This window comes from Ruegeria sp. CL3 (assembly GCF_056536505.1).
Window position 1 is genome coordinate 1 of record NZ_JBQFPT010000018.1, and the last position, 57,522, is coordinate 57,522.

Annotated in this window: 55 protein-coding genes (1 of these 55 only partly in view); 34 read left to right on the forward strand and 21 right to left on the reverse strand. The window is 56.2% G+C overall.

The features are described from left to right. Positions 1-169: 169 nt before the first annotated feature. The 7 genes from ACR0NO_RS20800 to ACR0NO_RS20830 form a co-directional block, all read right to left on the reverse strand. The gene (locus tag ACR0NO_RS20800) at positions 170-901 is read right to left on the reverse strand and encodes a fumarylacetoacetate hydrolase family protein (RefSeq protein ID WP_480725416.1); all 732 of its coding nucleotides are present in this window, start codon (positions 899-901) and stop codon (positions 170-172) included. 211 nt (positions 902-1,112) lie between these two features. Further along, positions 1,113-2,615, reverse strand: coding sequence for an aldehyde dehydrogenase (NADP(+)) (locus ACR0NO_RS20805; RefSeq protein WP_480725417.1), 1,503 nt, complete (start codon positions 2,613-2,615; stop codon positions 1,113-1,115). Positions 2,616-2,627: 12 nt separating this feature from the next. After that, a complete protein-coding gene (locus ACR0NO_RS20810) occupies positions 2,628-3,740 on the reverse strand; it encodes a fumarylacetoacetate hydrolase family protein (protein WP_480672862.1) in 1,113 nt (370 codons plus the stop codon). Position 3,741: 1 nt separating this feature from the next. Continuing rightward, positions 3,742-4,572: an amidohydrolase family protein gene (locus tag ACR0NO_RS20815; protein ID WP_480672860.1), complete on the reverse strand. Its 831-nt coding sequence runs from the start codon at positions 4,570-4,572 to the stop codon at positions 3,742-3,744. After that, the gene (locus ACR0NO_RS20820) at positions 4,569-4,997 is read right to left on the reverse strand and encodes an RbsD/FucU family protein (RefSeq protein ID WP_480672858.1); all 429 of its coding nucleotides are present in this window, start codon (positions 4,995-4,997) and stop codon (positions 4,569-4,571) included. Before ACR0NO_RS20820 ends, ACR0NO_RS20815 begins: the two co-directional genes overlap by 4 nt. Then, a complete protein-coding gene (locus ACR0NO_RS20825) occupies positions 4,987-6,039 on the reverse strand; it encodes an aldo/keto reductase (RefSeq protein ID WP_480725418.1) in 1,053 nt (350 codons plus the stop codon). The genes ACR0NO_RS20820 and ACR0NO_RS20825 overlap by 11 nt, the downstream gene beginning before the upstream one ends. Beyond that, entirely contained in the window at positions 6,036-6,773 is a 738-nt protein-coding gene (locus tag ACR0NO_RS20830) for a GntR family transcriptional regulator (protein ID WP_480725420.1), read from the reverse strand. Before ACR0NO_RS20830 ends, ACR0NO_RS20825 begins: the two co-directional genes overlap by 4 nt. A gap of 83 nt (positions 6,774-6,856) precedes the next feature. Here ACR0NO_RS20830 and ACR0NO_RS20835 point away from each other — a divergent pair, with 83 nt between their 5' ends. The 4 genes from ACR0NO_RS20835 to ACR0NO_RS20850 are packed head-to-tail and all read left to right on the forward strand — an operon-like array spanning position 6,857 to position 11,968. Continuing rightward, positions 6,857-8,410 carry a UxaA family hydrolase gene (locus ACR0NO_RS20835; RefSeq protein WP_480725481.1) on the forward strand — a complete coding sequence of 518 codons (1,554 nt, stop codon included), beginning with the start codon at positions 6,857-6,859 and terminating at the stop codon, positions 8,408-8,410. A 41-nt stretch (positions 8,411-8,451) separates the two neighbouring features. Continuing rightward, positions 8,452-9,978 carry a sugar ABC transporter ATP-binding protein gene (locus tag ACR0NO_RS20840; RefSeq protein WP_480725422.1) on the forward strand — a complete coding sequence of 509 codons (1,527 nt, stop codon included), beginning with the start codon at positions 8,452-8,454 and terminating at the stop codon, positions 9,976-9,978. After that, positions 9,975-10,982, forward strand: a complete 1,008-nt coding sequence (locus ACR0NO_RS20845) for an ABC transporter permease (protein WP_170463775.1) — start codon at positions 9,975-9,977, stop codon at positions 10,980-10,982. Before ACR0NO_RS20840 ends, ACR0NO_RS20845 begins: the two co-directional genes overlap by 4 nt. A 41-nt stretch (positions 10,983-11,023) precedes the next feature. Further along, entirely contained in the window at positions 11,024-11,968 is a 945-nt protein-coding gene (locus tag ACR0NO_RS20850; RefSeq protein ID WP_170668171.1) for an ABC transporter substrate-binding protein, read from the forward strand. A gap of 92 nt (positions 11,969-12,060) precedes the next feature. Here ACR0NO_RS20850 and ACR0NO_RS20855 read toward each other — a convergent pair whose 3' ends face one another. Then, complete coding sequence (locus ACR0NO_RS20855; protein WP_170668169.1) at positions 12,061-13,107, reverse strand: LacI family DNA-binding transcriptional regulator; 1,047 nt, start codon at positions 13,105-13,107, stop codon at positions 12,061-12,063. Between the two features lie 152 nt (positions 13,108-13,259). On the opposite strand from ACR0NO_RS20855, the gene ACR0NO_RS20860 reads away from it, so the two are divergent. From ACR0NO_RS20860 to ACR0NO_RS20935, 16 genes are all read left to right on the forward strand, one after another. Continuing rightward, positions 13,260-13,442 carry a hypothetical protein gene (locus ACR0NO_RS20860; RefSeq protein ID WP_170467628.1) on the forward strand — a complete coding sequence of 61 codons (183 nt, stop codon included), beginning with the start codon at positions 13,260-13,262 and terminating at the stop codon, positions 13,440-13,442. 26 nt (positions 13,443-13,468) lie between these two features. Beyond that, positions 13,469-14,614, forward strand: coding sequence for a TRAP transporter substrate-binding protein (locus ACR0NO_RS20865; RefSeq protein ID WP_170549844.1), 1,146 nt, complete (start codon positions 13,469-13,471; stop codon positions 14,612-14,614). Between the two features lie 115 nt (positions 14,615-14,729). After that, a complete protein-coding gene (locus ACR0NO_RS20870; RefSeq protein WP_170378174.1) occupies positions 14,730-15,245 on the forward strand; it encodes a TRAP transporter small permease in 516 nt (171 codons plus the stop codon). An 11-nt stretch (positions 15,246-15,256) separates the two neighbouring features. Further along, on the forward strand, positions 15,257-16,585 hold the full coding sequence (locus ACR0NO_RS20875) for a TRAP transporter large permease (protein WP_170378176.1): 1,329 nt from the start codon (positions 15,257-15,259) through the stop codon (positions 16,583-16,585). Positions 16,586-16,595: 10 nt separating this feature from the next. Further along, positions 16,596-17,903: a histidinol dehydrogenase gene (hisD, locus tag ACR0NO_RS20880; RefSeq protein ID WP_170549840.1), complete on the forward strand. Its 1,308-nt coding sequence runs from the start codon at positions 16,596-16,598 to the stop codon at positions 17,901-17,903. Between the two features lie 41 nt (positions 17,904-17,944). Further along, a complete protein-coding gene (locus ACR0NO_RS20885) occupies positions 17,945-18,667 on the forward strand; it encodes an SDR family NAD(P)-dependent oxidoreductase (RefSeq protein ID WP_480725424.1) in 723 nt (240 codons plus the stop codon). Next, complete coding sequence (locus ACR0NO_RS20890; protein ID WP_480725426.1) at positions 18,664-19,644, forward strand: zinc-dependent alcohol dehydrogenase; 981 nt, start codon at positions 18,664-18,666, stop codon at positions 19,642-19,644. The genes ACR0NO_RS20885 and ACR0NO_RS20890 overlap by 4 nt, the downstream gene beginning before the upstream one ends. Positions 19,645-19,655: 11 nt before the next feature. Next, on the forward strand, positions 19,656-19,946 hold the full coding sequence (locus ACR0NO_RS20895) for a UxaA family hydrolase (protein WP_170378184.1): 291 nt from the start codon (positions 19,656-19,658) through the stop codon (positions 19,944-19,946). A 12-nt stretch (positions 19,947-19,958) separates the two neighbouring features. Continuing rightward, positions 19,959-21,140 (forward strand): UxaA family hydrolase, encoded by a 1,182-nt coding sequence (locus tag ACR0NO_RS20900; RefSeq protein ID WP_480725427.1) that lies wholly within the window; start codon positions 19,959-19,961, stop codon positions 21,138-21,140. Positions 21,141-21,162: 22 nt separating this feature from the next. Continuing rightward, positions 21,163-22,200: an Ldh family oxidoreductase gene (locus ACR0NO_RS20905; RefSeq protein ID WP_480725429.1), complete on the forward strand. Its 1,038-nt coding sequence runs from the start codon at positions 21,163-21,165 to the stop codon at positions 22,198-22,200. Positions 22,201-22,271: 71 nt separating this feature from the next. Next, entirely contained in the window at positions 22,272-22,679 is a 408-nt protein-coding gene (locus ACR0NO_RS20910) for a universal stress protein (RefSeq protein ID WP_170643950.1), read from the forward strand. A gap of 281 nt (positions 22,680-22,960) precedes the next feature. Beyond that, on the forward strand, positions 22,961-23,605 hold the full coding sequence (locus ACR0NO_RS20915; protein WP_480555401.1) for a lysophospholipid acyltransferase family protein: 645 nt from the start codon (positions 22,961-22,963) through the stop codon (positions 23,603-23,605). 580 nt (positions 23,606-24,185) lie between these two features. Further along, a complete protein-coding gene (locus tag ACR0NO_RS20920; protein WP_480725430.1) occupies positions 24,186-24,554 on the forward strand; it encodes a hypothetical protein in 369 nt (122 codons plus the stop codon). Between the two features lie 121 nt (positions 24,555-24,675). After that, positions 24,676-25,869, forward strand: a complete 1,194-nt coding sequence (locus ACR0NO_RS20925) for a YcaO-like family protein (RefSeq protein ID WP_480725432.1) — start codon at positions 24,676-24,678, stop codon at positions 25,867-25,869. Continuing rightward, entirely contained in the window at positions 25,866-26,585 is a 720-nt protein-coding gene (locus ACR0NO_RS20930; protein WP_170642204.1) for a TfuA-like protein, read from the forward strand. The genes ACR0NO_RS20925 and ACR0NO_RS20930 overlap by 4 nt, the downstream gene beginning before the upstream one ends. Further along, the gene (locus ACR0NO_RS20935; RefSeq protein ID WP_170681086.1) at positions 26,582-27,460 is read left to right on the forward strand and encodes a DMT family transporter; all 879 of its coding nucleotides are present in this window, start codon (positions 26,582-26,584) and stop codon (positions 27,458-27,460) included. Before ACR0NO_RS20930 ends, ACR0NO_RS20935 begins: the two co-directional genes overlap by 4 nt. A 100-nt stretch (positions 27,461-27,560) precedes the next feature. Here the strand turns inward: ACR0NO_RS20935 and ACR0NO_RS20940 are convergent, their stop codons facing one another. Beyond that, a complete protein-coding gene (locus ACR0NO_RS20940) occupies positions 27,561-28,343 on the reverse strand; it encodes an IclR family transcriptional regulator (protein ID WP_480725434.1) in 783 nt (260 codons plus the stop codon). Between the two features lie 154 nt (positions 28,344-28,497). On the opposite strand from ACR0NO_RS20940, the gene ACR0NO_RS20945 reads away from it, so the two are divergent. From ACR0NO_RS20945 to ACR0NO_RS20960, 4 genes are all read left to right on the forward strand, one after another. Continuing rightward, on the forward strand, positions 28,498-29,364 hold the full coding sequence (locus tag ACR0NO_RS20945; protein ID WP_480725436.1) for a hypothetical protein: 867 nt from the start codon (positions 28,498-28,500) through the stop codon (positions 29,362-29,364). A gap of 143 nt (positions 29,365-29,507) precedes the next feature. Next, positions 29,508-30,257 (forward strand): SDR family oxidoreductase, encoded by a 750-nt coding sequence (locus ACR0NO_RS20950; RefSeq protein ID WP_480725437.1) that lies wholly within the window; start codon positions 29,508-29,510, stop codon positions 30,255-30,257. A 15-nt stretch (positions 30,258-30,272) separates the two neighbouring features. After that, the gene (locus ACR0NO_RS20955) at positions 30,273-31,118 is read left to right on the forward strand and encodes a fumarylacetoacetate hydrolase family protein (protein ID WP_170720298.1); all 846 of its coding nucleotides are present in this window, start codon (positions 30,273-30,275) and stop codon (positions 31,116-31,118) included. Further along, positions 31,115-32,404: an L-fuconate dehydratase gene (locus tag ACR0NO_RS20960; RefSeq protein ID WP_480725440.1), complete on the forward strand. Its 1,290-nt coding sequence runs from the start codon at positions 31,115-31,117 to the stop codon at positions 32,402-32,404. The genes ACR0NO_RS20955 and ACR0NO_RS20960 overlap by 4 nt, the downstream gene beginning before the upstream one ends. 16 nt (positions 32,405-32,420) lie before the next feature. Here ACR0NO_RS20960 and ACR0NO_RS20965 read toward each other — a convergent pair whose 3' ends face one another. From ACR0NO_RS20965 to dctP, 6 genes are all read right to left on the reverse strand, one after another. After that, a complete protein-coding gene (locus ACR0NO_RS20965) occupies positions 32,421-32,636 on the reverse strand; it encodes a hypothetical protein (RefSeq protein WP_480725442.1) in 216 nt (71 codons plus the stop codon). Positions 32,637-32,821: 185 nt separating this feature from the next. Further along, positions 32,822-34,336 carry a malonate--CoA ligase gene (locus ACR0NO_RS20970; protein ID WP_480725443.1) on the reverse strand — a complete coding sequence of 505 codons (1,515 nt, stop codon included), beginning with the start codon at positions 34,334-34,336 and terminating at the stop codon, positions 32,822-32,824. Between the two features lie 5 nt (positions 34,337-34,341). Then, positions 34,342-35,598 (reverse strand): malonyl-CoA decarboxylase, encoded by a 1,257-nt coding sequence (locus tag ACR0NO_RS20975; RefSeq protein ID WP_480725444.1) that lies wholly within the window; start codon positions 35,596-35,598, stop codon positions 34,342-34,344. Further along, positions 35,595-36,911 (reverse strand): TRAP transporter large permease, encoded by a 1,317-nt coding sequence (locus ACR0NO_RS20980; protein ID WP_170463731.1) that lies wholly within the window; start codon positions 36,909-36,911, stop codon positions 35,595-35,597. The genes ACR0NO_RS20975 and ACR0NO_RS20980 overlap by 4 nt, the downstream gene beginning before the upstream one ends. A gap of 5 nt (positions 36,912-36,916) precedes the next feature. After that, positions 36,917-37,459 carry a TRAP transporter small permease gene (locus tag ACR0NO_RS20985; protein ID WP_170378218.1) on the reverse strand — a complete coding sequence of 181 codons (543 nt, stop codon included), beginning with the start codon at positions 37,457-37,459 and terminating at the stop codon, positions 36,917-36,919. A gap of 93 nt (positions 37,460-37,552) precedes the next feature. After that, the gene (dctP, locus tag ACR0NO_RS20990) at positions 37,553-38,524 is read right to left on the reverse strand and encodes a TRAP transporter substrate-binding protein DctP (protein WP_480725483.1); all 972 of its coding nucleotides are present in this window, start codon (positions 38,522-38,524) and stop codon (positions 37,553-37,555) included. A 149-nt stretch (positions 38,525-38,673) separates the two neighbouring features. Between dctP and ACR0NO_RS20995 the strand changes: the two genes are divergently transcribed. From ACR0NO_RS20995 to ACR0NO_RS21030, 8 genes are all read left to right on the forward strand, one after another. After that, positions 38,674-39,333 carry a GntR family transcriptional regulator gene (locus ACR0NO_RS20995; RefSeq protein WP_480725446.1) on the forward strand — a complete coding sequence of 220 codons (660 nt, stop codon included), beginning with the start codon at positions 38,674-38,676 and terminating at the stop codon, positions 39,331-39,333. Between the two features lie 185 nt (positions 39,334-39,518). Then, positions 39,519-40,193 carry a Crp/Fnr family transcriptional regulator gene (locus tag ACR0NO_RS21000; RefSeq protein ID WP_480725448.1) on the forward strand — a complete coding sequence of 225 codons (675 nt, stop codon included), beginning with the start codon at positions 39,519-39,521 and terminating at the stop codon, positions 40,191-40,193. A gap of 102 nt (positions 40,194-40,295) precedes the next feature. Next, a complete protein-coding gene (locus ACR0NO_RS21005; RefSeq protein ID WP_480725450.1) occupies positions 40,296-40,505 on the forward strand; it encodes a YgaP family membrane protein in 210 nt (69 codons plus the stop codon). Then, positions 40,505-40,939, forward strand: coding sequence for a YeeE/YedE family protein (locus ACR0NO_RS21010; RefSeq protein ID WP_480725451.1), 435 nt, complete (start codon positions 40,505-40,507; stop codon positions 40,937-40,939). Before ACR0NO_RS21005 ends, ACR0NO_RS21010 begins: the two co-directional genes overlap by 1 nt. Positions 40,940-40,942: 3 nt before the next feature. After that, positions 40,943-41,380, forward strand: coding sequence for a DUF6691 family protein (locus ACR0NO_RS21015; RefSeq protein WP_170681112.1), 438 nt, complete (start codon positions 40,943-40,945; stop codon positions 41,378-41,380). 24 nt (positions 41,381-41,404) lie between these two features. Beyond that, entirely contained in the window at positions 41,405-42,289 is an 885-nt protein-coding gene (locus ACR0NO_RS21020) for an MBL fold metallo-hydrolase (RefSeq protein WP_480725453.1), read from the forward strand. Between the two features lie 21 nt (positions 42,290-42,310). After that, entirely contained in the window at positions 42,311-43,990 is a 1,680-nt protein-coding gene (locus ACR0NO_RS21025) for a bifunctional protein tyrosine phosphatase family protein/NAD(P)/FAD-dependent oxidoreductase (RefSeq protein ID WP_480725455.1), read from the forward strand. Positions 43,991-44,013: 23 nt separating this feature from the next. Beyond that, complete coding sequence (locus ACR0NO_RS21030; RefSeq protein WP_480725456.1) at positions 44,014-45,768, forward strand: SulP family inorganic anion transporter; 1,755 nt, start codon at positions 44,014-44,016, stop codon at positions 45,766-45,768. Between the two features lie 783 nt (positions 45,769-46,551). On the opposite strand, the gene ACR0NO_RS21035 is transcribed toward ACR0NO_RS21030, so the two are convergent. Then, positions 46,552-46,929 (reverse strand): hypothetical protein, encoded by a 378-nt coding sequence (locus tag ACR0NO_RS21035; protein ID WP_480725458.1) that lies wholly within the window; start codon positions 46,927-46,929, stop codon positions 46,552-46,554. A 571-nt stretch (positions 46,930-47,500) separates the two neighbouring features. Here ACR0NO_RS21035 and ACR0NO_RS21040 point away from each other — a divergent pair. Both ACR0NO_RS21040 and ACR0NO_RS21045 read left to right on the forward strand, forming a co-directional pair. Next, positions 47,501-48,061 carry a hypothetical protein gene (locus ACR0NO_RS21040; RefSeq protein ID WP_480725459.1) on the forward strand — a complete coding sequence of 187 codons (561 nt, stop codon included), beginning with the start codon at positions 47,501-47,503 and terminating at the stop codon, positions 48,059-48,061. 673 nt (positions 48,062-48,734) lie between these two features. Further along, positions 48,735-50,441, forward strand: coding sequence for an ArnT family glycosyltransferase (locus ACR0NO_RS21045; protein ID WP_480725460.1), 1,707 nt, complete (start codon positions 48,735-48,737; stop codon positions 50,439-50,441). Between the two features lie 683 nt (positions 50,442-51,124). On the opposite strand, the gene ACR0NO_RS21050 is transcribed toward ACR0NO_RS21045, so the two are convergent. The 5 genes from ACR0NO_RS21050 to ACR0NO_RS21070 form a co-directional block, all read right to left on the reverse strand. Next, positions 51,125-52,300: a class I SAM-dependent methyltransferase gene (locus ACR0NO_RS21050; protein ID WP_480725461.1), complete on the reverse strand. Its 1,176-nt coding sequence runs from the start codon at positions 52,298-52,300 to the stop codon at positions 51,125-51,127. Continuing rightward, positions 52,293-53,492 carry a radical SAM protein gene (locus ACR0NO_RS21055; RefSeq protein ID WP_170668139.1) on the reverse strand — a complete coding sequence of 400 codons (1,200 nt, stop codon included), beginning with the start codon at positions 53,490-53,492 and terminating at the stop codon, positions 52,293-52,295. Before ACR0NO_RS21055 ends, ACR0NO_RS21050 begins: the two co-directional genes overlap by 8 nt. After that, positions 53,462-53,884, reverse strand: a complete 423-nt coding sequence (locus ACR0NO_RS21060; RefSeq protein ID WP_480725463.1) for a GtrA family protein — start codon at positions 53,882-53,884, stop codon at positions 53,462-53,464. The genes ACR0NO_RS21055 and ACR0NO_RS21060 overlap by 31 nt, the downstream gene beginning before the upstream one ends. Then, complete coding sequence (locus ACR0NO_RS21065; protein WP_480725465.1) at positions 53,856-54,947, reverse strand: glycosyltransferase family 2 protein; 1,092 nt, start codon at positions 54,945-54,947, stop codon at positions 53,856-53,858. Before ACR0NO_RS21065 ends, ACR0NO_RS21060 begins: the two co-directional genes overlap by 29 nt. A gap of 1,386 nt (positions 54,948-56,333) precedes the next feature. Continuing rightward, on the reverse strand, positions 56,334-57,522 hold the 3' portion of the coding sequence (locus ACR0NO_RS21070) for an adenylate/guanylate cyclase domain-containing protein (RefSeq protein ID WP_480725466.1). 146 nt of this gene lie beyond the right edge of the window; the window shows 1,189 of its 1,335 coding nt (coding positions 147-1,335); the start codon falls outside the window, past its right edge; the stop codon is at positions 56,334-56,336.

The following is a 57,522-nucleotide window of genomic DNA, read 5'->3' on the forward strand; positions in this document are numbered from 1 at the left end:
TGGTCGCCCTCGCCAAGGCGCTGTTCCGCGACAGCCAGCGTGACAAACACGCCGAGGCACCACAGGCCGCAGAATAAACCCACCAAAACACAAACAATCAAAGCGCCGCCCCAAAGGGCGGCGCTTTTTTTGTTGATACAGTAGGACCCCGTAGAAAGGGCGCTTTCGGTTATCCGGCGACGACACTCTGCCGTTGCACACCCAGCCCTTCGATCCCAAGCTCCATGCGGTCGTCCGACTTGAGGTACGTCTGTGGGTTCTGTCCCATGCCAACGCCCGGAGGCGTCCCGGTCGAGATCACATCACCGGGTTGTAGAGACATGAACTGCGACAGGTGCGAGATTACCGTCGCAACGCCGAAATGCATCGTTCTGGTCGAGCCGTCCTGATACCGGTGCCCGTTTACTTCAAGATACATCAGCAGGTTCTGCGGTTCGGGCACCTCGTCGCGCGTTACTAACCAAGGGCCGATGGGGCCAAACGTGTCGGCGGACTTGCCTTTAACCCACTGGCCTGAGCGGTGCAGCTGAAAATCACGCTCGGACAGGTCGTTGACGACGCAATATCCAGCCACATGATCCAGCGCATCTTCTTCCGAAATATACTTGGCCTCTTTCCCGATGACGACGCCCAGTTCGACCTCCCAATCAGTTTTGCCCGAGCCGCGCGGAATTTCGACGGTATCGTCCGGGCCAATGATCGCCGAGGTTTCCTTGAAGAATATCACCGGCTCTTGCGGAAGTTCCATACCGCTTTCGGCGGCGTGATCTGCGTAGTTCAGACCGATGCAGATGAACTTGCCTACCTGACCCACGCAAGCACCGATTCGGGGTGAGCCATCGACCATCGGCAAGCTGGCGGGATTAAGCGCCCGCAACCGTGCAAGCGTTTCATCTCCCAACGCCTCGCCCGATATGTCACTGGCGATGCCCGAGAGATCGCGGATCGCCCCGCCATCATCCAGAAGCCCGGGTTTCTCAGCGCCTTTGGGGCCATAGCGGAGCAGTTCATATCAAGTTCCTTCGTTGCTCAGATGGTCCAGCCGCCGTCAAGCGCAACGGCTGTTTGGTGGTATTTCTGCAGACATCGCTCGCAAGGGCCATCCTGCAGCGTCAAACATCCTCGGGAAGCAGGTCAGTGGGAATGTCCTGGTAGCACACCGGCCGTAGGAAACGACGGATCGACAGAGTGCCAACCGATGTAGCGCCGAAATTTGTCGATGCCGGGTAGGGGCCGCCATGAACCATGCTGTCGCAGACCTCGACCCCTGTCGGGAAGCTGTTGGCCAGCAAGCGCCCGGCTTTACGCTCCAGCAGTGGCAGCAGCGCCTGTGCGTCGGACTTATCGCCGGGGGCCAAATGCAAAGTGCAAGTCAGCTGGCCTTCGATAGCGCGCGCAATCTGCTGCATCTGAGCTGAGTCGCGGACGCGGACAACGATGCCGAGCGGGCCAAAGACCTCTTCTTGCAGTTTGTGGTCGGCCAGCCAGTCATCACCCGACACCGCGAACAAGTAGGGGGCCGCATCACGCGTCGCGCAGCTGGTGCCCATGATCTGGGTGACTCCGGTTCCCGCCGCGACACGTGAAACGCCCTGACGGTAGGCTTCGGCAATGCCATCGGTCAGCATGGTTTGCTCGGCCACAGAGGACAGGCCCGCCTCGGCGGCGGACTGGAACGCATTTGCCTCGGGGCCTTCAATGATAACCGCGATACCGGGATTGGTGCAGAACTGACCTGCTCCCATTGTCAAAGAGCCAGACCAGCCGGCCCCGATCTCGGCCCCGCGCGCGGCGGCGGCTTGCGGCAGGATGAACATTGGATTGACCGAGCCAAGCTCTCCGAAGAACGGGATGGGTTCGTCGCGTTGCGCGCACAGATCGAACAGGGCGCGACCTCCAGCAAGGCTGCCGGTAAACCCAACCGCCCGGATCAGAGGATGCTGCACCAGACGCGTTCCCACATCCCGTTTACCGCCTTGCACCAATGAGAACACACCGGGATGAACGCCTGTCGCCTTGATGGCAGCGTCGATGGCCTGCGCGACGATTTCACCCGTACCCGGATGCGCCGAATGGCCCTTGACAACGACGGGGCAGCCTGCGGCCAAAGCCGCAGCCGTATCGCCCCCCGCGACCGAGAAGGCCAGCGGGAAGTTGGACGCGCCGAACACGGCCACTGGCCCCAGCGGACGCTGGATCATGCGCAGGTCGGGGCGGGGCAGGGGCGCGCGATCGGGCATGGCCGGATCGTGGCGCATGTCCAGATAGTCGCCCGCCTCAATGTGATCGGCGAACAGACGCAGCTGAAGGACGGTACGGCCACGTTCGCCTTGCAAACGGGCCTCGGGCAGGCCGGTTTCTTGCGTTCCGATTTCAGTGATCGCATCGCCACGTGCGTCAATCTCGTCGGCAATCTTGCGCAGCAAGGCCGCCCGCTCGGTCCGGGTCGACCATCCGAATGAGGCAAAGGCCTCTTCGGCGGCGTCTACGGCACGGTCGACCAATGCGGGCGTGCCCACTGCAAAGTCATGGCTGGGACCATGGGCCGGTTCCGATGCGAAAGTGGCGTCTGCGCCGACCCATTCGCCAGCGATCTGGTGTTTTCCAGTCAACATATTGGTTCTCTCTTAAAGCAGGCCGCGTTGGGCGAGGTTTCGCATCAGATGTGAGGCCCCGAAGGTCCATTCAGGGCATTCCGTGGACAGGCGCACCGTGTTTGTAAGTGCCCCAAGCTGGCTGTTGGCGATGGTGACGATATCGCCAAGTTTATGGGTGAAGCCTCCTCCGGGCGTGTCGCGGTCCTGAGTTGGGGCAAAGAGCGTGCCCAGAAACAACATCAGCCCGTCCGGGTATTGGTGATGGCGTCCAATGGTCTGTTTCACAAGATCCGCAGGATCGCGGCTGATCTGGGACATGGAAGACGCGCCATTCAGAACAAACCCATCGGGTCCGGTGACAGTCAGCGTCAACTCGGCCTTGCGCACGTCGTCGAGGGTGAAGCCATCGTCGAACAGCCGGATCATTGGGCCGATCGCGCATGAGGCGTTGTTGTCCTTGGCCTTGCTGAGCAGCAGGGCCGAGCGCCCCTCGACATCGCGCAGATTCACATCGTTGCCCAGCGTCGCGCCCTTGATTTCACCGCGTGAGGTTACGGCCAGAACCACCTCGGGTTCGGGGTTGTTCCAGGTGGAAATCGGGTGCAGCCCGATATCCGCGCCCGCGCCAACCGAGGACAGAACCTGCGCTTTGGAGAATACCTCGGCATCTGGTCCGATCCCGACCTCGAGGTACTGGCTCCAGAGACCTTCTTCGATCAGCGCCTCTTTGACTTTTGCGGCCTCATCCGAACCGGGCGTGATATTGGACAGGCTGTCGCCGATCCGCTCCCCGATGCGCGACCGTATCGCGTCGGCTTTGGCTGGATCGCCTGCGGCCTGTTCCTCGATTACGCGCTCGACCATCGAGCCGGCAAATGTGACGCCGCAGGCTTTGACCGCTTGCAGGTCACACGGCGCCAGCCACTGATGATCCGCGTCAATAGGGCCAAGGTCTTCGCCTAGCGCCGCACGGACGTAATCCGCTGCATCGTCCCGCTCGAGAATATCCCGAACGGTTGGCGCAGTTTTAGACGTGACATCGACCACGCGGCCATCGCGCAGGGTCACAACGCAGGGGCCAATCCCAGCGCGCTCAATACGTCCGAGCCACAGCCCGTTGGAGTCCAGATTTGGTAGAGTCATATCAATCCCTGAGGTTATAGGCCCGCGCGGCGTTGCCACCCATGACGGCATCTCGTTCGGAGCTGCTGAGCTGGCTCAACAAATGGTCTGTAGTTTCAAGCCAGCGTTCGTAGCTGCTGGCCAAGGTGCAAACCGGCCAGTCGCTGCCCCAGATCAGGCGGGACGGGCCGAAGCTGTTCAGCAGGTGGTCCACGTAGGGGCGCAGATCATCGACGGTCCAATCGGATGCGGCTTCGGTGACAAGACCGGACAGTTTGCACCATGCGTTGGTCTCGCTGGCCAGCGCTGCCATATCCTCAGCCCAACCCTCGAATATTGCGTCCCGGATCAGCGGCTTGGAGCCGTGATCAATGACAACCTTCATGTCCGGATGATGTGACACTAGCTTTCTGAGCGGTCCCAGATGCTGCGGCAAGGTCAATGCGTCGAAGGTCAGTCCACGCGCTGTAAGTTCAGTAAAAGTGGGGGTCAGAGCGTCGCCCAGCATCCAGAGCGGATCGGCAATGTCTTGGATCATCGGACGAAGCCCAACCAGCGTTGGGTGCGCATCCAACGCAGCGATCTGGGTCGCCGCATCCGGGGCTTCGAAATCGACCCAACCCACAACTCCTTTGATAAATGGAGTCTCATCGGCCAGGGACAGCATGTATTCCGTCTCGGCCACCGTTGGAGCCGCCTGCACCAGCACGGTGCCTTCAATGCCAGCGACTTTCAGCATCGGGGCCAGATCATCAGGGGTAAAGTCGCGGTAGATCACGTCCAAGTCAGGCGTCAGCCAGCCATAGTCCCCCCGCGCCACGGCCCAGAAGTGCTGATGCGCGTCAATCCTCACGCGATCACGCCCTTTTTCAGGATGATATTGCCATAGAGCCTGCGCTCGCCTGTTTGGACGATGGCAAACGCATTGGCCGCACGCTCATAGAAGGCAAACCGCTCAAGCCCCTGTACCTTGGCCGGGTTGTCCGCCGTCGCGTCAATGATGTCCTGAAAATCGGCGACGGCTTCGGGAATTGCGTCCGGATCACCGACCACCTGCATGGTCAGGGCGGGGTCGATCACGAATGTATCCAGAGGCATTAAGGATAGAACGGCCCGCAGCATCTCACTCGCGGTTGAGCCATCCGCTCGGATACACTCAGGGCCGGTGCTTGTGCCGGGAAAATTCGCATCCGCAATCACGATTTCATCACCGTGTCCCATGGCTCTGAGCGCATGTAGCAGGCTGGGCGACAGAATGGGGTCGATGTTACGCAGCATTGGCGGCCTCGCTCGGCAGCGGTGCATCCGGACGGATCAGCCCCTCGGACCACAGATCAGACCAGAGGCCCGGGGGCACTTCCCGCTCTAGCAGGGCCACGTTGGATTGCACTTCGGCTGCGCTGACAGCGCCCGGCACGACTGTTTTGACGCACGGATGGCCCAGAACAAATTGAAGGGCCGCCGCGATCAGAGGAGTGTCATGCGCGGCGCAAACGGCCTCGATCTTGCGGACGCGCGCAAGTATGTCCTCGGGCGCATCGGCGTAGTTGTATTTTGCACCCGGTACGGCTCCGGTTGCGAGGATGCCGGAGTTATAAGGCCCGCCCAGAATGATCCCCACGTCGCGCTTTTCACAAAGGGGCAGGAAGCTGTCCAACGCCTCTTGTTCAAGCAGCGTATAGCGGCCGGCCAGCAGGAAGCCGTCGAAATCACCCAGACCAAGAAGCTTTTCACACACCTGCCATTCGTTCACGCCTGCGCCGATAGCAGCAATCTCTCCGGCGTCGCGCAGCTCAACCAGTGCCTTGTAGCCGCCTCCGTCGAACAGCTCACGCACCTTGGCGTCCGACATTTCCTGACTGCCCTGGCTGAACACACAGACGTCATGCACCAGAAGGATGTCGGCATTTGCGACCCCGATGCGTTCACGGCTGGCCTCGTAGGAGCGCATCACCCCGTCATAGGTATAGTCGAAAACGATCCGTTTTTGCGGAACGTCCACAAAGGCCTCGGGCGTGACCTCATGGGGTTCGCAATTCAGTAGCAGGCGCCCGATTTTGGTGGACAGCTGGATATTCTCCCGCCCAAAGCGGGCAATCGCCTCGCCAAAGCGGCGCTCGGACCGCCCAAGTCCGTATTGCGGCGCGGTGTCAAAGAACCGAATGCCTGCATCGTAAGCCGCATGAAGCGCGGCCTGCGCGTCCTCATCCGACACCTTGCGGTACAGGTTTCCCAGCGGGGCACCGCCAAATCCCATCCGGGTCAGCGGAACGGGCCGCGCGGTACGGTTATTGAGCAATTCTGTCTGTGAAACGGTCATCCTGCCTCGCTATGCGACTGTTGGGTGAGGTTGAAAAGGTGGGGCTTTTGCTGCCTGAGTTCCTCGATGCGCGGCATCAACTGTCCCAAATGGGCGCGCATTGCGTCCTGAGCGACCTGCTCGTTGCGGCTGCAAATCGCGTCAAAAATGGCTTTGTGTTCCGCCAGTGTTTCAGCAATCCGGCCGGGGGTCGGCAGCAACAGCATCCGCGCCCGGCTCACCTGCAGAGAAACATTCTGCGCAACGTTGGCGAGGTGACGGAAGCCGGTGAAGTCCATCAGCATGCCGTGAAACTCTTCGTCGGCCTGATAGAAGCCAGGAACATCGTCATCTTCGATCAAAAGCTCTTGCAGGCGCATATTACGGCTGAGACGTTTTCGCTGATCTTCGGTCAGGTCACGCGTCACCTTGGCGACGGTTGCCAATTCGAGTGCTTCGCGCAGAAAGGCACCTTCGCGGATCTCATCCATCGAGAAATAGGACACACGCGTCCCGGATTGCGGGACTACATCCACCAGACCTTCAGATGCCAGCCGGGCGATAGCGTCCGCAACAGGCGCCCGTGACACGCCTAAACGCTCGCAAACCGGGGCCTTACGAAGGTTCGCGCCTGGTGGAAAGTCCAGCGCCAGAATCGCCGTTTTCAAAGAGTGGTGAACCCGCTGAGCCAGCGATCCTTCGGTGGTCGTAATCTCGGGCAGGAGAGAGGCATCAATATCTTGGAGCTTGTTCATGATCATCGTTTAACATTCTAACATGTTAGTTGACAAGAGCAGATATAGCACTTAGCAACATGGGCCAAGCAAGCGGGGAAGTGATGCAAGCACACGACGGCATAAATGTTCTGGAAAAGGCGGCACGGGACGTCGTTCAGCTTAACCCTGATGACAATATTGTTATTGCCCTGCGTGACTTGCAGGCGGGCGAGCAGCCGACACAAGTGCCAACCCCTCTGACCTCGCAAGTGGCCCGCGGGCACAAGATTGCGACGATGCCGATTCGGGCTGGCGAGAATGTTATCCGTTACGGCCAGATCATCGGTCAGGCCAAAAGCGATATTGCACCGGGGGATCACATCCATGTCCACAATCTGGGGATGGGCGCGCATCAACAGGACTATGCGCATGCCAGCGCCAATGCTCCGCTACCCGCGCTGGCCGCGGATCGCACGTTTGACGGGTATCATCGTGCCGATGGCCGGGTAGGGACGCGCAACTATATCGGCATCCTGACCAGCGTGAATTGCTCGGGCTCTGTTGCAAGGTTCATTGCCGAGGCGGCCGAGAAGTCTGGGCTTCTGGATGACTTCCCCAATGTCGATGGGGTGGTGCCGATTGTGCATGGCACGGGCTGCGGCATGTCCGGCAAGGATGAAGGCTATGCCACCTTGTTCCGAACATTGGCCGGTTACGCTCAGCACCCGAATTTCGGGGGTATCCTGCTGATTGGTTTGGGCTGCGAGGTCATGCAGGTCGCAGACCTTGTCGGAGGACGCCCGATCCGCCCCGATGGTGCGTTGCGCTACATGACCATCCAGAACGAGGGCGGCACGCGCCGCACGATCGAACGCGGTTTGGATGAGCTGCGGGGGATAGCCGAACTGGCGAATCAAGCCGAGCGCGCGCCCGCGCCCATCAGTGCAATCACTGTTGGAATGCAATGCGGTGGATCAGACGGGTATTCCGGGATCACGGCCAATCCGGCCGTTGGGTATGCTTCGGATCTGCTGGTGCGCCACGGCGGAACAACGATCCTGTCCGAGACATCTGAAATCTACGGGGCGGAGCATCTTTTGACCCGCCGTGCCGAGACCATCGAAGTGGGCGAAAAGCTCATAGAGCGTATCCACTGGTGGGAAGACTATACCGAGCGCAATGGCGGCGAGATGGACAACAACCCAAGCCCCGGTAACAAGCGCGGCGGGCTGACGACCATTCTGGAGAAATCGCTGGGTGCTGTCGCCAAGGGCGGCACGGCACCGCTGCGCGACGTCTACAAGTTCGGTGAGAAGGTGGACAAACACGGGTTTGTCTTCATGGACAGCCCCGGATTTGATCCATGCTCGGTCACGGGACAGGTGGCATCAGGCGCGAACCTGATTGTGTTCACCACCGGGCGTGGTTCGGTGTCCGGCTATCAGCCGACACCCTGCATCAAACTGGCGACCAACTCGGAAATGTATGCCCGGATGGCAGACGACATGGATCTGAACTGCGGCGACATCGTCACCGATGGCGTCAGCATCGAAGCCAAAGGCGAAGAGCTGTTCGAGGTACTGATTCGTGTCGCCTCGGGCGAGAAAACCAAAAGTGAAGAACTTGGCTTTGGGGGCGTGGAGTTCGTCCCCTGGCAAATCGGCGCGGTGATGTAAGCCGCACCGCCCTTGGGGAGAGGGGCAGCATGGGAGGAGAAATGACGAAACTGGTCGACATGACGGGGATTGATAAGCACTTCCCCGGTGTGCATGCGCTGAAATCCGTGCAGTTCGATCTGTTTCCGGGTGAAGTTCACGCGCTGATGGGCGAGAACGGTGCCGGGAAAAGCACGCTGATGAAGATCCTCTCGGGTATCTATCAGCGCGACGGCGGCGATCTGGTGATCGAAGGGAAATCCGTTAGCCCAACCACCCCGCGCGAGGCACAGGATCTGGGCATTGGCATCATCCATCAGGAACTGAGCCTGATGAATGACCTGACCGTCGCGCAGAATATCTTCATCGGACGCGAACCGCGCAAAAGCTTTGGTCGTCTGGACGAAGCCGCGCTGAATGCGCAAACAGCCGAGATCTTCGCCTCGATGAACCTGAACCTCGACCCCAAGGCGCTGGTCGGCAGCCTTACCATCGCAAAACAGCAGATGGTCGAGATCGCCAAGGCTTTGTCCTTCCGGTCGAAAGTTCTGATCATGGATGAGCCGACCGCGGCCCTGAACGACGCCGAAATCGCCGAGCTGTTCGTGATCATCCGCCGCCTCAAGGCGGAAGGTGTGGGCATCGTCTATATCAGCCACAAAATGGATGAGCTGAAGCAGATCTCGGACCGGGTCACGGTCATGCGCGACGGGGAATATGTCGGCACGGTGGGTGCTGCAGAGACCCCGATCAGCCAGATCATCGCAATGATGGTGGGGCGTGAGGTGAATGAGGAACCTCTGGACGTGCCCGATCTGGGTGATGCCGAGGTTTCGCTTCAGGTTTCGGGCCTGACCCGCAGCAAAGAAATCCACGATGTCAGCTTTTCAGTTCAGAAAGGCGAGATACTGGGCTTTGCTGGTCTGATGGGCGCTGGCCGGACCGAGGTCGCGCGGGCAATCTTTGGTGCCGACCCAAAAGATGCCGGTGAAATTCGGGTGCATGGTCAGGTGGTCTCGATCAAGTCGCCCACCGACGCGGTGAAGGCCGGGATCGGGTATCTATCTGAGGACCGCAAGCATTTCGGCCTCGCCACGGGGATGAATGTGCGGGACAATATCGCGCTGGCCTCGATGGATCTTTTCACAAGTACCGGCGGTGTTCTGAATGACAGCGAAATCAGCACCACCGCCAAAGGCTACATCGCGCAGCTGGGCATCCGAACGCCATCGGATGTGCAAGAGGTTCGGCTGCTCTCGGGCGGCAATCAGCAAAAGGTGGTCATCGCCAAATGGCTGCTGCGCGATTGCGATATCCTGATCTTCGATGAACCCACACGGGGCATCGACGTGGGCGCAAAATCCGAAATCTACAAACTGCTCGAGGAGCTGGCAGAGCAGGGCAAGACGATCATCGTGATCTCGTCCGAATTGCCCGAGATCATGCGCCTCAGCCACCGCATCGCCGTGATGTGCGAGGGCCGGCTGACCGGCATTCTGCCCGGCGGAAAAGACACCACTCAGGAAGACATCATGCATCTGGCCACGCAACGGGCGGCGGCAATGCAGGTAACGGGGACAATGCAATGACCACAGCTACGGATATCGACAAGAAAAAGCCCTTGGCGGGCTTGTCGGAAAGCGGCGCCTACCAGAAAATGCTGGCCTTCGCGAGCCTGATCGCGCTGCTGATCGGCTTTTCGATCGCATCGCCGAACTTCATGCAAACCTCGAACATGATTGCGATTTTGCAGGCGACTTCGGTCAACGGGGTACTGGCGGTGGCCGCGACTTTGGTGATCATCACCGGCGGGATCGACCTATCGGTGGGCACGTTGATGACCTTCTGCGCAGTGATCGCGGGGGTGGTGCTGACCTATCTGGGCATGCCGTTGCTGTTAGGCGTTGCGGCCGCAATCGCGGCGGGCGCGTTCTGCGGCCTGTGTTCGGGGACCTTCGTCGCAAAAATGAAAATCCCGCCCTTCATCGCCACACTCGGCATGATGCTGATCCTCAAGGGTCTCTCGCTGGTGATCTCGGGGACGCGACCGATCTATTTCAATGACACGCCGGGCTTTGACCAGATCTCGCGCGGGTCGCTGATCGGAGAGGTCTTCCCAGCGCTGCCCATCCCTAATGGCGTTCTGATCCTGTTCATCGTCGCAATCGCCGCCTCGTATATCCTGAGCCGTACAGTTCTGGGTCGCTATACCTTTGCGCTGGGGTCGAACGAAGAGGCCGTGCGCCTGTCGGGTGTGAACACCGATATGTGGAAGATCCGCATCTATGCGCTGGCCGGAGCTATCTGCGGCATTGGCGGCATCCTGATCGCCTCGCGTTTGAACTCGGCACAGCCTGCCTTGGGTCTGGGGTATGAGCTGGAGGCCATCGCGGCGGTTGTCATCGGCGGCACATCGCTGTCGGGCGGTCGCGGCACGATCCTTGGCACCTTGATCGGCGCCTTGATCATGGCGGTGCTTACCAACGGGCTGCGGGTCCTGTCCGTCGCGCAGGAGTGGCAGACGGTTGTCACCGGCGCAATCATCATTCTGGCCGTCTATGCCGACATGGCACGGCGCAAGAAATCCGGCTGAGAATAACAAAATAGAAAACGACCAACTGTGGAGGAGAAAACATGTTTTCACGTCGTTTCATTCTGGGGGCGCTGAGTGCGGCCACCCTGGCGGGTCCCGCCTCGATGGCGGCTGCCGAAGAAATCTATATCCCGCTGGTGTCCAAAGGCTTCCAGCACCAGTTCTGGCAGGCGGTTAAGTCTGGGGCCGAGCAGGCGGCGGATGAGTTCGATGTCACCATCACCTTCGAAGGCCCGGACAACGAAACTATGGTGGACCGTCAGATCGATATGCTGGCGGCGGCCCTGGCCAATAATCCCAAAGCCATCGGCTTTGCAGCGTTGGACAGCCAAGCGGCGATCCCGCTGCTGAAACAGGCCAATGACAAAGGTATCCCGATCATCGCCTTCGACAGCGGCGTCGACAGCGACATCCCGCTTTCGACCGCAACTACAGACAACCTTGCAGCGGCCGGTCTGGCAGCGGACAAGATGGCCGAGAAGATCGGCGGCAAGGGCAAAGTCGCCGTTGTGGCGCATGACCAGACCAGCCGCACAGGGATCGACCGCCGCGACGGGTTCGTAAACCGTATCGCCGAGAAATATCCGGACATCGAAGTCGTTACCGTTCAATACGGTCAGGGCGATCACCTGAAATCGACCGAAGTGACAAAGGCGATCCTCACTGCAAACCCGGATCTGAATGGTATCTTCGGCACCAACGAAGGCTCGGCCATTGGCGTTGTGAACGGCGTTCAGGAACTGGGCACCGAAGGTCTGGTCATCATCGGCTATGACAGCGGCAAAGCACAGAAAGACGCGATCAAAAGCGGCCTGATGGCGGGTGCGATCACGCAGAACCCCGTTGGTATCGGCTATGAAACCGTAAAAGCTGCGGTTTCAGCCCTGAATGGCGAAGAAGTACCGGCCCTGATCGACACGGGCTTCTACTACTACGATGCCACGAATATCGACGACCCGAAAATCTCGGCCGTTCTGTACGACTAAAACCATCCACTCACGATAACCTGTCCGGCCTGCCCTTACTGGGTGGGCCGGATGCTTTAGAGGTAGCTCGGGTCAACTAGTGGCCATGTGTCCTAGGCCTGGGGTGCAGGCCCGAGTGACTCGCGTATCTTTGTCGTGGCTTCGAGCTGTACACTTAACCCCGCATCCTCACCTTTGCGCAAAGCGACCAGCATACGCGCAGCCCCTTTACCCATGTTTCGATGGGGAACATGAACCGTTGTCAGGGCCGGTGTTACGATCTCTGCTATTTCAATGTCATCAAACCCGGTGATGGACACATCTCGCGGCACTTCAAGACCCATTTTCCGCGCCTGCCTGAGAGCACCAGCGGCAAGAACATCGTTGCCGCACAGGATTGCAGTCGGTCTCGGGTCCAATTCCATCGCCGCCTCCAGAGCGCGGGCTCCGTTGTCGATCGAGTAGGGCGTTTCGATGACGTGCAGGTTGCCGACATCAAGGTTCCGAGATAGCATCGCTTGTTGCACGCCCTCACAGCGCAACCGAGCCCTGTCGTTGCCGTCCCTCTCTGCCGTGACAAAGGCGATGGCGCGATGTCCCAGGTCGAGTACCTGTTCGGTCAGCGCGCGCATGGCGCTTCGGTTGTCAAACCCGATAGACAGGTGCGTTTGGTCAGGATCATAAACCCAGGCAACCACACATGGGATCCGCTGTTTTTTCAGGAACTCATAAACCTGCGGGGTCCGGTCAAAGCCAATCAGCAAAAGCGCATCCGCACCGCGTGCCACGAGGCTGCGGATCTGCTCTTCTTCAAGCTCAGGGTTATATGAAGAGCTGGCGACGAGCAGGGTTATTCCATGCCTCTGAAGCTCTTCCTGAAAGGCTTGGAGGCCACGTGCGAAGATGGCGTTTTCCATCGTCGGGATAATTGCGCCAAAGGTTCTGGTGCGTTTGGCTGCAAGGGCCTGCGCCCCGAAGTTCGGTGTGTAACCAAGTGTTTTGACCGCGCTCAGAACTCGTTCGCGCGTTTTCTCGGACACCATTTTGGGATTGTTGAGACACCTCGAAACCGTGGCTGTCGAAACACCTGCACGTTGCGCAACGTCTTCCAGCGTAGGTGACGTCCGGCTTGGCTCGTCTGGAAATGGTGCCTTCGTCATCTACCTAAATACACTCGTGGTTTTGGCGCTTCATTTGCGCTCTTCGGAATGCGGGGTCAACTGGCGTGCCATTCTAGGTACAGTGTAAGCGCTTGCAATGCAAAATGTAAGCGCTTACAGTTGCTTCGAATCGGAGAGGAGGGGGTTTGGCAATGTTCATATTCGCGGCCATTGCGCTTTTTCTGGCGTTCCTGATCAACGTCGTCGCGGGCGCATTTGGCTACGGCCAATTCCTGGGCGACGTAGGAGAGATGGTGTTGCTCTTCGCGGCATCGCTCGCATTCGTTGTCGTCACGCTAAGGAAAGAGGCGGCCGCACAATCAAAAAAACAATAAATGACATGACCCATAGGGAGGAAAACATGGATCGTGAAAAGCAGGAATTGGCTTCGGCTTCTCGCCGGAACTTCTTGAAGCTGGCAGGAAGCGGTAGCTTCACCGCAGCGTTGGTTGCAGGGGCTGCGGGGACTTTGTGGTCCAGCGAGGCCGCGGCACAAACCGCCAAGGAAGAGCGTGAACGGGAGGATGCAGCGGAATTCACGATGACCCTTGCGACAGCGTATGTCTTGGGTGCATCGCGCAGCTATCCGATCATGCAGTTGGACCTGAAGGAAAACATCCAGAACGCCACCAATGGCAAGGTCTATGTCAAGCTGGCACCTGGTGGTCAGTTGGGGGCAGGTGGCGCCCTGGTCCAGGCGGTACAGGCTGGCACCATCCAATGTGCGCAGCATTCCCTGTCGAACTTCGCGCCCTATGCGAGTGCGGCTGACCTGATCAATATGCCCTATTTCTGTGGCTCGAACCAGCGCTTCACCAACCTTGTGACCTCGGATGCGTGGAAAGCCGAAGTACACCCCAAGATCGAAGCCGCAGGTTTCAAAGCGCTTTTCTACATCAATATCGACCCGCGTGTTGTAGCCGTGCGCAAGGGCGGAAACGCCGTGATCACGCCCGGCGACATGGCAGGGGTCAAGTTCCGCGTGCCCGGCTCGAAGATGCTGCAGCAGTACTATCGCATGGTCGGCGCGAACCCGACGCCGGTGGCCTGGGGTGAAACGCCTTCGGCGATCAAGCAGGGCGTGGCAGATGCTCTGGATCCGTCGGTTGGCGCGCTCTTTGTGTTTGGCTTCAAGGACATCCTGAGCCATGTCACCTTTACCCAAGCGGTGCCGGACAGCCAGATTTACTCGATGAATCTGGAATGGTTCAACTCGCTACCCGCAGATGTGCAGGAAGGCATCGAGTTCGCGGGCGAGTTGACCTCGCATCAGAACCTGGCCAAGGTTCCATCTGCACGCACCTATGCAATGGCAGAACTGCGCAAAGCAGGTGTCGAGTTCCACAGCCTCACCGAGGATCAGCTTGCGGAATGGAAAGCCGCTGGTGGATACCAACTGTCCGATTGGGACGAGTTCAAGGTCGAGCTCGCGGGTTCCATGGACAACTTTGCCAAGCTGGAAGAAGCGGCTGGCACGAAAGGACGCTACTACGTCCACGATGCTTGATACGCCTCGTCGCGTTTCAGGGGCGGCATAGTTACTGGCCGCCCCAAAAATCTGACGACAACTTGGAAATCCGGCTGCCGGCTGCCCTTGAGGTGCCGGTGAACGGGAGGATTGCATGCAACGAATACTGCAAGAACTGAACCGGAATGCCGAGCGCTGGCTGCTGCTCGTGTTCTACACGATGCTGGTGGCGACGATGTTCATCGAGGTGCTTCGGCGCGAGTTGTTGTCCTATTCCTCGATCTGGGGCGAGGAAATCGTCCGATACTCGTTCATCTACCTCGCCTGGATCGGCGCTGCCGCTGCGGTTCGTGAGCGTGGCCATATCCGCATAGACGTGATCATGCACTATGTCAGCCCTCGGATTAAGGCGTTGCTGTATCTCTTTGGGGATTTTGTGATGGTCGCCGTGTCGGTCGTGGCGCTCTATTATTCGTATGAAACAGTCCACGTTTCCGCAAAATTTGGATCTGTGACAGACGGTCTGCGCATCAGCCGCGTCTGGTTCCTGATGGCCGTTCCAATCGGTTTCGCACTGGTTCTGCTTCGCCTCTTCCAATCCATCCTCCGCGACATCGCGGACCTTCGTGCGGGTCGCCCCGTCTACGAAGGTGACAAACTGTTCGACTGAGGGGGCTGGACATGCTTTGGAACCAACTCGATCAATCCGTTGTCCTCGGCTGGGATTTTTATGGCCCGGTCATCCTGTTCGTCGTCCTTGTCGCACTTGCCGTTCCCGTCTGGGCCGCCATCGGTTCTGCCGCGATCCTGATGCTAGTCTGGTCAGGGGCTCTGCCTTTGAGCCTCGTCGGGGAAAAGCTGTTCTCTGGGATCGACTTTTTCGCGCTGACGGCTGTGCCGCTATTTATCTTAACAGGCGACGTCCTAGTCAGAACCGGGCTCAGTCGAAAATTTCTTGATGTGGCCGAGGCTCTAACACAATTCGCCAAGGGCGGCTTTGGATCGGCCACGGTGCTTGTCTGCGGGATGTTCGCCGCGATCTCAGGCTCGGACGCCGCAGGAGCCGCAGCTGTTGGCCGCATGACGATCGACCGACTGGTCGAATCCGGCTACCCCCGGCCATATGCTTGCGCCCTTGTTGCGGCTGGAGCCTGTACCGGTATCCTGATCCCGCCATCGATCGCCTATATCATCATCGGCCTTGTTTTGGGGATTTCTGCCTCGACACTGTTTCTGGCCGCTCTGATCCCTGGCATTGCGATCCTGCTGTCCATTCTTGCCACCAACATCATCATGAACCGCCTCAAAGGCTGGGAAGGTGGAGGCAACATCAGCATGGGCGAATACTTCTCGCGGCTTGGCAAAGCCCTGAAGTCAGGTTGGTATGCCTTTCTGGTGCCCGGTATCATCTTCTACGGCATCTTTTCAGGTCGCCTTACGCCGACCGAAGCAGGTGCAACCGCCGTGGTGGTTACGATCGTCATGGGGTTCATCCTGCGCACTCTGAGCCTGAGCGATTTTCCCGCGATGCTGGTCAGTTCAGCCAAGGTGAACGGGGTCATTCTGCCGATCATCGCCTTTTCGGCTCCCTTGGCCGAAGCACTGGCCATTATTGGTGTCCCGCAAGGCTTTGTGGCAGCCGCCACCTCGGTCAGTGACGAACCGCTTGTCCTCATACTGATGATGGTCGGCATTCTAATCGCAGCGGGCTGCGTGATGGAGACGACGCCGAACATCGTGATCCTCGCGCCGATCCTTAAGCCTCTGGCGGATGACATCGGCATGAACGAAATCCAGTTCTGCATCATGATGATCACCGCGTTGGGCGTTGGTTTTATCACGCCACCCTTGGGGCTGAACCTTTTCGTGGTCGCAGGAATAACGGGCGAGTCGATCCTGAAGATCGCTTATCGCGCCATTCCGTTCGTCCTGTTCATGCTGATCGTCACCCTGTTCATCGCCTATGTGCCGACGATCTCGACCGTTCTTCTGCCAGATATTTACAAATAGGAAGCAATCAATGCCGAGAGAATATCTCAAAAAAGCGACGCTGACCTCGAAAAGCGATGCTTCGGAAACCAAGAAAATCGTCCGCGACATTCTTGATGAGATCGAGGCCGGCGGGGATGAGGCAGCCATGGCCTACGCCCGGAAGTTTGACAATTACGATGGTGAAATCCTGTTGTCACCTGAGGCCATCGAGGCTGCGTCGGCCCTCGTGCCCGAAAAGCTGAAGCAGGACATACAGTTCAGCCACGCCAACGTTAAGAAGTTCGCCGAGGCGCAGTTGGGCACGGTCAAGGACTTTGAAACCGAGGTCGTGCCGGGCTTTATCGCCGGTCAGAAGGCGATCCCGGTGGATGCCGCAGGCTGCTATGTGCCCGGCGGGCGGTATAGCCATATCGCAAGCGCGATCATGACCGTCACCACGGCAAAAGTCGCTGGGTGTAAGCACATCGTCGCGTGTTCTCCACCACGCCCCGACGTGGGTATCGCGCCTGCCATCATCTATGCGGCGCATATCTGTGGTGCAGATAAAATCTTGGCCATGGGCGGTGTTCAGGGCGTTGCGGCGATGACGTTTGGCCTATTCGGCTTGCCCAAGGCCAATATTCTCGTGGGTCCGGGAAACCAGTTTGTGGCTGAGGCGAAGCGGATGCTGTTCGGCCGTGTCGGCATCGACATGATTGCTGGCCCGACCGACAGCCTGATCCTGGCCGACAAAACAGCCGATCCGATGGTGGTTGCAGCCGATCTCGTGGGTCAGGCCGAGCATGGTTATAACTCGCCGGTCTGGCTGGTCACCGATGACCGTGCCCTGGCCGAAGAAGTCATGCGCCTGGTGCCAGAGCTGATTGCCGATCTACCGGAAGTGAACCGCGACAATGCCACCGCCGCCTGGCGCGATTACGCAGAGGTAATCCTTTGCGCGGATCGTGAGGAAATGGCCGCAACTTCCGATGCTTATGCACCCGAACACCTGACGGTTCAGGCGGAAGATCTGGAGTGGTGGCTGGATCGCCTCAGTTGCTATGGCTCGCTGTTCTTGGGCGAGGAAACCACCGTGGCCTTTGGCGACAAGGCGGCGGGAACGAACCATGTGCTTCCGACCTCTGGGGCGGCCAGCTACACAGGTGGCCTGAGTGTGCACAAGTACATGAAAATCGTGACCTGGCAGCGCGCGACCCGTGAAGGTGCCAAGCCCGTCGCTGAAGCGACCGCACGGATTGCACGACTCGAGGGCATGGAGGGCCACGCACGCACCGCCGACATCCGCCTGAAGAAATACTTCCCGGACGAAGAATTCAACCTGACGGCGCAAGGCTAGAACACTTGTCTTCCTCTCGATTATTCAGCGTTGATGGCCACGTGGCCGTTGTGACCGGGGCCAGTTCTGGCCTCGGTCAACAAGCGGCAACGATCTTGGCGAAATCCGGTGCAAAGGTGGTGGGCGTCGCCCGCCGCGCCGAAGCCTTGGCAAGCTGGGCGGACCAGATGGGCGGAAACGTTGCCGTCCTCGCTGGCGATGTGGCCGATCTTGAAAACCAACCGGAGCTGGTGCGCGAAATAGCTGCTCCGTTCGGCGCGCCGGATATTCTTGTTCATGCTGCGGGTCTCAACCCAAGATTGCCAGCCGAGGACCTGTCACCAGAAATTTGGAACGCGACCCTCGCGGTCAACTTGTCTGCCCCCTTCTTCCTGAGCCAGGCTTTTGTTCCGGCCATGAAGGAAAAAGGCTGGGGGCGGATCGTCAACTTTGCCTCGCTACAATCCTTCCGCGCCTTTCCAAACGGACTTCCCTATGGCGCTTCAAAGGGTGGCGTGGCCCAGATGACCCGCGCCATGGCCGAGGCGTGGTCGTCTGCGGGGATCAACACAAATGCGATTGGCCCGGGCTTTTTTGAGACCGAACTGACTGCGGCGGTCTTTGCTGATCCCGAACGTGCCGAACGAAACGCGGCTCAAACTTGCATTGGCCGCAACGGGGCGCTCGGAGATCTCGATGGGCCTTTGCTCTTTCTGTGTTCAGAAGCCTCTCGCTACGTGACCGGCCAACTCCTGATGCTGGATGGAGGGTTCACCGCCAAATGAAAGCTCTTGTTTATACCGACGTTCAGGCCCTGTCTTACGAAGAGACCAGGGACCCAACCCCACAGCTGGGCGAGGCGCTGATCCGGGTGGAAAGCGTGGGCATCTGTGGCTCGGACATGCATGCCTATCTGGGTCACGACAACCGCCGCCCGGCCCCTCTTATCCTTGGGCACGAGGCGGCTGGCATCATCGTTGACGGACCCCGCGCAGGTGAGCGTGTGACGATCAACCCTCTGGTCAATTGCGGTGCCTGTCCGGCCTGTGTTTCCGGACGTGAAAACCTGTGTCCGACGCGGCAGATCATCTCGATGCCCCCGCGCGAGGGCGCTTTCGCCGAGCTTGTACGCATCCCTGAAGCCAATCTGGTCACGGTTCCTGACGATGTTTCACTGGCCAAAGCGGCACTGGCCGAACCCATCGCCGTCGGCTGGCATGCGGCCCGACTTGGCGTTGAGGCGCTGCATCCATCGGAACCGCGCCAAGCGCTTGTCATTGGTGGCGGCGCAATTGGAGTGGCCGCCGCTTTGTCCCTGCAAGCGATGGACTTTGAGGAAGTTGTAATCGTCGAGAGAAATGACATCCGCCGAGAGTACCTCGCCGCCACCTGTGGAATGCAGGTCGCCAAGGAGGTTCAGGACGAATTCCCTGTTGTTGTCGACGCAGTCGGATTTGCGGCAACAAGGGCAGTTGCCTCTGCCGCTGCCAAGCCCGGAGGTGTGGTTCTGCATATCGGCCTGGGCGAAGACACGGGCGGCCTGGATGTGCGTCGCATGACCCTGCAAGAGATCACCTTTATCGGCACCTACACCTATACCGCGCAAGATTTTCGCGACACCGCCGCCGCCATGTTCGAGGGCAGGCTGGGCGCACTGGACTGGGTGGAAAGCCGACCGTTGTCAGATGGGGCGCATGCCTTCGAGGACATTCTGGCAGGGCGAGTCGCGGCCCCGAAAATCATTCTAAAACCTGACGCCTGAGGAGACTACAAATGGCTGAAATCCCCCACTTGCTCGTCCACGAACATGCCGACAATGTCGGTGTTGTCGTGGTCGAGGGCCTGACGGCCGGCACCGATATGCTGGTCTGCGTAACCCATGACAATTCGACCTTCCGCCTGACATCTGGCGCTGATGTGCCAATCGGCCACAAGATCGCGCTGAAAGACTTCAAGGACGGGGATACCGCGATCAAATACGGCGAGGATATCGGCAAGATCATTGCGGACATTCCCAAGGGTGGCCACGTCCACACCCACAACTGCAAAACAAAGCGCTGGTAAGGAGTCCTCTTCATGGCACTCGATTTCAAAAATATGTCTGTGCATGCTTACCGTCGTGAGAATGGCCGTGTCGGCGTTCGAAACCACGTGGTTATCTTGCCGGTCGACGATATTTCGAACGCAGCCTGCGAAGCCGTTGCGAATAACGTCAAAGGCACACTTGCGATCCCGCATGCCTATGGCCGCTTGCAGTTTGGCGCGGATCTGGAGCTGCACTTCCGGACTATGATTGGCACCGGGGCGAACCCCAATGTGGCGGCAGTTGTCGTGATCGGCATTGAGCCGGGTTGGACCAAGCGGATTGCGGACGGCATTCGCGAAACCGGCAAACCGGTTGCCGAATTCTCGATCGAGCAGAAAGGCGATTTTGAAACCATCCGTCAGGCCAGCTGGGCCGCTAAGGAATTCGTGCATCTGACCTCGGAATACCAGCGCGAAGAATGTGCGCTGAACGAGCTGTGGATCTCAACCAAATGCGGTGAGTCCGACACCACCACTGGCTTGGGGTCCTGCCCGACGGTTGGCAATATGTACGACAAGCTGCTACCCGAAGGCATCACCGGCTTTTTTGGCGAGACTTCGGAGATAACCGGCGCTGAGCACATCTGCCAGAAACGCGCGATCAACGAAGAAGTTGGCGAGCGCTGGTACAATATGTGGAAGGCCTATCAGGACGATGTGATCTTTGCGCATCAGACCGACGACCTGTCGGATTCCCAGCCGACCAAAGGCAACATCGAAGGCGGCCTGACCACGATTGAGGAAAAAGCCTTGGGCAACCTCGAGAAGATCGGTCGGACCTCGCAATACATCGACATCCTCGATGCCGCCGAAGCGCCAAGCTCGGGCGCGGGGCTGTACTTCATGGACAGTTCCTCGGCCGCGGCGGAATGTGTGACCCTGATGGCGGCCGGTGGCGCTGTCATCCACACCTTCCCCACGGGTCAAGGCAATGTGGTGGGCAATCCGATTGTTCCGGTTATCAAGATCACTGCGAACCCTCGGACTGTGCGGACGATGGCAGAGCACGTGGACGTCGACGTTTCGGGTATCCTGCGCCGGGAACAGACCATTGACGAAGCGGGCGATGCACTGATCGACATGATCCGCCGCACAGCCAATGGCCGCAACACAGCCGCCGAAGCGCTTGGCCATCGCGAATTCTCGATGACCAAGCTCTATCGCAGCGCTTAAGTCGGGCAGGGGCGGCCCAAAGGTGCTGCCCCGCCGCGAAAACAACACCATGGAACACGCGGAAAACATCAGCCTTTCCGAGGCCAAGGCCCTCATTTCAGGTGCATTAGTGGCTCAGGGGGTTTCCAAGGAACACTCTGAGTCCGTCGCCAATGCACTGGTGGCGGCAGAAGCCGAAGGCCAGGCGGGTCACGGTTTTTCACGCCTTGGGGATTATGTCGCGCAGGTGCGCAGCGGAAAAATAAACCGGGACGCAAAAATCACTTCTCGACCGACCAGTCAAACCGCGATTTCCACTGACGCCGATTTCGGTTTTGCGTACCCGGCGCTGGATCATGCCATCTCACAGGGCATAAGCGTGGCGCGTTCCTACGGCACGGCAACAATGTCGGTCAAAAACTCGCATCACGCCGGCGCACTGTCGGTGCAGGTCGAAAAGCTCGCCGCTGAGGGCCTTGTGGGCTTGATGTTTGCCAATGCCCCTCCTGCAATCGCCCCTTGGGGCGCCGCGAGCCCGGTTTTTGGCACCAACCCCATCGCCTTTGCGGCGCCGCGCCGCGACGCACCGCCACTGGTGATTGACCTGGCGCTTTCGCATGTTGCGCGCGGCAAGGTCATGCATGCGAGGAAAACAGGCCAGCCCATCCCGCCGGACTGGGCCTTTGACAAAGACGGCAAGCCCACAACCGACCCAGCCGCCGCATTGGCTGGGTCCATGGCCCCAGCCGGAGGGGCAAAGGGAACCGTCATCGCCTTGATGGTCGAGGTTCTCGCGTCGGTTTTCACCGGTGCAAACCCCAGCTTGGGCGTGGCTTCTTTTTTTGACGCAGAGGGGCCTTCTCCGGGGTCCGGGCAGTTCCTGATTGCTATGAGTCCAAGCAATCTGGGCGCCTTCACGGATCGCCTCGAAATGGTGTTGACGGCCATCAACAGCCTCGAAGGCGCACGGCTTCCGGGGGATCGGCGTGCAGAGTCGATCAGCCGCGCGCGGGCGCAAGGCATAGCGGTTCCCGGTCAATATCTTGATCTGGCTCGCGAACTCGCGCGCGCAAATGTCTGAGGCCGCCAATATGACCATGTCCCTCAGCACTGACGCCACAAACGCCCCCTAAATCGACAAAGGAACTGACTATGTACAAGCACATTCTCATCCCGGTCGCTCTGGACCATGAAGGCGTCGTCGCCAACAAAATCGCCGCTGGCCGGCGTCTGCTTGCCGAAGACGGTCGGATGACCTTGTTGACAGTGCTGGAAGACATACCCGGTTTCGTCGCCGAATTCGTGGAGTCGAAACCCGAGAACCACCTGACAGCGCGCATCAAGGACGAACTGGATCGCCTTGCAGGCGATGCGGGCGACATCTCGACCGAGGTTATCACTGGCAAGCCGGGCCTGAAGGTCGCGGAGTTTGCCCGCGAGAACCATGTTGATTTGGTTATTGTCGGATCTCACAAACCCGGCGTTCGAGACTATCTTCTGGGCTCGACGGCGTCGCGTATTTCACGCCGTGCGCCGTGTTCGGTCTTCATCCTTCGATGAGAGTTAAGGGGTCTCAAACCCGCAAAAGACCCGGTACTGGCCGCCCGGACAAAGAGACTCGGCTGTTGCTTGGCCAGAGTGATGGAACAAACCTGAGCGAACAGCCCTATGATCGGCGCCGCTTGTCTTATGCATCCACATTCAGCAACCCGGTTCAGCGATGGGCGATCAAAGCGATTGAGCTGGCTACAAGCAAATTCCATTTGTTGCGTCGCATCCGCAAATTCGAGGCAATGGGCGTGCCCGCTGGGCAACCCTTCTGGGGGCAGGCCCTCAAGGTGATGGGCATCGCGCTGCAAACGCCCGATGAAGAAATTCGTCAAATCCCGAGCAAAGGGCCCGTGGTGGTTGTCGCCAATCACCCGCACGGGCTTGTCGACGGCATGATCCTGGCGGAACTGATCGGTCAGGTCCGAACCGATTATAAAATTCTAACGCGGTCTCTGCTGACGGGTGTCGTTGAGATTGACCAGTTCATGATCCCGGTCCCCTTTGATCATGAACCCAACGCTCTTGAAAAGAGCCTGGAAATGCGCCGAAAAGCTATGGAGCATCTTGCGAACGGAGGGTTAATCGCATTGTTCCCTTCCGGGGTTGTTGCCTCGTCGAACAGTTGGTGGGGGCCTGCGATCGAACGCGAATGGAATCCCTTTACAGCCAAACTTATCCAGCGCTCTGGGGCCACAGTTGTCCCCATTCGTTTTCCGGGACGCAACAGTCGCGCATATCAAATCGCCAGCAATGTCTCCGCCACGCTGCGCCAAGGGTTGCTTTTGTACGAGGTGCGGCATGCCTTGGATAAACCCCAGCGCCCGATCGTCGGTGACCCTATTGAGAGAGACGAGATTGAAAAACGGGCAAACAATCCTCGGGAACTACTCGAGTTTCTAAGACGGCGCACTGTCTCTTTGACCAGTCGGCGTTGATCTCCCTTAGGGCCAATCAAAAAGAGAGCGTTTTGGGCAAGCGAGACTGATTTGTGCCTAAAACTACTGCTTATTGCGCCCTTCAGAAAACGTTTGGTTCACGGGGTTTGGACGACATGCAGTTTGTTTCACATCGCGGTCTGCGCTTGCGCTGCAAACGAAACCTCTAGTACCAAGCAAACAGTTTCCGCAGACCATTTGGGTTTTTGTTTGTGGTGTTAAAAACGAGTCGACTTGCAGTTGAACAGACCGCTACCAATGCTAGAGAACTAGGTCATTTCTAGAAAAGTTTGAGTACACGGTTTTTGCTGATGGCGCTTGTTGGTGTCACGCAAAGAATGAACGTCAAAAAACTGCTTTTCTTTTGCTTCATGAATGCTTGCGGTTTCAAAAGACACCAAAACTGGTCAAACCGACGCCTTTTGTATTGGCCTCACCATGGTTTCTCATTCCAACTCATCTGGGATAGCGCCCGTCATGCGCCTTGGTGATCATGCAAATTCTATGTTAGGGAATGGCGCGCTCTGGTTCTTGAAGCGCAAAAAATTAGAACGAAGATTCCAGCAAAGGGAGAAATTAAATGTTTGAAAAAAAAAGAACTGTTCGTGCGCCTGATGGCCGTCTGATCACCATCGATCAATCCGGAGTTTTTGCTCAGCCCGGTACCAATTCTGCACATCGCCAATCTGTGATCACTACCGAAGACGTATGCCACGGTGACCCTTCGCAGGTCGGTGCCAAGATTGACCCCGGTCAGCATGGAGCCAAAATTGACCCGTCTCAGCTGGGAGCAAAGATTGATCCGGGCCAAATCGGGGCCAAGATCGATCCAGGCCAAATTGGTGCCAAGATTGACCCCGGCCAACACGGAGCCAAAATTGACCCATCTCAGCTGGGAGCAAAGATTGATCCGGCCCAATTCGGAGCGAAGATTCAACCAACTGCTTAAAACCAGTCCAAGCAACGTATTTGAGTGTTGGCTCAAGCTTTTGAGCCAACATTCGTGTCGCGCAGTAAGAATCTTAATTGCGCGCACTGATAGGTTTTTCCCAGTCGCGTGAGAACTTGGTTTGAAACAGTATTTTGATGGGACTCATCGCATTCGCTCACCGAAGCAAACGGTTGAGCTTTTGCGGGACCTGTTTCCGGTTTTTGGCATCACGCGTATAGCGGATGTCACGGGGCTTGATCGTGTTGGGCTACCGACAACCGTCGTGTGCAGGCCAAACTCGCGATCAATGGCCGTTTCTCAAGGGAAGGGCGTGACATATGACGCTGCGGTCGCTTCTGCCGTGATGGAGTCCATCGAGATTTTCCACGCGGAACGCATTTTGGCTCCGGTCATACTCGCGAGCCTTGAAGATATCAGATACACACACAGTGTTTTGCCAGTTGATCAGTTGCCACTTAGCTATGAGGTGGAGTTTGATCCTTTCGCACCGAACCTCTGGATTGAAATGCAACTATTTACGGGTTCCGGAAATGTGTGGGTTCCCTACGAATTGGTTCATACAAACTACACACGCCCTCTGCCACCCGGGAGCGGGTTCTTCCTGTCTAGTTCCAACGGTCTGGCCTCGGGGAACTCACTTTCCGAGGCAAAGATACACGGCTTGTGCGAGGTGATCGAACGGGATGCTGTTGCGCTATGGTCGCGTTTGCCGTGGCAAGAGCGTGATGCACGTCGGATTGATCAACGGACTATAGAAGATCTCGGTTTGTGCCAGACCCTACGCAAGTTCAAAGACGCCGACATAAGTTTGGCGATTTGGGACGTTACGACGGAGATCGGCGTGCCCGCCTACTTGGTATGGGCATGTGAAAACGGAAACGTGCCGGTACTTCTCTCGCGCCCATCTGTCGGCGCAGGGTGTCACCCTTGTCGGCAGATCGCGCTCTCGCGCGCCCTAACAGAAGCTGCGCAGGAACGGCTGACATTGATCACAGGTGCTCGTGATGATCTGCACTCAGACTACTACACTGAGATGAAGTTCCAAGAAACGATTGCCCGACCTGGAAGCCAGAGTTTTGACTCCAGGCAGTCCTATGAAAGCAAATCTCCCGAGGGAGATCTTGTTTGGCTCAAATCGCGGTTGACTGCCGCTGGACTGGACGGTGCCTGCTTCATCGACATTACAGCCGACTATGTCTCCGATCACATCGCAGTTGTTCGGGTGCTCGTTCCCGGGTTGGAAGGACCGCATGACGACCCGCGCTATACGCCGGGCTTACGTGCAAAAAACGCATCAGAGTTAATGCAATGACCGTTTTTGTTTTCTGCGGCCCCACCATTCACGAAAGTGAAGCCAAACAGATTTTGACCGCTGAGTATCTACCGCCGGCGGCTCAGGGGGATGTATTGAATGCGGTCGCGCGAAAGCCACGCGCCATAGGAATAATTGACGGCTATTTTCAGTTCACACCGTCTGTGTTGCACAAGGAAATACTTTGGGCGCTTGACCAGGGTGTACATGTATTCGGCAGCTCCAGCATGGGCGCGTTGCGGGCGGCGGAACTGCATAGTTTTGGCATGAAAGGGGTAGGTCGCATCTTTGAGGAATACCGCGACGGTCGATTAACGCGTGACGACGAGGTCGCCTTGAATCACGGACCCGCCGAACTGAAATACCCGTCGTTGTCAGAGCCGCTTGTAAACATCAGAGCAACACTTGAGGTTGCTTCGGAAAACAAAGTCATTTCCCAAGAAACGGCCGATAAGCTACTGAATCTAATGGATCAACAGTATTTCTCTAATCGCTCGTACAAACATATGCTGCACCTCGGCGAACAGCACAACGTGCAACCCGATGAATTGCTTCGGCTTGAACGATGGCTCGAGAACAATACGGTCAATCAGAAAAAAATAGATGCGATCGAAATGCTTAAGTCTATGAACGCATTTCTACGCGACACACCTGGTTCGTTCACTGCGCGCTTTCGGCTGGAGCGAACGTCGATATTTGATCAGCTCACATCATGATCGCCCGCCTCAAACCATCGCAACTCTACGCCAATGGTCCAGCTTACTTTGCGCTTGGCGTGTTTTTTATGTCTGCGATGGATGCGGTCGCCAAGGTGCTTTCCGAGACGTATTCCGGGCTTCAGATCATCTTGTTCGAAAGCACCTTTGGCCTTTTGTTTTTCTTTGTATTTATTGCGCCTCGAAACTGGGGATCATTGGCCTCACCAAGATGGCCACTATTGATGGCCAGAGGGGTGCTGACCTTAGGCACAATGTACTTTTTCATTTCCGGTCTTCAAAACTTGCCGCTTGCCGAAGTGACTATGATCTTCATGGTCGCGCCTATCTTTTCGATGGTCTTGTCTTCACTTGTGTTTCGGGAACATCCTGGACTTCCACAACTACTTGCACTCGTTTCAGGCGCTATGGGCGCTTTACTTTTAATACGCCCGCCGGGCCTAGGTCTTAACGTGGCTGCCTTTTTTCCATTGGCGGCGGCGTTGTGTAGCGCACTCGGCTTAATCACGGCGCGTGCCCTTTCAAGACGGGATACACCGGAAGCAATCGCTGGATATGAGTATCTCATGGTCTTTGCCGCAGCCGCTGTTTTGGTTCCCTATGGGAGCTACGTTCCAAGTTCTTCCGACATCTGGCTCGTTGGCTTGCTGGGTGTTTGTGGCGCTTTGTGTGTGTATTTCAGAACGTCAGCATGTTCCTTCTCACCAATTAGTACGCTGGCCTCGATTGAGTATTCCGGAATGCTCTGGGCAGTATTCTTCGGATATTTGATCTGGAATACCTTGCCCGATTTGTGGGGCTGGATAGGCGCTGGTCTCATCACAGTTGGCGGTCTTTTAGCCAACAAAACCAAAGAGGACGCATCTCTTGTCTAAAGATGCGACTATTGGCGAAAACAGCCTCTTCTCACATGGACCAGGACGGATATGTACTAGCCTGTCTGACCTTATCCCATGGTGACAAGCGACTGGTAGGTCAGGCTTGCGACTTGCCCGTATAGAAATTGGTCAATTCTTCCGCCAGCGATTTGTAGAGTTGATGTACGTCTTCAATTCCCGGAACTTCAAGCTGATCGATCCTTTCCAGAAATGGGCAGTTCACAACGCTGATTGCCTGCCCTTCTTGGTCCAGCACAGGGTAGGCGAGGTTCGTCACACCAACAGCTGTGGCTGACGGCATTCGCTCGTAGCCCAATTCGCGTATGCGGGCGACATGTTCCCTGAATTCAACGACATCCAATTCCGGCTCACCTTGCGCAAGCCTGTGATTGTCTAGAAGGTCTTCAAGGGCGGCGTCACTGCGAAACGCTGCAAGAACACGGCCGGTGCCGGTATTCCCAAGGCCAATCACGGTTCCGACGCGCAACGCCAAACCCCAGTTCCCGGGTGAGGCGATCGAAGCGACAACAACTATGTCTCCATTGCTCTCCATACCCATATGGCAGGATTGCCAGGCCTTTCGCGTTACGGCCCGCATTTTGGGTGTCGCCATCTCAAGCAACCGCTCGACCGGAGGATACCTTTGCGAAATCGCAAACATTTTCAGGCTGAGCGAATAGAGATCATCGTCAGAGGACCGGATCACATAACCGCGTCGCACCAGTGTGGACAGCATGCGGTAGATTTCGCTTTGGGACCGGTCCAGAGCGCGTGCAATGTCACCTTGCGACAGCCCGTCCGCATACAGCGATAGCAACTCGATGATGTCCAAACCCTTCTCTAGGGCAGGGGCACGATATTTCTCTGAAGTTGCCGACACGTATTCCTCCCAATTCGCGCTTGCGGGCGAATGCGTGGGCAAAGTGACTTGAATTTGCAGTGTGAGTCAATGTTGATTTATTAGTAAATAAAAGTTTTAAATACAAAGTAAAGCGATGCGGGAGAGTCGCTAAAACGAGATCAGGGAGAAGCAAGTGAGGAAATCGTCCCATACAATCAATGGATTGCTTGCAAGCTGCGTCATTCTGATCGCGGGTGCAGTGCACGCCGAATCGGACTGGAGGTCTTTCCCCGAGGCTGTTTTTAGACCCAAGCTGATTGGTGGACAGAAAAACGAAGGTTTGTATGTCGACATAGGCGGTTTTGTTTCGGACGACTCTATTTCCAAATTCGCACCAAACAACACTAATGCACCTCCCAAGAACGGCGAGCTTCTGCTGCTGCAGTGCGCGCAGTTTGACGTTTCGGAACTGGGCTGTCTCAAGTCGAACTCCGAAGGCGCGAAACAGGCTGCAATGAATAAAGCGCAATGCAACAAGGCTCTGTCCGTCTCCGAAACCTGGCCACAGGTGAAGGATCAGGCGATCTTCTACGGCACAAATGATGCAAACACGCAGGAAGCCCTCGTTTACCAGCCCCACGAGGTGGCTGTCGCCGAAAGCGATAAGTGCATTGTGAGCTTGAACACCGACTGGCGAGCATTGCCGTTGTTGATTGGCCTTGATGAGGCGCAAGCATCTCTGACAGGCACCTCTTCGAAGATGAGGGTCGATTTGGGTCAGGACGTGATCGAGGGAAGTCTCTCACCTAACCTGCAGCGGCAGGGCAGCGGCGTGTTCTCCAACGATCCAAAATCGTCCAAGGCCGCTGGCAATGTCGGCGTGACGAGCCAGCCGTTGGGGTCGGTCACGCGCGCTTGCTGGTCGGGCCACAACGGTTTCTTGGACACTAACGGCTGCGAAAACAGTGACACCGTTGATACGTTTGCGAATTTCCAAACGAGCAAAATCCAACCGCTAGCTGTAAGCGCGGGAGGTTCGGGAACATTATCTCATGGCTGAATTTGACGCATCAAACCAAGGCGTAGAACGCCATCACCTGCGTGGGTTTCCTGATGGCTCCACACCTGCGACTGATTTGTGCCGCAGCGAAAACAAACAATGGGCACCCATGACCAAAGTTTATCATACGGATTGAGGACGACATGACCAAACCACAGGGCCGTCTGGCCGGAAAGAAAGCACTGATTACTGCCGCAGGGCAGGGCATTGGCCGCGCCAGCATCGAGAAATATGTGGCCGAAGGCGCGCAGGTGATTGCCTGCGATATCAATGATGCAACGCTTGCGGAACTGGCTGCGATCGAGGGTGTGACGGCTCTGAAGCTGGACGTCACCGATGCGGATGCCGTGGCTGGGGTCGTCGCAACCGTCGGAGCGCTGGACGTTTTGTTCAACTGCGCAGGGTTCGTTGGGGCTGGGTCCATTCTGGATTGCGACGACGACCAGTGGGATTTCAGCTTTGATCTGAACGTCAAGGCGATGTACACGCTGGCTAAGCTGGTTCTGCCTGGCATGTTGGAAAATGGCGGTGGTTCGATCATCAACATGTCTTCGGTCGCATCGTCGATCAAAGGCGTGCCGAACCGCTTTTCGTACTGCGCGTCCAAAGCGGCCGTGATTGGCCTGACGAAATCGATCGCCGCTGACTTCATCACGCAGGGCATCCGCTGCAACGCGATCTGCCCTGGCACCGTAGATAGCCCCAGCCTACACGACCGCCTGCGCGCCACCGGCGACTATGAGCAAGCGATGAAAGACTTCATCGCGCGCCAGCCCATGGGCCGTATCGGTCACGCAGACGAGGTTGCCGCCTTGGCCGTCTATCTGGGCAGCGATGAGACCGCATTCACCACCGGACAGACCTTCGCCATCGATGGCGGCTGGACCGTTTGATCAGGGAGATTTGAGATGAAACTGCTGCGTTACGGTCCGGTCGGACAAGAAAAACCCGGCCTTATGGATGAAAATGGCGTGATCCGCGATTTGTCGGGTGTCATTGACGATATAGCGGGCGACGCGTTGTCGGATGCCGGGCTTGATGCCTTGCGCGCGTTGGATGTGGATGCTCTGCCCGAGGTCGAAGGTACCCCGCGCATTGGAGCCTGTGTCGGGCATGTGGGCAAGTTCATTTGCATCGGCCTGAACTATGCCGACCACGCTGCTGAATCTGGCATGGCCCTGCCCGAAGAACCGGTGATCTTCTTCAAGGCGACCTCGGCGATCATGGGGCCTGATGACACTGTGGAAATCCCCCGCAACTCAGTCAAAACCGATTGGGAGGTCGAACTGGGTGTGGTGATCGGCAAGCATACAAAATACGTATCCGTAGAGGACGCGCTGGACCATGTCGCGGGCTATTGCGTGGTCAACGATCTGTCGGAACGCGACTTCCAGCTGCACCGCTCGGGCCAGTGGGTCAAGGGCAAGTCCGCCGACACGTTTGGCCCCATCGGCCCATGGCTGGTGACGCGTGATGAGGTGTCGGACCCGCAGAACCTGCCGATGTATCTTGAGGTGAATGGGCACCGGTATCAGGACGGCTCGACAAAAACGATGCATTTTGACGTAGCAACCGTGATCTCGCACTTGTCGCAATTCATGTCACTGCAACCCGGCGATGTGATCTCAACCGGAACGCCTCCGGGCGTGGGTATGGGGCAGGACCCGCAGACCTACCTCAAGCCCGGCGACCGGATGGAGCTGGGAATCGAAGGGTTGGGCGTTCAGCGCCAAACCGTTGAGGCCAGCAAGTGACCCGGATAACCGGCATTCGAACCGAGGATCTGAGGTTCCCGACCTCGGACAGTCTGGACGGGTCGGATGCGATGAACCCCGACCCCGACTACTCGGCGGCCTATGTGGTGCTGGAAACAGACGGCGCGCATGAGGGCCACGGGCTGACCTTCACCATTGGCCGCGGCAATGAGATCTGTGTGGCCGCGATCCAAGCCCTCGGTGCGTTGGTCAAAGGGCTGGAGCTGGACTGGATCACCGACGATATGGGCCGGTTCTGGCGTCATATCACCGGCGACAGCCAACTGCGTTGGATTGGTCCCGACAAGGGGGCGATCCACCTAGCGACCGGCGCGGTCGTGAACGCCGCGTGGGATCTGTGGGCCAAAGAGGCCGGCAAACCCGTCTGGCAATTGGTCAGCGAAATGACCTCCGAAGAGATCGTGCGCCTGATCGACTTCCGCTATGTGACCGATGCGATCACCCCGGATGAGGCGTTAGCGATGCTCCGCGCCGCTGAACCGGGCAAAGCGGAGCGTATCGCTAAACTGAAGGACGAGGGCTATCCCTGCTACACGACCTCGGCGGGCTGGCTGGGCTATCCCGACGACAAGCTGCGCCGCCTTTGCCATGAGGCCAAGGAGGCGGGCTTTACTCATACCAAGTTCAAAGTTGGCCGCGATCTGGATGACGACATTCGCCGCCTGACCATCGCACGTGAAGTACTGGGCGAAGACATGAACATCATGATCGACGCCAATCAGGTGTGGGAGGTCGATCAGGCGATCGACTGGGTTAAAGCGCTGTCCTTTGCGCGACCCTTCTTCATCGAAGAACCCACCAGCCCTGACGACGTATTTGGCCACAAAGCGATCCGCGAGGGCGTCGCACCGGTCAAAGTGGCGACGGGCGAGATGTGCCAGAACCGGATCATGTTCAAGCAGTTCATCAAGGAAGGCGCGATCGATATCGTTCAGATCGACAGCTGCCGGATGGGTGGGCTGAACGAGGTGCTCGCAGTCATGCTAATGGCGGCGAAGTACGATCTGCCGGTTTGGCCCCATGCCGGGGGCGTGGGCCTGTGCGAATACGTCCAGCATATGTCGATGATCGACTATGTCGCGATCTCGGGTGAGAAGGACAGCAAACGGATCGAGTATGTCGATCACCTGCATGAGCACTTTATCCACCCATGCGTGGTGAAGAACGGGGCCTATTTGGCGCCGTCGCAGCCCGGGTTCTCGATCGAGATGAAGCCCGACAGTATCAGAGAATTCCGGTTCCTGCCTCCAATGGCAGCGGAATAAACCCCTATGGCTTGCCTCAAATAGAAACATCAATCGGGCTGCGCTTTATCCGACCTGAAGGAGATACAATACGTTCAAATTTGGGAAAACGGCCTTTGGGGCCGCCAGTATTTTTGCGCTCGGCGAAACCGCAGCTTTGTCGCAACGCCGGTTTACTGAAAGAAACTTTGACCCACCATGCGCGATACATGACACCATCCAAGTATTGGCTCAAGTTTTCGAACCATACCATGACCGATAGCCAGCTGATTCGTCATGCGGGTTATGAAAAAATGTATATCTGCGAACTGGCCAAGACGCTTCGACGGACTTGCCTAAGTCGCCTCTAACGTATTTATCGCGCAGGGCTTTTGCGAACGTGGAGCAAGCCGCAGTTACCCCGACGTTGCATTGCTTGATCGGAAAAACGGTAGCCTCTCATGCGGCCACGAACATATCCTTGTACTGGTCGCGCAGGATGTTCTTTTGAACCTTTCCCATGGTGTTGCGGGGAAGCTCATCCATCAGGATCAACTTCCGGGGGTGTTTGAACCGCGCGAGGCTGTTGCACACCGCTGCCTGCATTTGTTCAAGGTTGGGGGTCTCGCCCGGTTCCGCGACAATCACGCCAAGAACCGTTTCTCCGAAGTCTGGGTGGGGGACGCCGACGACGGCGCTTTCCAGCACGCCGGGTTGGTCATCGAGCACCAGTTCAATCTCCTTGGGGTAGATGTTATAGCCACCTGAGATGATCAGGTCTTTGTTTCGACCTACGATCTGGACATAGCCCTCTTCATCGATCCGGCCCAGATCGCCGGTGATGAAAAAGCCGTTCTCGCGTAGCTCGGCTGCGGTTTTTTCCGGCATTTGCCAATAGCCTTTGAATACGTTTGGTCCACGTACCTCGATCTCTCCAATCTCGCCCTGCGGAAGAGCGTTGCCATCAGAGTCGCAGATTTTCAGCTCAACCCCGGGCAGCGGCACGCCAACGGTGCCTGCGCGACGCTCCCCTTCATAGGGGTTTGACGTATTCATGTTGGTTTCGGTCATGCCATAGCGTTCGAGTATGCGGTGACCGGAACGCTGTTCGAACTGCACATGCGTTTCCGCCAGCAAAGGCGCGGAACCGGAAACAAACAGGCGCATGTGTTCGGCCAGTTCCCTTGTAAACCGATCGTCATCCAACAGGCGTGTGTAGAAAGTGGGTACGCCCATCATCGTCGTGGCCTGGGGCATCTGACGGATAATCTCGTCCAGATCGAACTTGGGCATGAAAATAATGCTGCTGCCTGCAGCCAGTGACACATTTGTTGCCACAAACAGTCCGTGAGTGTGAAAGATTGGCAGGGCGTGCAGCAGCACGTCGTCGGATGTGAAACGCCATTCTTCAACGAGCGTTTCGGCATTCGACAACAGGTTGTTCTGGGTAAGCATCGCGCCTTTGGACCGGCCCGTGGTGCCCGATGTGTAGAGGAATGCGGCCAAATCCTCGCCGTCCCGATCGACAGTGTCGAAGCTGACAGGCATTACCGACGCCTTTTCCATCAGGCTGCCGCTGCCATCCGCGTTCAGGGTCTCTACGCGCGCGCTCAGTTGCGCGCCAATAGGGGCAAGTTTCTCTTCGCTTTTGGCGTCACAGACAATCAGCGAGGCACCGCTGTTTTCAATAAAGTAGGTCAGCTCATCAACGGTATAGGCGGTATTCAAGGGTAAAAACACCAGGCCGGCCTGCGCGCAGGCGGCATAGAGGGCCAGCGCTTCTGTTGATTTCTCGATCTGCGCCGCAACCCGGTCGCCGGGCTTAAGGCCTATTTGTGTGGTCAGGTGGGCGATCTGCGCTGCGGTGCTTAAAAAGTCCTGATGCGATATCACCGAACCGTCGAACAGATGCAAAAAAGGTGTGTCTTTGCCGGCGTGAGCGCCGAACAAACCGTCATAGAGAGGATTGGCCATAGGGATTACCTTTCCTGTGTCGATGTGAGAGAGGCGGACGCGGCAAGCGATTTGACCTCAGTCGAGGCGTTCACCTCGCGGGTATTGGCAAATTGTTCGTGGTTCTGCGCCACGCGGCTAAGGTCATAGAGATAGTTGACCATGGTGCCGCCGGACTGTGCCCGACCCTTGTCCGACGTATCGGCATCCGCATGAACCGCATGAACCAGCGCACCGTTGCCAAGATGGAACCGCGCCACCGGGTCGAAAGGCATGTTGCCCCGGCCCTTTGCGTTCAGCAGGTAATGCGCTGCCAGCGCCTTCATCTGATCGGGCTTTTCGACGTCCCATTCGGTGTTTTCCTGCGTCAGCCACTTGGTCAGACCCGGAATGGGCGACAGGGTGACAAAGGTTTTCAATCCCGACAGTTCCGCCGCCAGATCCGAGGCCACCTGCTTGATCAGCGAGTTGCCGAACGAGATGCTGGCCAACCCGGCCTGACAGTTCGAGATCGAGTAGAACACAGCCGTATCCGCCTGATCTTGCGGCAGCGGATCGCGGTCTTCTGCGAGCAGCGCCTGGACCGAGCCCGTGATGCCTTGGTTCAGCGCCACTTCGACAAAGATCAATGGCTCATCGGGCATTGCGGGGTGGAAGAAGGCGAAACAGCGCCGGTCGGTTGGCTCGAGCCTGCGGCGCAGGTCATCCCAGCTGTCGATGGCGTGGACTGCCTCATAAGCAATGATCTTTTCGAGAATATGCGCCGGGCTTTCCCAGTTGATCGGGCGCAGCACCAGAAAGCCACGGTTGAACCAGCTGGCGAATAGATGCCGGAAATCCAAATCCAGCGCCTGCAGTTCAGGCTCCTTCCCGCCCAGTCGCAGCAGATCGGCACGCATTTGTACCAGCGCGCCGGTGGCACCGGGCACCCTGTTCAATCGGCGGATCAATTCCTGTCGGGCCGGTTCCACCGCAGCTGCAAAGCTGCGATAGGTGGCTTTCGAGGGGTCGCGTTCGTATTCATCCAGCGACGACCGAACAGCCTCGGGGTCGATATTCATGGCCAAGGCGATATAGCGGAAAAACTCCAGCTTGTCGTCATCACCCATAGTGTCGAACCGGGTCAGGATTTCCTCGGCCAGCGCCAGCCCCGAAGTCTCGCCCGCTGACCCGACCAGAGCATCGGCCAGTTCGGTCAACGGGCGGCCATCGAGGGCCGCCGCGCCCGAGCGGCGATAGCGCCGCTCGAACACGGTGGACAGAAGATCCGCCAGCAGGGTCATACCGCCGCTCCCATCACTAGGTCAGGCAGCCAGGTGGCCAGACCGGGGAACAGGCAGAGCAGGACAATCGCAATTACCATGCAGGCTACGAAGGGGAGGGAGCCTGTCAGGATGGTCTTCAGCGAGATGTCGGGCGCGATGCCGTTGATCACATAGAGGTTCAGGCCGACAGGGGGCGAGATCAGGCCAATCTCCATGTTGATGGTCAGTACGACCGCAAACCAGATCGGGTCGAAGCCAGCGGTGGTGATGATCGGCAGCAGGATCGGTGCCGCCATCAGGATCACAGCGACGGGGGGCAGGAAGAACCCGGCGATCAGAAGGAACACGTTGACCGCACCCATCAGAACCCAGCGGTTCACATCCAGCGTACCGATCCATTCGGCAATCGCCTGCGTGATGAACAGCGAACTGAGCATGTACGAGAACACACCGGCAGCGGCGATGATGAAAAGGATCATCACGCTTTCCTTGGTGCTGTCGCGCAGCACGACCCAGATGTCCTTGGGGTTCCACAGCTTGTAGATGATCATTGCGATCAGCAGGCAGAGCAGGGCGCCAACGGCAGCGGTTTCCGATGGCGTGGCGATCCCACCATACATTGCATAAAGCACGCCCAGAATGATGCCGAGGAAGGGTAGAACCCGCGGTAGGATCTCGAAACGTTCGCGCCAGGTGTAGCTACCAGACCCCAGACGGGTGGCGTCACCGGATTTCCAGGTCGAATAAAGCGACCAGGCCATGAACAGACCAACCAGCATCAGGCCGGGGATCACGCCGGCCAAAAACAGGCGACCAATCGAGGTCTCGGTGGCGATGCCGTAGACGATCATGGTGACCGAGGGCGGGATCAAGATGCCAAGCGTACCACCTGCAGCGATGGAACCTGCGGCAACGCCGTCGGGATAGCCGCGCTTGCGCATCTCGGGAATGCCCATCTTGCCGATGGCGGCACATGTGGCAGGTGAAGATCCGGACATGGCTGCGAACAAAGCGCAGGCGCCAAGGTTGGATACGACCAACCCTCCGGGTACACGGGTCAGCCAGCGTTCCAAGGCTTCATAGAGGTCAGCTCCGGCCCTCGTCGACGCAATGGACGCCCCCATGATGATGAACATCGGGATCGACAGAAGGGCAAAGTTATCCAGCTTTCCGAACAGAATCTCAGGCATCAGTTCCAGCGAGCGCGGACCGTCGAAGACAATCAGAAACCCGGCTGAAACGATCAGCAAACCGATGGCGACCGACACGCCCGAAAACAGAACAAGGATGGTGGCGATGGCGACAATGGCGCCGAGCAGAAGGGGATCCATCGGCTTTACTCCAGACCAAAGGGTTTATCGATACCAAGCAGGACGGCGACGAGGTCAGCGATTAGCTGAAGCAGCAGCAGTCCAAAGCCGACCGGGATAGACAGGTAGGGAATCCACAGCCGCACACCCCATACGGTGTCGGATTTCCAGCCACGCTCCCATGCGAAGTGCCAATACTCGTAGCCGTAGAACAGCATGACCGAGACGATGGCGATGGACAGGGCCGAGGTCAGGATCGCCATAAAATAGCGGGGGCGCGGGGCCAGCGAGATCGGGATCAGGTCGACATTCACATGCCCGCGCAGGCGTTGCACATAAGGTAGACCGACGAGGGTGGCGGCGATGACAAGATAGATGACCGCTTCGGTTTGCCAGATGGTCGAACCATTCAGGACAAAACGCACGACGATCATTTGGCAGGTGATGGCGACGGCAGCAACGATCATGGCTGCGGAACACCATCCGGCCAGTGTTGAAAGCGCAGCGACAAGACGAAGGAAAGGATTGTTCCCGGTATGGGAAGCAACGGCAGAGCTATGGCCAGCCATTTGCGTCTCCTAGTGATTGAGATGCAATTAAGTCTGAAAGTCAGAACTGAGATCAGTGCCGGGCGGCAGCGGGGCCGCCCAGGCGAGAGAGGGTCACTCGACCGCCAGAGCCTTGTCCAGCAGCTCCTGCCCGTCCGGCACTTCTTCCACGAAAGCCTTATAGGATGTTTCCTGCGCCAAGGCGCGCCATGCTTCGAAGTCTTCCGCGCTCATTTCTGCGATCTCGACGCCCGCTTCGGCGAAGACTTTGGCTGAGTTTGCGTCTTGTTTCTTGGCTTCTTCCAGATAGTAGGTCTGTGCCTTTTCAGACGCGGCCAGCAATGCAGCTTGTTGATCTTCATTCAGCCCGTCGAAGGTGGATTTGTTCATCAGCAATGGCTGGTACATGAACCACAGGGCAACGTCGCCCGCTGGCGTGTAGCAGCTGACCTGTTCGTAGATTCGATAGCTGACAAAGGACGATGACGAAGTGTTGGCCGCCTGCAATACACCAGTCTGCATCGCGTTGTAGATTTCCGATGACGCCATCGAGGCGATCGAGGCATCGGCCCCGGCCAACATCTGCTCAAAGGATTTACCTGCTGCGCGGGTCTGCAAGCCTGCGATATCTTCGGGCTTGGTGATGCACTTATCCTTTCCGGCAAAACCACCGGCCAGATACCCATGGACCAGAACCATCACGTCATCCTCGGCCATCTTCTCTTCCAACGACTCCATGAAGGGAGATTCGGAGAGACGCGCTGCGTGATCGTGGTTTTTCACCAGACCGGGCATTAAAGTCAGGTTATAGGCGGGCTGCTGACCACCGGCATAGCTGAGCGGCAGAACGGTCATGTCCAGCTGACCTCGGCTGAGCGGCTTGTACTGCTCGCGCGGTTTGAACAGAGATTTTGAGCCGAAAATCTTAATCTCCAGATCAACATCGGCGGCGGCAACCTCATCGGCCACGATCTGGGCGACCTGGTGACGGATGTCCTTGTTGGACCACTGGTGCGACAGGCGCAGCTCTTTTGCGGATACAAGCGTGCCAGCAGATACAAGCGCTGCTACAGCAACGGCTGTCATAAAAATGGTTTTCATTATTTCCTCCCTGGTTCGACCCGGCGTACCGGGGTCAGGGTATGCTTAAGCCGGTTCTGTTTTTTAGTCAACTTTTTTGTATACAAGATCATTGCTCTTGAATTTTTCGTAGATTGAGTCCTATACATAATCCTATGGACTTACGACTTGCCGATAATATCGCCCAGGAACTGGAAGAGTTGATCTTTGACGGTACATTCTCAGATGGCGACCGTCTGGATGAGGTCAAACTGGCTGAACAGTTTGGAGTCTCGAGAACACCACTTAGAGAAGCATTTCAAAGACTTGCGCTGTCAGGCTTGGTCGATCTCATTCCACGCCGTGGTGCTTTTGTGCGACAGCCGGGTCCGGTCGAACTGATGGAGATGTTCGAGGTCATGGCCGAGCTCGAAGCTGTCTGCGGCCGACTTGCCGCCATGCGTATTTCCGAGGACGCCCTGAAAGATCTGACGGACGCCAACACGAGATGTCAGCAGGCCGTCGATGCTGGTGATCCAGACACGTACTACCTCGAAAACGAACGGTTTCATCGCATTATCTACAAGCAGTCCGGGAATTCGTTTCTGGAACAGGAGGCCTCCAAGCTGCATCGGCGCCTCAAACCTTTCCGGCGGCAACAGCTTCGATTTCGTGGCCGCATGGCGCAGTCGATGTCCGAGCATGAGGACATCGTTCGCGCTCTTGAGGACGGCTTGGCGGACGATACTGCCAACGCCCTTCGTTCCCACGTCGCCGTACAAGGCGAGAAGTTTCATAACCTGATGGCATCGCTAAAAAACACAACCGAGCGATAAGAGGGCGGGAGTTCACCACCTCCAGCCACGCAGCCCAATTCTATTCCAGCACGGGGAAATGCCATGTGACAGGAATGGCATGTTTCAGAACGCGGTTGTTCGCCTCACATTCAAAATATCGCATTGAGCAGCGGCGCGGTTCTGGCACAATTGCTACGGCAGTCAAAACGGTAGGATTATCGGCTATGGAATACTCTTGGATTGATGAGTTCAAAGGTCTCAGCCACCTACCGGATACTGTGCGCGCTGATCTGATCAGCGGTAGCCAGATCGTCAACGTTCCCGCAGGAACGCAGATATTTGCGCCAGGCCAAACGGCTGACAATCTCTTGCTTCTGTTGCAGGGAACCGTCCGGGTTCAGCAGAAATCTGAGACCGGGCGCGAGGTGTTCCTCTACCGTGTTCATGCCGGTGAAAGCTGTGTGCTAACCACGGCTTGTATGCTGGCCTTTGAAGACTATTCCGCCGACGGCATTGCCGAGACAGACGTTTCAGCGGTAGCTATCCCGCGCCAAACGTTCGACGATCTGGTTGCGAAATCCCCTGTGTTTCGCGAGTTCGTCTTTACAGCGTACTCTCGCCGGATCACCGATCTCTTTACTTTGATCGACGATATCGTGTTCAAGCGTATGGACGTACGGCTGGCTTCGCGGCTGCTAGAGCTGGCAGGGGTAGGCGAGACCGTACACGCAACGCATGCAGTGTTGGGTACAGAGCTGGGCACGGCGCGCGAAGTGATCTCGCGTACCTTGGCGGAATTCCAACGCCGTGGCTGGGTGGAACAGTCGCGTGGCGAAGTCTGCCTGACCGACCGCGAGGGGCTGGAACGCTTGGCAAGATCGGCGACGCCCGAGGTCTGACTTCAAACTTTGAATTTATTTGGTTCGTTTGGTGACCATGTCACCAAAGCTGTGATCCGCGCTGTGCAAGTGTCAACTCACTGATTCCCGACGGAGTGTGACATGACCACAAATATGGGCAAACTTGACCGCGCATTGCGCATTCTGATTGCTGCGATGCTTCTATACATTGCTTTGGGCACGAGCGTGCTGGGGGCCGGACTCCTGTTCTGGCTGGCATTGATCGTGGCGGGTGTGTTCACCCTCACGGCCTTTGTCGGCAACTGCCCGCTTTACCGCTTCGTTGGCCTCAAGACATGTCAGGACTGCTGATGATCGAGACAGCATTTACCCCTTGGGCGTCGCTGACGGGCGGCGTTCTGATTGGAGTGGCCTCGGTTCTGCTGATGTTGCTGATTGGGCGCTTGATGGGGGCAACCGGTGTTTTGGCCGGGCTGTTGCGGCCTGCATCGTCCAGTGATTTTACTTGGCGCGCTGCGTTGTTGGCCGGCATGGCAACCGGCCCCTTGGTGGTGTGGGTAGTGTCTGGGCAGATGCCTCAGGTACAGGTGCCGGTCTCCACTGCCGCGTTTGTTCTGGGCGGTGTGATTGTCGGTGTCGGTGTGACCCTGGGCGGCGGCTGCACCTCGGGCCACGGTGTGTGTGGAATGGCGAGACTAAGCGTTCGCTCGATCACAGCCACAGCAACGTTCATGCTGTTCGCCTTTGCCACCGTTTTCGTCACACGCCACGTTTTCGGAGGATAAAGCGTGAAACTCATCTCAACCTATTTGATCGGTCTGGTCTTCGGTGTTGGAATCTCGCTTTCCGGCATGGCGAACCCAGCCAAGGTGCTGAATTTCTTCGACCTGTTTGGTGCCTGGGACCCGTCCCTGATCTTTGTCATGGGAGGTGCACTGATAACCACCTTTGTCGGCTACAAGATGGTCTTCGGCCGCGCCGCACCCGTGCTTGAACCTGCGTTTCATTTGCCATCGGCGCGAAAGATCGACGTCAAGCTCGTCGGTGGGTCCGCCTTGTTCGGCATCGGTTGGGGCATCGCCGGATTCTGCCCCGGCGGCGCATTGCCCGCACTGGGCACGGGCCGATGGGAGGTCTTTGCTTTCGTCGGTGCCTTGATTGTGGGCATTTCCCTCGCCAAGGGCCTGCAGGCGGCGCTGGCTCCTGATTTGCAAACAGATACCTGAATTGAGACCCGGAGGAGACAAGATATGGCCACTTACCCCGTAAACATGGCGATCAAGCCAGAAGTATTTGCGTTCTTTGACGCTGCAACGAACACGATCAGCTACATCGTGAAAGACCCGGATTCGAGCGCTTGCGCGATCGTCGACAGTGTCATGGATATCGACTACGCGGCCGGGCGTATCACTTTCGACCACGCGGATGAACTGATCCGGACTGTGATCGACAAGGGCCTGCAGCTGGAGTGGATTATCGAAACCCATGTGCATGCCGATCATCTGTCCGCCGCGCCGTATATTCAGGAAAAACTTGGGGGCAAGATCGGGGTCGGCTCCAAGATCACCGTGGTGCAGGACACGTTCGGCAAGGTCTTCAACGAAGGGACCGAGTTTCAACGTGACGGCTCGCAATTCGATGCGCTTTTCGAGGATGGCGACACCTATATGATCGGGAATATGCAGGCCTATGCCATGTACACGCCCGGACATACGCCAGCCTGCATGGTTCATGTCATGGGTGATGCGGCTTTTGTTGGGGATACGCTGTTCATGCCCGATGGCGGCTCCGCCCGCGCCGATTTTCCGGGCGGCGACGCAAGCGTTTTATATGACTCGATCCAGAAAGTTCTGGCATTGCCGGATGAAACGCGTCTGTTCATGTGCCACGACTATGGGCCGAACGGGCGCGATATTGCCTGGGAAACCAGCGTAGCCGAAGAAAAGGCCCACAACATCCACGTTGGCGGTGGCAAGACAAAGGAAGAATTTGTCAAGTTCCGCACCGAACGTGATGCAACGCTGGCGATGCCAAACCTCATTATCCCTTCACTGCAGGTCAACATGAGAGCAGGCGAGGTGCCCAAGGATCCCGACGGCAACCCGATGCTCAAAGTGCCTGTAAACGCCCTCTAAAGGGCCAGAAGGAGAGCAGAGATGGAGTTTCGCACGTTATCACCCAAATTCACCGTCAGCCCTCAGATCTCGGTCGAGGATGTCGGGACAATCGCTGCGCAAGGTTTCCGCGCGATCATCTGCAATCGGCCGGATGGCGAAGGGGTGGATCAGCCCTCGTTCAAGGAAATCGCCGCCGCTGCCAAGGCCGCGGGGATCGACGCCCGCTATGTTCCCGTGCAATCAGGCATGGTGAAAGATCAGGATGTCGAGGCGTTTGGCGCAGCACTTGAAGATGTGCAACGCCCGGTTTTTGCCTATTGTCGCACCGGGACACGCTCTGCCACGCTTTGGTCTTTTCACGAGGCTATGAAACGGCCGATTGCCGAAATCCTGACAGCCACCAAGGCAGCGGGCTACGACATGAACGGCGTGGCCCGCCGGATCGCAAATGGCGGCAAGACCCCAACAGATACGGGCGACGCCCATTTTCAGGTTGTTATCGTAGGCGCGGGGGCAGGGGGGATCTCGGTCGCTGCCAGTCTTAAATCGAGGCAACCCGATCTGGATATTGCCGTCATTGATCCGGCAGATGTTCACTACTACCAGCCCGGTTGGACCATGGTGGGCGGCGGTATCTTTGATGCCCAGACGACGGCCAAGACCATGGGCAGTCTGATCCCCAAAGGCGTGCATTGGATCAAGGCGGCCGTCGCTGCATTTGAGCCCGACAACAACGCTGTCGTTCTGGATGGCTGCCGAGTGGTGAAATACGACCGACTTGTCGTCTGCCCGGGTCTGAAGCTGGATTGGGGCAAGGTCGAGGGGCTAGAGGAAACTCTTGGCCGCAACGGCGTAACCTCGAACTATCGCTATGATCTTGCACCATATACGTGGCAGTTGGTGCGTGAGATGCAAAAGGGCAGGGCAATTTTCACCCAGCCTCCGATGCCAATCAAATGTGCCGGTGCGCCGCAAAAGGCCATGTACCTGTCCGGCGATGCGTGGTCTCGGCGGGGCGTATTGAGTAACATTGACATCCAATTCATGAACGCGAGCGGAGTGCTATTCGGCGTCAAGGACTATGTCCCGGCGCTGGAGGACTATGTTAAAAAATACGACGCCTCGTTGAATTTCTTCCACAATCTCGTTGCCATCGACGGCCCCGCAAAGACGGCGGTGTTCGAGGTGACCCAACCAGACAATGAGCCGCGCAAGGTCGAAGTCTCCTTTGACATGATCCATGTCTGCCCACCGCAGACCGCTCCGGATTTCGTACGGGTGTCACCGCTTGCGGATGCGGCTGGGTGGGTCGATGTCGATCAGGCCACGCTAAGGCACAAGAGCTTTGACAATATCTGGTCCCTGGGCGATGTGATGAATGCACCGAACGCTAAAACAGCGGCGGCAGCACGCAAGCAGGCGCCCACCGTGGCGGATAACATCGTGGCTGACATCGCAGGTCGGTCTGCTATGGCGCAATATGACGGCTATGGCTCGTGCCCGCTGACCGTCGAGCGTGGCAAGATCGTTTTGGCAGAGTTCGGTTATGGCGGAGCACTCAAGCCTAGTTTTCCCCGCTTTCTGTTAGATGGCACAAAACCCAGTCGTTTGGCGTGGTTTCTGAAGGAAAGCGTGCTGCCGCCGGTCTATTGGAAGGCAATGCTGCGTGGCAAGGAATGGATGGCGCATCCTGAAAAACTGAGCGTGGTCCCGGAATAGTCCTGCGCATCGGAAGACCTCAGATGATCAACCACCTTCGCCGATTGGTCCCCGTTCTGGATTGGGGCCGGAATTATACGCGCGGCGCATTTTCCAACGACCTGATTGCGGCCTTGATCGTGACGATTATGTTGATCCCGCAATCGCTTGCCTACGCTCTGTTGGCGGGATTGCCGCCCGAGGCTGGCATCTACGCGTCGATTGTTCCGATTGTGCTTTATGCGATCTTCGGGACAAGCCGCGCGCTGGCAGTCGGGCCGGTGGCCGTGGTGTCGCTTTTAACCGCCACCGCGATCGGGCAGGTGGCGGAGCAGGGCACTGCAGGGTATGCCGTCGCAGCGCTGACGTTGGCCTTTCTGTCTGGCGCGTTTTTGGTGCTTATGGGCGTGATGCGGTTGGGGTTCATGGCCAATTTCCTCAGCCACCCGGTGATTGCGGGGTTTATCACAGCCTCCGGCGTTTTGATTGCGACCAGTCAGCTCAGGCACATTCTGGGTGTCGATGCGCATGGGCACACACTGCCTGAAATGGTCGGATCAATCCTTGCCCATTTACCTGAAACAAATTGGGTGACGCTGGCAATCGGCAGCCTTGCCACCGGCTTTTTGTTCTGGATGCGCAAGCACCTCAAACATTTTCTTGGGTTCTTGGGGGTAGGGCCGGTTCTTGCCGACATTCTGACGAAAGCCGGGCCTGTCGCCGCCGTGGTCGCCACAACTGTTACTGTCTGGGCTTTGGCTCTAAATGCTCAAGGGGTGCAGATTGTAGGGACGGTGCCACAGGGCTTGCCTCCGTTCACAAGGCCTGATCTTTCCTTCGATCTTGTAGGAGAGCTGATCGCTCCTGCGGTTCTGATTTCGATCATCGGATTTGTTGAAAGTGTCTCGGTCGCGCAGACACTGGCCACAAAGAAACGCCAGCGGATTGATCCGGATCAGGAGTTGATTGGTTTGGGCGCGGCCAATCTGGGGGCAGCGTTTACCGGGGGCTATCCGGTTACGGGTGGGTTTGCGCGTTCGGTTGTCAATTTTGATGCCGGAGCGGAAACACCGGCTGCCGGTGCATTCACTGCCGTAGGGCTAGCCGTCGCCGCCTTTGCACTGACCCCGTTGGTTTACTTCCTGCCCAAGGCCACTTTGGCCGCGACGATCATTGTTGCCGTCCTAAGTCTTGTGGATTTTTCAGTTCTGAAAAAGACATGGGTCTATTCTCGCGCAGATTTTGTAGCGGTCGCCGCCACCATTGGCCTTACGTTGGGGTTGGGGGTCGAGGTGGGGGTTGCCTCGGGCGTGGTAACCTCGATCCTGCTGCACCTTTACAAGACTTCGCGCCCGCATGTGGCCGAGGTGGGGCTTGTGCCCGGCAACCAGCATTTCCGCAATATTCTACGTCACGAGGTTGAAACGATCCCGTCCATAGTGACGTTGCGCGTGGATGAAAGCCTGTATTTCGTCAACGCGCGGTTTCTGGAAGATCTGATCCAGCATCGTGTGCCTGAAGGAAGCAATGTCAGTCATGTGATCTTGATGTTTTCTGCGGTGAACGAAGTTGACTATTCCGCGTTGGAAAGTCTTGAGGCGATCAACCAGCGCTTGTCAGATATGGGCATCGGTCTGCATCTGTCCGAGGTCAAGGGGCCGGTTATGGACAGAATAAAGCGATCTCATTTCCTCGATCAATTGAACGGTCGGGTATTTCTATCGCAATATGAGGCTTGGATCACGGTCGGCGCGCATGACAATGGTGTTGAGACAGTCCGAAACTGCTCGACGCTGTAGATCTGTCAGCCTCTATGTCCTCTTGAAGCGCCCCGCCTATGACCCTTATCGCGAATGTTTAGCAGGCAACAAATGGCGTCCACTAGTCCCCGACGGGAGTGTCTTTCGTCGACATAAGTTAGTCGCATTCCCATACCGTTTGTATGAAACAGACAATCGTTCGTCAGTTCATCAAACGGGTTGCGCCCCTCTAAACTACCGAGTTTCGAGCAGAGCTCCCGCGCTTTCTTAAGCGGCATCAACGAAATAATCTCTGAACGCAACGTATCATCCTGAAGCGTAGCAGCTGGATCCAACATCTTAACCGCGAGTTCGGTTAGTTTGCCGGAATCACTGAAACCAGGCTCCAACCCGTCCATGACCTCGAGTATTTCGTTGGGTAGAAGTGTCTTGATCCTCTTCGGATTCGCTAGTCTTAAAAGGCTAGAAAATGCGAGACCTGGAGCATCCAGATCGATGTCCGCAACGGATGGCATAGTCTGCTGGCCGACCTTATAGTATTAGTTTAAGTGCTTGCCTGACAACTTATGGCAGATTTTTGCAACGACCTGCCACCTTCTTGGGTTAGGGAAGCTTTGCGCGCCTTTTTTAGCAAGGGGTCAACGTCAGGCCAGACCATGAGGTTTTAGCTTTGCGCAAATCTATGCCTAAAGCGTCCAATAAATAACATAATCATTATTATTAGATAATCGATAGAGAAAGCGCCTATTTGTTAAGTTCCCTTAAAAAGGAGACTCCAATTTTGGGACTCGATCAACAGAGAAATTCCAGAACCCTGGCCCTTCAGATTGGAAGCGCGAGCCTGGCGATGTTGAGGATGTGTTGTTCAAACCGGCCAAAGGTATCGCGGTACATCAACTCTCGGATTCGATGCATAGGTGATGCTCCTGAGTCGAATCCGTATCCTTCAACTTTATCTTCGAGCATGCAAATCACGATTGCTAAAGCCTTACGACTTTCCACCAGATGACAGATGTGACATGGCTGCATCAACTGACGGGTTGCGAAGCCTAGCTTGGCCGGTGATGGAAAATGCGCGCTGTCGAGCACATCAACCGGACGCAGGTCATTTGGTTTTTGAGTGCTGAGCAGAAGATCGAGTAGTCCGCGGAACTCGGAGACAAGGCGCTGTCTCTTCGATCGCACTGTCCTCTGCTTCATGACTTTAAGTAGGAACTGCTCATAGGAGATGATCTGATCCCAAACCGTTTGGAGCGTTGCATCGCCATTCCAGTCATGGGCATGTTGGTCGGCAACGAAATCACATCCTAGCCGGGGCTCTTGCGGAATATCGCGCCACTGGCACCTTGGATGGGGTGGCCCAAGAGGTGGCGCTTGCCATCCTACCCGACACCGGCGGTCACCACACCTATGCAGACGGCGAGCAAGAGGCATTCCACACGGAAGTTCAGCGATTGGCTTAGCTCTCCCCTGACGAGCGCGAGGCCTATGCGCGGGTTTATCTTGAGCCCGCGCTGGAAGTACCTGGCGGTTTCTGTGATCTGCATATCCTGCAGCGCGAGCCAATGCTCAACCACCTCAGAGCCACACTTCCGCTTGAATGGCTTCGGCGATTTTCAGGACTTGCGATCCATACCCTCGAAAAACTCTTCGAAATGACCGCGAGTTTTGGAGATCGCGAGGCCCTCCTTTCTCTGATCCGAGATCGCAGTGTCGCCCTGGGATAGGCATGCTGCCCCATCGGCACGAATAGCAGCGGCAACTTTGGTTCATGCGGGATTTTTGGTTTGCCGAAGAGATCAACCCCGAAGTCTGGGACTACGTGAACCGGGAACCCAACCTGGTCTTCTGGTTGGAGCGTCGTCGGGACCGCGGTCAGCAGGGAGATGACATTTGGTCGACGCTGTCGGCTGAGAAAATTGAGCAACTGCAACTTGCATATCGCCCGCATTGGCCCGTCGTTCCTCTTCCGTCGAGCTGGGGCACCGGAAGTCCAAGGGGAGAGACAGCCTATCGCTACCTCAGAGATTCTGTTTGGCAAATCGGCCGTGATGAGCCGAGCGTCGCGCTGCAGGTCATCAAAAGACCTCTCGCAAAAGACATCATAGCTCCATCCTATAACGATCTTCGTAGCATCCGGGCAGAGCTGCGAAGCAGATCCGCAGTGGCGTCTGCCACCGCGGCGTGTTCGCCAAATGTAATGCGTTGTTGGTCGCTCTTGCTTGATCGACCACATAATCGGGGTGCCTTTTCTAAGATATTCCTGAAAGGCTTTTCGGCAAACGTATTGATCGACTATCATGGGAGCCTGAGCGTAGAAGAAATTCAATGAAAGCTTCCGCCACTGCAGTTAACAAGCTGATAACCAATAACAAGCTGATAACCAACCGTACGCTCCAGTCAGGTAGGACCCATCCGCCTTATTGTTCGTAAAATCCACGCGCCCCAAATGCCTCGAAATCGGGCCGCCCGGACACGTGCCTTGCTCGAAAGCTTTACAGTTCCCGGATGTAAGGTAAAACCCGCCGCTTGCAGGTGACTAATCTGCCGAAAAAGCCAATGAGTTCCGCGAACCAGTCATACATGCGTCACGCAGCATCAGTGGTTCTGGGCTCTCCTGACACATTCGCCGCGATCTGCACCAAAGGCTGGTTTGTATGGATCGACATTAGCTGCACGCCTTATGAACAGGTAAGACGCGGGACAAGGCCGCTTTTGGACTCGGCAGCATGGACCGCTGCTGCCGGCCCAAGGCAGCTGTCCAATTTCGACGGGAAACCAGCAATGACCGCAAGCGGGGCAACCCATGACCGGAATAGCCATTTCCTTCCATCGCGCAGATGCCATCCAAGATCCTAACTTCTCTCGAAACTAGTTCGAAAATGGTTGCTTGAATCCTCTCTAGGGTGCAAAGCGAAGGCGTATTCGACCAGTGACTGTGTGATCCATAAAAAAGAAAGCGGCGGTTCTTCTGTGTTCTTAAAAAAACTTCAATATCGGCGGCTATGCAAATGAAAGTGTTAGGCGACTGCAAAAACCTAGAAAAGGTAAAGTTCTTCATTTTTCTAGGAGCATTCCTTTGTCTTTTGACTATGCGGAGTTTGATCGGCTTAGATTTCACAGACGAAATCCAATACTATTACCAAGCCATTGGACTCGCCGAAACGAACCGTTTCTTTTCTAATGATCTGTATATCCAGCAACTTGTTTATGTTTTCGTTCTCCCGTTCTTTAAGGCGTACCTTTTCGCGTTCGGTGACACGGGTATTATTTTGTTCGGACGAGCGCTCTGTGTGATCGGGTTAATTTTTCTTTGCTGGTTTTGTTGCCGCAGGCTTGTCGGTCTGGGTCTAGAGCCCTCCAACGCACTTCTGGCGGCGGTCGCATTGAGTTTTGCGGTAACCCACCATTCTATTTTTGCTGTTAGTTACAACACAGTAGCTCAAGCGATGTGGATTGTTTTTGCTTTACTCTTCGCATCGCCCAAGACCGTCAGGCCGTGGTGGTGGGCCGCTACGATTGTGGTGGCCGGCGTAGCCTATCCTGTCGCCGGTTTGGTAATGGCAGCAATCCTATTGATCTACCTTTTGGTGTCCAAGCAGTTTGATCCGCTTCTCCGAGTGATCGGTTTTGGGTTGCTTTTTGGTGCGTTGGGATTGGCTGTCATACTTTCGCTTACAGATTTTGAGGACGTTATGCGTTCTCTACGGTTTAGTTCAGGCTTTTCAGTTGGAAGTTTTTGGACAGATCGCGAAATGCAACGCGACTATCTTGCTATCCTTCTTTTGATGCTTGCTGCTCTTTTTGCGCCCGCCCCGAGAGGATTGCGAAATCTCCTCTTGGTTGTCCTGTTCTGTCTGACCTGCCTGTTCCTGTTTGCTATTGTGCACGACATCCTTGAGTTTCGGGCCGCTGGTTTGCCATATCCCGGACCTAGAACTGACACCTTGGCGGGATGGCCTGTGCTGTGCGCTGTTGCACAATTCACAGCGCGGACTGCAGCACGTTCTAACGGGTCCAGCGAGTGGCCAATTCGAGCGGTGGGCATTGTTGCTATTTGCCAGTTCACGGCGTTCGCCGGAACAAGCAGCGGAGGCGTGATCGCGGGTGTTGCCGCGATGATGATCCTGCTCCCAATTGCAACTGCCCTTGCGACATTGGGCATACGGGCTGAGCGTGGTGTGGGGAGATGGATGCCCCACGCGCTGCTCTTCGGTGTCTTATCGATCTACCTGACACTTTGGCAGCTCACGCCCTATCGAGATCCTTCGACATTTTTCGTGGGACGCAGCTTTACCGACGTGAGCATCTTCAAAGGCATCTTGGTAAGTAACGAGAAAGTGCCGGTGATTGAGGCATTTCAAAAAGAATTTGACGGGAAGACCGAAGGACAAGGAGGCCTTATTCTGAGCGGTTTTCCAGGAATCTATGCCGTACTGGAAGCAAAGCCCGAAACTTGCATGATCTACAATCATTTCGTCAGCGACCCCCAGATAGCTGGCGCTCTGATTGAGTGTATTGGTTCAAAGTCTCCAAAGTTTATTTTAAACTTGGAGGACCACGCGACTTTGGAGGAGCGCACTCGAACCAAAGAGGAGATCACATCGCATATTGCAAAGGCCAACAGTTTGGAGTGCGAACGTGGTAGTGTAGAGTTTGAAGCGGTGTTCCCAGGAATGTCCGATGCCGTCGCATATACCTTCTGCCAGTAAGCGAAACTGTTTCGCCAAGCCTCAAGAAATTCAGATTTACGTTATGCCGAAGAGAAGTTTTCTATCTTCTCAAAGCCAGGATAGTCACATGCGCGTCATCGCAACCTTCCAGTTAAGGGCCGCGTTCCTCGCCCGGAAGCCATCGCTTGGGGAAAATGACGATCTTGTCGGTGTTGTTGTTCAGCAGGCCACCCCAGCAACCGAAGCTGGAATTCGAACTTACTTGAGGTGTGCATTGTGAAACGAGAAACAAGTCGAAGTACCTATTTGCGCCGCTATTAACGTCTACACATCTCGACTGAACTGAAGGAGGTAGCTTGGGTGCAATATTTTTTTGCCCCAATCGATCTCGGCTGAAAGAAGAAGACCTTGGCCTCTTGAGTCTCCGAAGATGCCAGAATTCTTTCTATCGCCGCACGGTACTAGTCAGTTTTGAGCATTGCCAAACCGATGGTCACGTAGTTACCTCCTCACACGGGGACCGCGATCGACTGTCTAGCCTCCTGTTCTTGGGCCACTAGTCAGTCGGTTTCTCTAGTAAGGTTTCTGGAACTGGTGGACGCCTGATGAGGGCGGGTGTGATTGTATTGCTTGAGCCAGTTATTGATGACGATCTGGGCCTACTTGGTCGTCGTGAACCGCTCCGAATTGAGAGTTTCTCGACGCAGCGCCCTATTCTTGCATCACTTGGCCCGTGGATTTCGCGCAATCACTACGACATTCCAGCATAGCCAGCGCAGCGGCGGAAGAAGCCTCATCAAGAGCGTGTCAAAGCGCTCCAGAGGCGTGTAGAGCCGCTCCCAATTCGGCGCCTCTTGCACTACGGCTTTCCAGTATCTTTCCTTGTTCGGATCGCGTCGCTGAAAAACCGCCATAATAATGAAGATCACAAGGGTTGAAAGCCAGTAAAACCGGGTTTCGCTGCGTTCAAAGTGCTTGGTGATATTTGCGACGTCAGCTCTGGTGAGTGGATGCTCGTCGTCCGTTCGGACCTCCATGGCCATCCGACGATAAACGTTAATGACCGGATTGTAGGCAACAGGATCCCAGCTGACAAATGTGCCGTCTTCCTTGAGATGGGGCAAGGCTTGCGCGAGGGTGGCATCAATGTCGACATGGTGGAGCATATTGCCCGCATAAATCACGTCGAATTTTGCGTCCTCCGGAAGTCCAAGCGACTCGGATGACGCAACATGGGTATTGATCGAAACCCCATTGATCTGAGCCAGTTGGCCGGCAGCCTCGCACATTCCTGCAGATAGATCAGAGGCAGTCACCTCAGCACCGAGGGTCGCGAAATAGACGCTCACCTCGCCAAGTCCGCACCCTAGATCAAGCACCGTTTTGCCCGATAGGTCCCCAAGTTTTTTTGCGATGTGCCGCATCTCCGGAGCCGTGCAGGCTTCGTTGGCAAGCCTTACATCAATCTTGGACAGATCCTCGCTGGCGGCCCAAGCATCGTGAAACTCGCGTTCCGCTTCGATCCGGGCTTTTTCACCGGCCTGTTCCTCAAACCCTGAAGCAATACCGACCTTCACAAGTACATTGCGAAAAAAGTCTTCGTTTTCGTCTTGCACTTTGTCGTTAGCAAATCTGAGACCTGCGGTCTCTTGTTTGCTGATCGCAATTTCGTTGTCGCCGCGCTTGTAGAGGACTGCCTCGTTCAACGCTACGCGTTCGCAGAGACCCGGATATGAAGGGTGGGTGATGACCACATCTCCGGCGTCGTATGCAAATTCAAGCTCGTCCACGAATATGTCCCATGCCGAGGAAGCTTTCATTCCTTGCGTCATGGGATGCTTTTCGGCTTCGATAAGGAAACGATACTTGAAAGCCTCAAAACGGATCTTTTTAGGCACTTACTTGAGCTTTCTTTTCTGGGAGCTGACGGGATTGCGGTCTCTCGCGTTTTTCATTACGTATGCGCTCGGCTTTTTCCAACAGCTCTTCGTAAGTAACAGGCCATTTCTTCTCGGGCGGTGAAGTGAGAAATGTCTGAACCCTTTGCAACTTGGCAGCCATGAAACGCATGGAGATGGTTATCTCGGGATAACTGCCATACATGCAACCATCGCATTCACTGACCACTTTATGCACTTCCTTGCGGAAAGCGGCTTCTCGGTAGGTTTTTGGGAAATGCGGGTCGTATGCGGGATACTTCGTCGGCAAACGGAAATCACAGCATGGTGCAAAGTTTCCGTTCGGTAGTAGCGCGAAATACAAGTTAGGTGAGTCGCAAACACCTTTGTTCTTGTTTCTCCACGTGGTCGCCTCGCCGCGAATAAAGCGCTTTATATCGTCGATATACTGATCGCTATCATAAAGCAGAAAACCCTCTTTGCGCATTTTGCGAATTCGATCGAGCAACTTGTCCGCTTCGCCCAGTTCTTCGGGCCGGAAGCGCAGGCTTTGGTCAAACGTGCGAAACCCGCGTGGGCGTCCGAAACTGCTGACATGGGCCGGGACAAGCGACGTGAACCACGAGATCTCTGTCCCGAAGCGAACTACATCTTCGATGTCCGACAGGTTAGAGGGTTGCATCACGCATCCTAAAGATGCGAAACTGTTGTGCTTGGGAAGATACTGCGTGAACGCCGCGATCGCCTTTAGGGCTTGGTGCCAACTTTCGTCGAAATCACCATTGATGCGATCTTGTTGCGCACCATGCAGGCTGTCGAGCGAAATCGAGATATCTCGACCGCCAGCCTCTACGGCCTCAGCAATACGGTCTTCGGACGCGAAGCCGTTGGTCTGCATCCGAACATGAACGCCGCGGCTTTCGAAAGCATGGATGACCTTGGCAAGGTCGCGGCGGGCAAACGGCTCACCTCCAGTAAGAAGCACGATAGCGACGCCCATCTCAGCGAAATTGTCCGCGATCCGTTCAACTTCGTCGATTGTCACTTCGCGCACATCTGCATTCGCGTAGATAATATTGCATTGTTCGCAGGTCAGGTTACAGCGAGCAGTGACATAGAACTGCACATAGACCGGCGCATCCTGAAGGAGTGCGGCGCGCGCTAGGGTTTTTTTCGAGAGATCTGAGAACAAGGCCAATACCGTTCGAGAAGAGTTCTTATCGCGAAGTTCAATATGAGCGTGCAGCCGTTTGCCACAAACTTCGCAGTGAGTAGGGATAAACCAAACTTCAACGACAATGTCCAGATGATCAAAGAGCCCAGCAACATGATAGCCACGTTGTTGGTTATAGTGAATAGCAAATCCAAATGACGTGGAACCGGCGTACCTCGAAACACTAACCTACGTATAAGCAGAACGTTTACTGATGCACCGATCAGAAAACCCACGGCATTTGCAGGTAGAATAGGCCAGCCAAGCTTCGAAAGGGCGAGAAACACCAAGACATCGGCAGTAAACCCGACAGTCACCGCGCAGAAGTAGCTGAGAAGCCTCTCAAATGTTGATCGTACGCTTAACAACATAGAGTGGTCGGCCTTTGATTTCGTCAAACATCTTGGCAACGTAAGTCCCGACAACCCCAATTATCAGGATCTGAAGACCATTGAAGACCAAAATTGAAATCAGAATTGAGGTAATACCTGGAACAACCGTTGTTGTGAAGAGCTTAAGGCAGAGCAAGCACACGCCGCTGAACGCTCCAATTCCCAACATAAACAATCCCAGGCGAACGACTAGCAAGAGAGGCTTGCTCGAGAATGACGTAATTGCATTGGTCGCAAGACCCAACATCTTGCGAAGTGGATATTTAGTCGTACCCGCACGTCGTTGATCACGGTCATATTGAAACGCGTACGAGGTGAAACCAACCCATGGCACCATTCCACGAAGGAAGCGATTTCGTTCTCGCATGTCAGAAAGAACGATCGCCACGCGCCTGGAAATCAGTCGAAAATCGCCAGTGTCATTTGGGATCGGGGTGTCAGAAAGTGCATTAAGCAGTCGGTAGAACGCAGAAGCTGAAGCCTTTTTGAACCAAGTGTCTCCTAACCTTTCACGTCTTTGGCCATAGACTACATCATATCCTTCCAACGCGATTTCATACATTTGCTCGATTAATTCCGGTGGGTCCTGAAGGTCGCCGTCTATGATAGCAATATAATCGCCCCTTGCGGCGTCAAGCCCAGCTGTGACCGCGACCTGGTGGCCGAAGTTCCGACTAAGTTCGACCAGCTTCACGTGCGTATTCAGCGCGGCCTCTGCAGCGATTATTTGGCCAGTCGTGTCAGAAGAACCATCGTTAACCAAGACGAATTCCAAATCAGCTCTCTTGGCCATGCCATCTCTCAGAGCGTTCAACCTCTGAAGAGTCTCAACTACACACAGTTCTTCATTAAAAACTGGTATGACCACTGAAATTAACTTTTGTTCGCTTGAAGTTGTATCGGCAGCGTCGCCTGCCGATTTACACTCCGACATGCCATGTGAAACGTATTGAGTCGAAGAACTAGAGTTCGCCAATAGAAAAACCTCGTTTTCGGCTTGGTTACCATTGATTCGCACTATGAAAAAGAGGCAAAGAACCATTTTCGAACCAGTGCCAAGAGAAACCCGAAAGGGTAGCTGTGCCACGGCAGGAAACGGCTACGCTGGTCTCGGGTTGCTTCGTTTTCGGTCGTTGCTGGTTTCCCGGCGGAGTTCGAAAACGGCTTTGGGCTGAGAGCAGAAACCTGCAATGTCTTTTCAGTTTTGAGCCAGCCCAAATGCTCTCGGATGTCCGCTCCGCGAGAGCGTTAGAGCAAGGTCAAATGGCTACCGCACCGCAGGGTTTTTCGCACGGTTCTATAGTATCAAAAGAAGGAGGTACTCCAAGTTGAAAGTACTTACTAGCATACTTCTCATTTCAGTCAGCTTTGCTCTCCCGGCAAAAGCGCAGAGTGAAGATTTTGCACCTCAAGTCGTAGCAGGGGAATCGATTTAACTAGCCGAGACAGACCGATTGCGTTGTGAACGTTGCCGTGGATCCGATGGCTCGGCGGAAGCCGAAGGAAGAACGTTCGCGACCGAAAATAACATTCTGGGCAGGACAGCACAAAAAATACAAATCCCAGTAGTGGCTACGCCCATGATGTGGAACTTTATGCCGAGCGAAGAAGAGCTGGAGCAGGTTGCGCGACTACCTACAGTCCAACACGGAACAATCTGTAATGCAGCGCACCGACAAACGTAATTCCGGGTCCGCCCCCCGCGCTTAGCTTTTGGGCAGGGCCGGCGGTCATTTAAAAGCCCGCATTGGGCTCGTTCCCGACATTCTCGGCGCATTAAACGAAGGACTGCTTCTCGATCGCTCGGCCAGAAAATAGTGAAATCTGGAGTCTCAAAAATTCAAAGCCTTAAGTAACTGATTTTGATTCAACCGCAGTCTCACAAATTAGGTGATCCGACACTATTGTCGGAGCACCAAAATAATGGGACTTAAATGTTGAGACTCGTCCCCTATTAAATTCAACACCCTGTGTTTTTTGCGCTTTTTGAGCGTTTCAGCGGTTCAAGCGCTTCAAGCCTGCGTCAAACAGAAAGCAATTGAGCCTCTTTGCAACCTGGAAACAGGCGCTGTGTGTCTTGCTAGGACTTGGCCGATCGGACAGAACACTCTCTCCTAGCGCACGGCCCATACCAGCCATTCAGCGCTTCGGTTCATTTCGCAATGCAGCTTCATTGAACCCGCCATTGGCAGTGCCTACGAGATTGACGCGTGCCCGAGGTCGGTAAAGAGGGACTTTGTCGCCGTTGACAAATATAATTCGAATGTCCGCTTGCAATTAACTTCCGTAGTTGTGCCATAGTTCAATTTTATTCGACCGCTATGCGGATGTATTTGACAGAATTTCTTGTTCTGCATATTGAGCGCGCTTTCGATTGCGGTAACCGAAAAGGTGACGCACGGAGCAAACAGCCAAACAGCTTTACATACTACTTGTCAGTACCAAATACGGCGATAGGTTCGGCCAGACCGTCGATCTCAACCGAACCAAAGCTCACTAGCCGATCAATCCCCGATAGAGCATCATTGGTTGCGGCATCCAAAAGCATCGCCGCGCGGAGCGATTTGCATTTAGCTTCTAGCCTAGAAGCAAGATTGACGGGATCTCCGTACACAGTGAACGACTGGCGGATGTCGGACCCGATCGTGCCTGTGACAAGCTCTCCGCTTGCGATGCCAATCCGGATTGAAAGCCCGTGCCTGCCAGCCGTCGCGTGCAAGGTTTTTGCAGTTCTTACCGCCGCGTCCGCAGGCGTTTCAACTTTGACCGGTGTGTTGAATGTCACAAGAAATCCGTCGCCAAGATAAGAAATAACAATCCCATTTTCGGCTGAAACATCCTCAGTCGCGTCCGTGAGAAAGAGATCCAGGCGTTTGATCACTTCGTCCGGAGAATGCTGTGAGGAAAATCTTGTAAACTCGGCAATATCCATCACGAGCGCCGTACCAAATGATTTCTTAGGTCTAAGCGGAGCGTTTTCGTCTATGAGCTTCTTCGCAATTTCTTCCGGCAGGTATTTGCTAAGAAGGTCCGAGACATGTTGTCTTTTTGCGCGTTCGCGACCGCGCTCCAGATCAGCTTCAACTTGCGCAAAGAAGACCGCTCGGCTTCTGAATACGGCAATTGCTAAAATGCACGTCGCAAATAGCAGCATCCCGGTTTCTTCGATGCGATTGCCGCGACCGATGAAATCAATGGAAAGAAACACAGCCTCATAGGTTTCGCGGGTGGCCATCGCTGACATATCTGCCCATGACAGTGTCCGCTCCATCGGCAACGTGACCCAAATGAATGCCGCCCACCATCCAACTACGCAAAGGCCTCCAGTCCAGAGCACAAGACGCCAGGAAAGGCTGAGGCACGACAAAGCGACTATTGGAAAGAGGTAGTATATTCCATAGGCGCGGAACGCGATGATCTGCGGCACGTCGTCGGCCCTGCTGATGGGGACGAGCGCAAAAAGCGAACAGATCGCCAATGAATCCAGTGCGTAAACGGCATATTTGATCCATGTCCTGTCATAGCTGGTGCCAATCAATACGAGATGGGCGACGCCGATTGCAGTGAACGCGAACAATGCGAAGGTCGTGACTTGTCTCGTACTGAACTCAGGAAAA

Coding starts and splice junctions, on each gene's coding strand:
- ACR0NO_RS20805 (WP_480725417.1), bottom strand. CDS start 2,615: ATGTTGACTGGAAAACACCAGATCGCTGGCGAATGGGTCGGCGCAGAC.
- ACR0NO_RS20810 (WP_480672862.1), bottom strand. CDS start 3,740: ATGACTCTACCAAATCTGGACTCCAACGGGCTGTGGCTCGGACGTATT.
- ACR0NO_RS20820 (WP_480672858.1), bottom strand. CDS start 4,997: ATGCTGCGTAACATCGACCCCATTCTGTCGCCCAGCCTGCTACATGCG.
- ACR0NO_RS20825 (WP_480725418.1), bottom strand. CDS start 6,039: ATGACCGTTTCACAGACAGAATTGCTCAATAACCGTACCGCGCGGCCC.
- ACR0NO_RS20830 (WP_480725420.1), bottom strand. CDS start 6,773: ATGAACAAGCTCCAAGATATTGATGCCTCTCTCCTGCCCGAGATTACG.
- ACR0NO_RS20835 (WP_480725481.1), top strand. CDS start 6,857: ATGCAAGCACACGACGGCATAAATGTTCTGGAAAAGGCGGCACGGGAC.
- ACR0NO_RS20840 (WP_480725422.1), top strand. CDS start 8,452: ATGACGAAACTGGTCGACATGACGGGGATTGATAAGCACTTCCCCGGT.
- ACR0NO_RS20845 (WP_170463775.1), top strand. CDS start 9,975: ATGACCACAGCTACGGATATCGACAAGAAAAAGCCCTTGGCGGGCTTG.
- ACR0NO_RS20850 (WP_170668171.1), top strand. CDS start 11,024: ATGTTTTCACGTCGTTTCATTCTGGGGGCGCTGAGTGCGGCCACCCTG.
- ACR0NO_RS20855 (WP_170668169.1), bottom strand. CDS start 13,107: ATGACGAAGGCACCATTTCCAGACGAGCCAAGCCGGACGTCACCTACG.
- ACR0NO_RS20860 (WP_170467628.1), top strand. CDS start 13,260: ATGTTCATATTCGCGGCCATTGCGCTTTTTCTGGCGTTCCTGATCAAC.
- ACR0NO_RS20865 (WP_170549844.1), top strand. CDS start 13,469: ATGGATCGTGAAAAGCAGGAATTGGCTTCGGCTTCTCGCCGGAACTTC.
- ACR0NO_RS20870 (WP_170378174.1), top strand. CDS start 14,730: ATGCAACGAATACTGCAAGAACTGAACCGGAATGCCGAGCGCTGGCTG.
- ACR0NO_RS20875 (WP_170378176.1), top strand. CDS start 15,257: ATGCTTTGGAACCAACTCGATCAATCCGTTGTCCTCGGCTGGGATTTT.
- hisD (WP_170549840.1), top strand. CDS start 16,596: ATGCCGAGAGAATATCTCAAAAAAGCGACGCTGACCTCGAAAAGCGAT.
- ACR0NO_RS20890 (WP_480725426.1), top strand. CDS start 18,664: ATGAAAGCTCTTGTTTATACCGACGTTCAGGCCCTGTCTTACGAAGAG.
- ACR0NO_RS20895 (WP_170378184.1), top strand. CDS start 19,656: ATGGCTGAAATCCCCCACTTGCTCGTCCACGAACATGCCGACAATGTC.
- ACR0NO_RS20900 (WP_480725427.1), top strand. CDS start 19,959: ATGGCACTCGATTTCAAAAATATGTCTGTGCATGCTTACCGTCGTGAG.
- ACR0NO_RS20910 (WP_170643950.1), top strand. CDS start 22,272: ATGTACAAGCACATTCTCATCCCGGTCGCTCTGGACCATGAAGGCGTC.
- ACR0NO_RS20915 (WP_480555401.1), top strand. CDS start 22,961: ATGGGCATCGCGCTGCAAACGCCCGATGAAGAAATTCGTCAAATCCCG.
- ACR0NO_RS20920 (WP_480725430.1), top strand. CDS start 24,186: ATGTTTGAAAAAAAAAGAACTGTTCGTGCGCCTGATGGCCGTCTGATC.
- ACR0NO_RS20930 (WP_170642204.1), top strand. CDS start 25,866: ATGACCGTTTTTGTTTTCTGCGGCCCCACCATTCACGAAAGTGAAGCC.
- ACR0NO_RS20935 (WP_170681086.1), top strand. CDS start 26,582: ATGATCGCCCGCCTCAAACCATCGCAACTCTACGCCAATGGTCCAGCT.
- ACR0NO_RS20950 (WP_480725437.1), top strand. CDS start 29,508: ATGACCAAACCACAGGGCCGTCTGGCCGGAAAGAAAGCACTGATTACT.
- ACR0NO_RS20955 (WP_170720298.1), top strand. CDS start 30,273: ATGAAACTGCTGCGTTACGGTCCGGTCGGACAAGAAAAACCCGGCCTT.
- ACR0NO_RS20965 (WP_480725442.1), bottom strand. CDS start 32,636: ATGGTATGGTTCGAAAACTTGAGCCAATACTTGGATGGTGTCATGTAT.
- ACR0NO_RS20970 (WP_480725443.1), bottom strand. CDS start 34,336: ATGGCCAATCCTCTCTATGACGGTTTGTTCGGCGCTCACGCCGGCAAA.
- ACR0NO_RS20975 (WP_480725444.1), bottom strand. CDS start 35,598: ATGACCCTGCTGGCGGATCTTCTGTCCACCGTGTTCGAGCGGCGCTAT.
- ACR0NO_RS20980 (WP_170463731.1), bottom strand. CDS start 36,911: ATGGATCCCCTTCTGCTCGGCGCCATTGTCGCCATCGCCACCATCCTT.
- ACR0NO_RS20985 (WP_170378218.1), bottom strand. CDS start 37,459: ATGGCTGGCCATAGCTCTGCCGTTGCTTCCCATACCGGGAACAATCCT.
- dctP (WP_480725483.1), bottom strand. CDS start 38,524: ATGACAGCCGTTGCTGTAGCAGCGCTTGTATCTGCTGGCACGCTTGTA.
- ACR0NO_RS20995 (WP_480725446.1), top strand. CDS start 38,674: ATGGACTTACGACTTGCCGATAATATCGCCCAGGAACTGGAAGAGTTG.
- ACR0NO_RS21000 (WP_480725448.1), top strand. CDS start 39,519: ATGGAATACTCTTGGATTGATGAGTTCAAAGGTCTCAGCCACCTACCG.
- ACR0NO_RS21005 (WP_480725450.1), top strand. CDS start 40,296: ATGACCACAAATATGGGCAAACTTGACCGCGCATTGCGCATTCTGATT.
- ACR0NO_RS21010 (WP_480725451.1), top strand. CDS start 40,505: ATGATCGAGACAGCATTTACCCCTTGGGCGTCGCTGACGGGCGGCGTT.
- ACR0NO_RS21020 (WP_480725453.1), top strand. CDS start 41,405: ATGGCCACTTACCCCGTAAACATGGCGATCAAGCCAGAAGTATTTGCG.
- ACR0NO_RS21025 (WP_480725455.1), top strand. CDS start 42,311: ATGGAGTTTCGCACGTTATCACCCAAATTCACCGTCAGCCCTCAGATC.
- ACR0NO_RS21030 (WP_480725456.1), top strand. CDS start 44,014: ATGATCAACCACCTTCGCCGATTGGTCCCCGTTCTGGATTGGGGCCGG.
- ACR0NO_RS21035 (WP_480725458.1), bottom strand. CDS start 46,929: ATGAAGCAGAGGACAGTGCGATCGAAGAGACAGCGCCTTGTCTCCGAG.
- ACR0NO_RS21040 (WP_480725459.1), top strand. CDS start 47,501: ATGCGGGATTTTTGGTTTGCCGAAGAGATCAACCCCGAAGTCTGGGAC.
- ACR0NO_RS21045 (WP_480725460.1), top strand. CDS start 48,735: ATGCAAATGAAAGTGTTAGGCGACTGCAAAAACCTAGAAAAGGTAAAG.
- ACR0NO_RS21060 (WP_480725463.1), bottom strand. CDS start 53,884: ATGTTGTTAAGCGTACGATCAACATTTGAGAGGCTTCTCAGCTACTTC.
- ACR0NO_RS21065 (WP_480725465.1), bottom strand. CDS start 54,947: ATGGTTCTTTGCCTCTTTTTCATAGTGCGAATCAATGGTAACCAAGCC.